53 protein-coding genes and 1 tRNA gene (1 of these 54 cut by a window edge) are annotated in these 56,071 nt (G+C 68.9%); 34 read left to right on the forward strand and 20 right to left on the reverse strand.

Annotation, left to right across the window (positions count from 1 at the left end; translation table 11 throughout):
* Positions 1-32: 32 nt before the first annotated feature.
* Positions 33-2,432: a glycoside hydrolase family 65 protein gene (locus tag GVV86_RS02365; RefSeq protein ID WP_159801215.1), complete on the reverse strand. Its 2,400-nt coding sequence runs from the start codon at positions 2,430-2,432 to the stop codon at positions 33-35.
* A gap of 42 nt (positions 2,433-2,474) precedes the next feature.
* Entirely contained in the window at positions 2,475-3,197 is a 723-nt protein-coding gene (locus tag GVV86_RS02370) for an HAD family hydrolase (protein WP_159801217.1), read from the reverse strand.
* Between the two features lie 278 nt (positions 3,198-3,475).
* On the opposite strand from GVV86_RS02370, the gene GVV86_RS02375 reads away from it, so the two are divergent.
* The gene (locus GVV86_RS02375) at positions 3,476-4,366 is read left to right on the forward strand and encodes a hypothetical protein (RefSeq protein ID WP_159801219.1); all 891 of its coding nucleotides are present in this window, start codon (positions 3,476-3,478) and stop codon (positions 4,364-4,366) included.
* A 51-nt stretch (positions 4,367-4,417) separates the two neighbouring features.
* Here GVV86_RS02375 and GVV86_RS02380 read toward each other — a convergent pair whose 3' ends face one another.
* Positions 4,418-5,206, reverse strand: coding sequence for an SDR family NAD(P)-dependent oxidoreductase (locus tag GVV86_RS02380; RefSeq protein WP_159801221.1), 789 nt, complete (start codon positions 5,204-5,206; stop codon positions 4,418-4,420).
* A 240-nt stretch (positions 5,207-5,446) separates the two neighbouring features.
* Between GVV86_RS02380 and GVV86_RS02385 the strand changes: the two genes are divergently transcribed.
* From GVV86_RS02385 to GVV86_RS02410, 6 genes are all read left to right on the forward strand, one after another.
* Positions 5,447-5,944: a DUF2975 domain-containing protein gene (locus tag GVV86_RS02385; RefSeq protein WP_159801223.1), complete on the forward strand. Its 498-nt coding sequence runs from the start codon at positions 5,447-5,449 to the stop codon at positions 5,942-5,944.
* Positions 5,944-6,225 carry a helix-turn-helix domain-containing protein gene (locus GVV86_RS02390; RefSeq protein WP_159801225.1) on the forward strand — a complete coding sequence of 94 codons (282 nt, stop codon included), beginning with the start codon at positions 5,944-5,946 and terminating at the stop codon, positions 6,223-6,225. Before GVV86_RS02385 ends, GVV86_RS02390 begins: the two co-directional genes overlap by 1 nt.
* A gap of 63 nt (positions 6,226-6,288) precedes the next feature.
* Entirely contained in the window at positions 6,289-7,143 is an 855-nt protein-coding gene (locus tag GVV86_RS02395; protein WP_159801227.1) for an oxygenase MpaB family protein, read from the forward strand.
* A gap of 290 nt (positions 7,144-7,433) precedes the next feature.
* A complete protein-coding gene (locus tag GVV86_RS02400) occupies positions 7,434-8,015 on the forward strand; it encodes a protoglobin domain-containing protein (RefSeq protein WP_159801229.1) in 582 nt (193 codons plus the stop codon).
* A gap of 42 nt (positions 8,016-8,057) precedes the next feature.
* On the forward strand, positions 8,058-9,056 hold the full coding sequence (locus tag GVV86_RS02405; RefSeq protein WP_159801231.1) for an NAD-dependent epimerase/dehydratase family protein: 999 nt from the start codon (positions 8,058-8,060) through the stop codon (positions 9,054-9,056).
* Positions 9,057-9,168: 112 nt separating this feature from the next.
* Entirely contained in the window at positions 9,169-9,528 is a 360-nt protein-coding gene (locus tag GVV86_RS02410) for a hypothetical protein (protein WP_159801233.1), read from the forward strand.
* 51 nt (positions 9,529-9,579) lie between these two features.
* On the opposite strand, the gene GVV86_RS02415 is transcribed toward GVV86_RS02410, so the two are convergent.
* Positions 9,580-10,611, reverse strand: coding sequence for a YeiH family protein (locus GVV86_RS02415; RefSeq protein WP_159801235.1), 1,032 nt, complete (start codon positions 10,609-10,611; stop codon positions 9,580-9,582).
* Positions 10,612-10,641: 30 nt separating this feature from the next.
* On the reverse strand, positions 10,642-11,373 hold the full coding sequence (locus GVV86_RS02420) for a GAF and ANTAR domain-containing protein (protein WP_159801237.1): 732 nt from the start codon (positions 11,371-11,373) through the stop codon (positions 10,642-10,644).
* Between the two features lie 204 nt (positions 11,374-11,577).
* Here GVV86_RS02420 and GVV86_RS02425 point away from each other — a divergent pair, with 204 nt between their 5' ends.
* A complete protein-coding gene (locus GVV86_RS02425) occupies positions 11,578-12,384 on the forward strand; it encodes a GAF domain-containing protein (protein WP_159616341.1) in 807 nt (268 codons plus the stop codon).
* Between the two features lie 21 nt (positions 12,385-12,405).
* On the opposite strand, the gene GVV86_RS02430 is transcribed toward GVV86_RS02425, so the two are convergent.
* Positions 12,406-12,900 carry a hypothetical protein gene (locus GVV86_RS02430; protein ID WP_159801239.1) on the reverse strand — a complete coding sequence of 165 codons (495 nt, stop codon included), beginning with the start codon at positions 12,898-12,900 and terminating at the stop codon, positions 12,406-12,408.
* A gap of 226 nt (positions 12,901-13,126) precedes the next feature.
* On the opposite strand from GVV86_RS02430, the gene GVV86_RS02435 reads away from it, so the two are divergent.
* From GVV86_RS02435 to GVV86_RS02450, 4 genes are all read left to right on the forward strand, one after another.
* Positions 13,127-15,043, forward strand: coding sequence for an alpha-amylase family protein (locus GVV86_RS02435; RefSeq protein WP_159801241.1), 1,917 nt, complete (start codon positions 13,127-13,129; stop codon positions 15,041-15,043).
* Positions 15,044-15,401: 358 nt separating this feature from the next.
* Complete coding sequence (locus GVV86_RS02440; protein WP_425513916.1) at positions 15,402-16,391, forward strand: CapA family protein; 990 nt, start codon at positions 15,402-15,404, stop codon at positions 16,389-16,391.
* A 96-nt stretch (positions 16,392-16,487) separates the two neighbouring features.
* Positions 16,488-16,561, forward strand: a tRNA-Met gene (locus tag GVV86_RS02445).
* A gap of 221 nt (positions 16,562-16,782) precedes the next feature.
* Positions 16,783-17,697, forward strand: coding sequence for an NAD-dependent epimerase/dehydratase family protein (locus GVV86_RS02450; RefSeq protein WP_159801243.1), 915 nt, complete (start codon positions 16,783-16,785; stop codon positions 17,695-17,697).
* A 66-nt stretch (positions 17,698-17,763) separates the two neighbouring features.
* Here the strand turns inward: GVV86_RS02450 and GVV86_RS02455 are convergent, their stop codons facing one another.
* Positions 17,764-18,408: an MBL fold metallo-hydrolase gene (locus GVV86_RS02455; protein WP_159801245.1), complete on the reverse strand. Its 645-nt coding sequence runs from the start codon at positions 18,406-18,408 to the stop codon at positions 17,764-17,766.
* Positions 18,409-18,598: 190 nt separating this feature from the next.
* Between GVV86_RS02455 and GVV86_RS02460 the strand changes: the two genes are divergently transcribed.
* From GVV86_RS02460 to secG, 13 genes are all read left to right on the forward strand, one after another.
* Positions 18,599-18,976 (forward strand): GntR family transcriptional regulator, encoded by a 378-nt coding sequence (locus GVV86_RS02460; protein WP_246199612.1) that lies wholly within the window; start codon positions 18,599-18,601, stop codon positions 18,974-18,976.
* Between the two features lie 86 nt (positions 18,977-19,062).
* Complete coding sequence (uvrA, locus tag GVV86_RS02465) at positions 19,063-21,972, forward strand: excinuclease ABC subunit UvrA (protein ID WP_159801247.1); 2,910 nt, start codon at positions 19,063-19,065, stop codon at positions 21,970-21,972.
* Positions 21,973-22,031: 59 nt separating this feature from the next.
* Positions 22,032-22,703, forward strand: a complete 672-nt coding sequence (locus GVV86_RS02470) for an HAD hydrolase-like protein (RefSeq protein WP_159801249.1) — start codon at positions 22,032-22,034, stop codon at positions 22,701-22,703.
* The gene (locus tag GVV86_RS02475) at positions 22,690-23,358 is read left to right on the forward strand and encodes a lysophospholipid acyltransferase family protein (protein WP_159801251.1); all 669 of its coding nucleotides are present in this window, start codon (positions 22,690-22,692) and stop codon (positions 23,356-23,358) included. The genes GVV86_RS02470 and GVV86_RS02475 overlap by 14 nt, the downstream gene beginning before the upstream one ends.
* Before the next feature lie 102 nt (positions 23,359-23,460).
* Positions 23,461-25,500 (forward strand): excinuclease ABC subunit UvrC, encoded by a 2,040-nt coding sequence (gene uvrC / locus GVV86_RS02480; RefSeq protein ID WP_159801253.1) that lies wholly within the window; start codon positions 23,461-23,463, stop codon positions 25,498-25,500.
* 72 nt (positions 25,501-25,572) lie between these two features.
* Positions 25,573-26,472, forward strand: a complete 900-nt coding sequence (gene rapZ, locus GVV86_RS02485; protein ID WP_159616352.1) for an RNase adapter RapZ — start codon at positions 25,573-25,575, stop codon at positions 26,470-26,472.
* The gene (locus GVV86_RS02490) at positions 26,472-27,503 is read left to right on the forward strand and encodes a gluconeogenesis factor YvcK family protein (protein ID WP_159616353.1); all 1,032 of its coding nucleotides are present in this window, start codon (positions 26,472-26,474) and stop codon (positions 27,501-27,503) included. The genes rapZ and GVV86_RS02490 overlap by 1 nt, the downstream gene beginning before the upstream one ends.
* Before the next feature lie 10 nt (positions 27,504-27,513).
* The gene (gene whiA, locus GVV86_RS02495) at positions 27,514-28,494 is read left to right on the forward strand and encodes a DNA-binding protein WhiA (protein WP_120168237.1); all 981 of its coding nucleotides are present in this window, start codon (positions 27,514-27,516) and stop codon (positions 28,492-28,494) included.
* A gap of 123 nt (positions 28,495-28,617) precedes the next feature.
* Positions 28,618-29,247, forward strand: coding sequence for a superoxide dismutase (locus GVV86_RS02500; protein ID WP_159616354.1), 630 nt, complete (start codon positions 28,618-28,620; stop codon positions 29,245-29,247).
* A gap of 210 nt (positions 29,248-29,457) precedes the next feature.
* Positions 29,458-30,465: a type I glyceraldehyde-3-phosphate dehydrogenase gene (gap, locus tag GVV86_RS02505; RefSeq protein ID WP_159801255.1), complete on the forward strand. Its 1,008-nt coding sequence runs from the start codon at positions 29,458-29,460 to the stop codon at positions 30,463-30,465.
* Between the two features lie 4 nt (positions 30,466-30,469).
* Positions 30,470-31,711, forward strand: coding sequence for a phosphoglycerate kinase (locus GVV86_RS02510; RefSeq protein WP_159616356.1), 1,242 nt, complete (start codon positions 30,470-30,472; stop codon positions 31,709-31,711).
* An 86-nt stretch (positions 31,712-31,797) separates the two neighbouring features.
* Entirely contained in the window at positions 31,798-32,613 is an 816-nt protein-coding gene (gene tpiA, locus GVV86_RS02515; RefSeq protein WP_159801257.1) for a triose-phosphate isomerase, read from the forward strand.
* Between the two features lie 45 nt (positions 32,614-32,658).
* Positions 32,659-32,910 carry a preprotein translocase subunit SecG gene (gene secG, locus GVV86_RS02520; RefSeq protein WP_159616358.1) on the forward strand — a complete coding sequence of 84 codons (252 nt, stop codon included), beginning with the start codon at positions 32,659-32,661 and terminating at the stop codon, positions 32,908-32,910.
* Between the two features lie 151 nt (positions 32,911-33,061).
* On the opposite strand, the gene pgl is transcribed toward secG, so the two are convergent.
* Genes pgl through tkt form a run of 6 tightly spaced genes read right to left on the reverse strand, consistent with a single transcriptional unit; the run spans position 33,062 to position 41,333 of the window.
* Entirely contained in the window at positions 33,062-33,862 is an 801-nt protein-coding gene (pgl, locus tag GVV86_RS02525) for a 6-phosphogluconolactonase (protein ID WP_159616359.1), read from the reverse strand.
* Entirely contained in the window at positions 33,852-34,793 is a 942-nt protein-coding gene (locus GVV86_RS02530) for a glucose-6-phosphate dehydrogenase assembly protein OpcA (RefSeq protein ID WP_159616361.1), read from the reverse strand. The genes pgl and GVV86_RS02530 overlap by 11 nt, the downstream gene beginning before the upstream one ends.
* Positions 34,790-36,334 (reverse strand): glucose-6-phosphate dehydrogenase, encoded by a 1,545-nt coding sequence (zwf, locus tag GVV86_RS02535; RefSeq protein WP_159616363.1) that lies wholly within the window; start codon positions 36,332-36,334, stop codon positions 34,790-34,792. The genes GVV86_RS02530 and zwf overlap by 4 nt, the downstream gene beginning before the upstream one ends.
* A 2-nt stretch (positions 36,335-36,336) precedes the next feature.
* Positions 36,337-37,980 carry a glucose-6-phosphate isomerase gene (locus GVV86_RS02540; protein WP_159801258.1) on the reverse strand — a complete coding sequence of 548 codons (1,644 nt, stop codon included), beginning with the start codon at positions 37,978-37,980 and terminating at the stop codon, positions 36,337-36,339.
* 5 nt (positions 37,981-37,985) lie between these two features.
* On the reverse strand, positions 37,986-39,098 hold the full coding sequence (gene tal, locus GVV86_RS02545; protein WP_159616366.1) for a transaldolase: 1,113 nt from the start codon (positions 39,096-39,098) through the stop codon (positions 37,986-37,988).
* A 57-nt stretch (positions 39,099-39,155) separates the two neighbouring features.
* On the reverse strand, positions 39,156-41,333 hold the full coding sequence (gene tkt / locus GVV86_RS02550) for a transketolase (protein WP_159801621.1): 2,178 nt from the start codon (positions 41,331-41,333) through the stop codon (positions 39,156-39,158).
* Positions 41,334-41,744: 411 nt separating this feature from the next.
* Here tkt and GVV86_RS02555 point away from each other — a divergent pair, with 411 nt between their 5' ends.
* Positions 41,745-42,686, forward strand: coding sequence for a heme o synthase (locus GVV86_RS02555; RefSeq protein WP_159616367.1), 942 nt, complete (start codon positions 41,745-41,747; stop codon positions 42,684-42,686).
* A 31-nt stretch (positions 42,687-42,717) separates the two neighbouring features.
* Positions 42,718-43,629, forward strand: coding sequence for a dihydrodipicolinate synthase family protein (locus GVV86_RS02560; protein WP_159801260.1), 912 nt, complete (start codon positions 42,718-42,720; stop codon positions 43,627-43,629).
* Here the strand turns inward: GVV86_RS02560 and GVV86_RS02565 are convergent.
* Genes GVV86_RS02565 through GVV86_RS02575 form a run of 3 tightly spaced genes read right to left on the reverse strand, consistent with a single transcriptional unit; the run spans position 43,610 to position 46,201 of the window.
* A complete protein-coding gene (locus GVV86_RS02565; protein WP_159616369.1) occupies positions 43,610-44,584 on the reverse strand; it encodes a COX15/CtaA family protein in 975 nt (324 codons plus the stop codon). The genes GVV86_RS02560 and GVV86_RS02565 overlap by 20 nt on opposite strands.
* A 4-nt stretch (positions 44,585-44,588) precedes the next feature.
* Positions 44,589-45,332 carry an ABC transporter permease gene (locus tag GVV86_RS02570; protein ID WP_159801262.1) on the reverse strand — a complete coding sequence of 248 codons (744 nt, stop codon included), beginning with the start codon at positions 45,330-45,332 and terminating at the stop codon, positions 44,589-44,591.
* The gene (locus tag GVV86_RS02575) at positions 45,329-46,201 is read right to left on the reverse strand and encodes an ABC transporter ATP-binding protein (protein ID WP_159801623.1); all 873 of its coding nucleotides are present in this window, start codon (positions 46,199-46,201) and stop codon (positions 45,329-45,331) included. Before GVV86_RS02575 ends, GVV86_RS02570 begins: the two co-directional genes overlap by 4 nt.
* A 215-nt stretch (positions 46,202-46,416) precedes the next feature.
* On the opposite strand from GVV86_RS02575, the gene GVV86_RS02580 reads away from it, so the two are divergent.
* From GVV86_RS02580 to GVV86_RS02605, 6 genes are all read left to right on the forward strand, one after another.
* Positions 46,417-47,253: a helix-turn-helix transcriptional regulator gene (locus GVV86_RS02580; protein WP_159801264.1), complete on the forward strand. Its 837-nt coding sequence runs from the start codon at positions 46,417-46,419 to the stop codon at positions 47,251-47,253.
* On the forward strand, positions 47,253-48,728 hold the full coding sequence (gene sufB, locus GVV86_RS02585; protein WP_159801266.1) for a Fe-S cluster assembly protein SufB: 1,476 nt from the start codon (positions 47,253-47,255) through the stop codon (positions 48,726-48,728). Before GVV86_RS02580 ends, sufB begins: the two co-directional genes overlap by 1 nt.
* A gap of 2 nt (positions 48,729-48,730) precedes the next feature.
* Positions 48,731-50,056: a Fe-S cluster assembly protein SufD gene (sufD, locus tag GVV86_RS02590; RefSeq protein ID WP_425513913.1), complete on the forward strand. Its 1,326-nt coding sequence runs from the start codon at positions 48,731-48,733 to the stop codon at positions 50,054-50,056.
* Positions 50,053-50,418 (forward strand): non-heme iron oxygenase ferredoxin subunit, encoded by a 366-nt coding sequence (locus GVV86_RS02595; protein WP_159616372.1) that lies wholly within the window; start codon positions 50,053-50,055, stop codon positions 50,416-50,418. The genes sufD and GVV86_RS02595 overlap by 4 nt, the downstream gene beginning before the upstream one ends.
* A 65-nt stretch (positions 50,419-50,483) precedes the next feature.
* On the forward strand, positions 50,484-51,254 hold the full coding sequence (gene sufC / locus GVV86_RS02600) for a Fe-S cluster assembly ATPase SufC (protein WP_159616373.1): 771 nt from the start codon (positions 50,484-50,486) through the stop codon (positions 51,252-51,254).
* 32 nt (positions 51,255-51,286) lie between these two features.
* Positions 51,287-51,616 (forward strand): metal-sulfur cluster assembly factor, encoded by a 330-nt coding sequence (locus GVV86_RS02605; RefSeq protein WP_120168199.1) that lies wholly within the window; start codon positions 51,287-51,289, stop codon positions 51,614-51,616.
* A 179-nt stretch (positions 51,617-51,795) separates the two neighbouring features.
* On the opposite strand, the gene GVV86_RS02610 is transcribed toward GVV86_RS02605, so the two are convergent.
* The 3 genes from GVV86_RS02610 to GVV86_RS02620 are packed head-to-tail and all read right to left on the reverse strand — an operon-like array spanning position 51,796 to position 53,797.
* Positions 51,796-52,437 (reverse strand): CbiQ family ECF transporter T component, encoded by a 642-nt coding sequence (locus GVV86_RS02610; RefSeq protein ID WP_159616375.1) that lies wholly within the window; start codon positions 52,435-52,437, stop codon positions 51,796-51,798.
* On the reverse strand, positions 52,434-53,126 hold the full coding sequence (locus GVV86_RS02615; RefSeq protein ID WP_159616377.1) for an energy-coupling factor ABC transporter ATP-binding protein: 693 nt from the start codon (positions 53,124-53,126) through the stop codon (positions 52,434-52,436). Before GVV86_RS02615 ends, GVV86_RS02610 begins: the two co-directional genes overlap by 4 nt.
* Complete coding sequence (locus GVV86_RS02620) at positions 53,123-53,797, reverse strand: biotin transporter BioY (RefSeq protein ID WP_159616379.1); 675 nt, start codon at positions 53,795-53,797, stop codon at positions 53,123-53,125. The genes GVV86_RS02615 and GVV86_RS02620 overlap by 4 nt, the downstream gene beginning before the upstream one ends.
* A 179-nt stretch (positions 53,798-53,976) precedes the next feature.
* Between GVV86_RS02620 and GVV86_RS02625 the strand changes: the two genes are divergently transcribed.
* Positions 53,977-55,575, forward strand: coding sequence for an ABC-F family ATP-binding cassette domain-containing protein (locus GVV86_RS02625; RefSeq protein WP_159616381.1), 1,599 nt, complete (start codon positions 53,977-53,979; stop codon positions 55,573-55,575).
* Positions 55,576-55,579: 4 nt separating this feature from the next.
* Here GVV86_RS02625 and GVV86_RS02630 read toward each other — a convergent pair whose 3' ends face one another.
* Positions 55,580-56,071 carry the 3' portion of an SURF1 family cytochrome oxidase biogenesis protein gene (locus tag GVV86_RS02630; RefSeq protein ID WP_159616383.1) on the reverse strand. Its footprint extends 336 nt past the window's final position, so the window shows 492 of its 828 coding nt (coding positions 337-828); the start codon falls outside the window, past its right edge; its stop codon occupies positions 55,580-55,582.

Genomic DNA, 56,071 nt, shown 5'->3' on the forward strand with positions numbered 1-56,071 from the left:
TCCCCGGCGCCCGGGAGCCCTTGATTTCTGCCTCAGTGGGCCGCCCGCTGGTCGGCCGACGGGGCCTGCTGACCGGTCGACGGGGCCCGCTGGCCGGTGGGGCGTGCCTGCACGATGGGCATGCCTGCGGTTGCGAAGCTGCTGCGGAACACCGACGGCACCGGCGCCTCGCGGGCAGGCAGCAACACCGTCACCTCCCGGGCGCCCACCGAGACCAGTTCGTCCCGCACCTGGACATCGAGGGGGCCGTCGCCGTCGAAGCTCAGAGTGATCGATCCGCGGACCAGTTCGACCTGCAGCGTGCCGCCGCGGAGCTTTAGGTGGAATGCCAGGGAGGTCCACGCCGCGGGCAGCCGCGGGTCGAAGTAGGGCACCGGGCCCTGGTCACGGAAACCGGCAAAGCCATTGACCAGTGACAGCCACACCCCTCCGGCGGCGGCGATGTGGACGCCGTCGATGGTGTTCGCATGGGAGTCGTCAAGGTCGATGAAGGCGGCGTCCGTGAAGTGGGCCAGTGCGACGTCGCCGTAGCCGACCTCCGCGGCCATAATGCCCTGGACGCAGGGCGAAAGCGTTGAGTCGCCGGTGGTGAGCGGATCGTAGAAGTCGAACGCGCGCTGCTTCTCCGCAGCGGTGAAGTCCTGCCACTGGAGGAACATGGCCAGCACGGTGTCCGCCTGCTTAAGCACCTGGTGCCGGTAGATCACCAGCGGGTGGAAGTGAAGCAGCAGCGGGTACTGCGAGCGGGGAGTTGACCAGTCCCACGGTTCGAGGGTCATGAAGTCGGCGTCCTGGGAGTACACCTCGAGGGTGTCGTCGTAGGGCATCTGCATGCGCGCAGCGGCCTGCAGCCACAGGTCCCGTTCGCCTTCGTCGACGCCGGGGTGCTGAAGGTCCGCGGCGGCGCGGAGATTGAACCTGGCCATGACGTTCGTATAGAGGTTGTCGTTCACCACCGCCGTGTACTCGTCCGGACCGGTGACGCCATGGATGTGGAAGGCGCCGCGCTTGCCGAAGAAGCCCAGGGACATCCACATCCGCGCCGTCTCGATAATCAGGTCGGCGCCCTCGGACTGTCGAAAGGCGGTATCGCCGCTCGCCCAGCTGTACCGGTTGGCCGCGAAGGCGATTGCGGCGCCGATGTGGAACTGGGCTGTGCCGGATGCGTAGTAGGCGCTGGCCTCCAGCCCGTTGATGGTGCGCCAGGGAAACAGGGCTCCGTCAACGTTCAGCTCGTCGGCGCGCATTCGGGCTTCGGGAAGGAGTGCGTGGCGGAACTCAAGCACCTGCCGCGCGCCGCGGGGGTTCGAATAGGTGAGGAAGGGAAGCAGGTAGATCTCCTGGTCCCAGAAATAGTGGCCCTGGTAACCCGAGCCGCTCACGCCCTTGGCTGGGATTCCGGCGACTCCCGCCTGCGCCGTGCCCTGCTCCAGATGGAACAGGTTCCACCGCACGGCCTGTTGGAGTTCCTCCTGGCCCCCGATCCGGATATCGGCGGTCGACCAGTAACGCCGGTAGTGCGCCGCGCTCTCGGCGAAGATCGCCGCCGTGCCTTTCAGGGCCGCTTCAGCCGCCTCCTCGATGTCTGAACCGTCACCGGCGGTGGTGAAGGCATAGGCGACGCTCTTCTCGAGCAGCAGGGGTGCGCCTTCATCGACCGCCAGCACGTACCGGACGACGCTCTCGTCCTGGTCGGCCTGGGTGGTGAAGGGCTGCTGGGGACCGGAGATCCGGTGGTCGACGGCGACGCCGATCTTCTGCTTGGACTCGGAGGTCTCCCAGGCGAGCCGGAGCGAGCCGTTGCTGCCCTCCAGCCGCAGGGGCAGCAGCACCCGTTCGGCGTGCCGGCCGGAGCGGCGTGGATCGTGGCTGGAGTGGTCCTCGGCCGGTTGGTCCTGCCGGTTCACGATTGAGGAGGTGATGTCGACCGATACCTGCCGGTCCGTCGTCAGCTCGAGGGTGATGGCCAGGCCGCCGCGCGTCTGCTGCCCCACGGCCCGGCGCTCCACCGTGGTGACCGTGGCCCCGGACCGGCACGCCCAGGTCACCCGGCACTCGTACAGGCCGGTGGTGAAGTCAATGGTGCGCCGGTAATTCACGACGGCGGAGCCGGCGAGGGTGAGGGTTTCGCCGTCGATGACGACCGTGAAGTTGTTGGCATCCGGCACGTACAGGATGCGCTGCCCGGTGCGGGCGAAACCGAAGGCATTCTCCGCGTGCTGGATGTCCCAGGTTTCATGGAAACCGTTGATGAAGCTGCCGGGCAGTTCGGCATCCGCCGGGGACCAGTGGGCTCCCCGCACACCCAGGAAACCGTTGCCGACGGCGAAAATCGTCTCGAGCGCCCCGGTGTCGCCCGCCTCGAAGCAGGTCTCCACCAGCTGCCAGGGGTGGCAGGGAAAACGGTCGCGGTCGGCGTTGATCAGTGCCATGATCGGCAGCCCTTCGGAATTGGTGGGCGGGGGAGCGGAATGCTAGAGGAGTTGGTCAAGGTCATCAACCACCAGGGTGGCGCCGGCGTCGAGCAGGTTCTGCCTGCCGGCTCCGCGTTCGACGCCGATTACCGAATGGAAGCGGCCTGCGCTGCCGGCGCGGACGCCGGAGACGGCGTCCTCGACCACAATGCAGGACGCCGTGGGCAGCCCCAGGAGTGCGGCGGCATACTCGAAGGTGGCAGGATCGGGCTTGCCAGGGAGTCCCGCCCCGGCCGCCGCCGTCCCGTCAACGACGACCGGGAAATATTCCTCGAGTCCGGCGGCGCGGAGGACTGCGGCGGCGTTCCGCGAGGATGAGACCACCGCGAGCTTCAGGCCGCGCTGCTGGGCTGCCTGAACGAAACGCACCGATCCGCTGAAGGGGCACACCCCACGCGAGGCGACGATGTCGTTGAACAGCCGATTCTTGCGGTTGCCGAGCCCGGAGACGGTGTCGCTCGCCGGGTCGTCGTCGGGCGGGCCCTCCGGGAGGACGATGCTGCGGGAGGCGAGGAAGTCTCGCACCCCGTCGAAACGGGGCTTCCCGTCGATATGGGCGAAGTAGTCGCTGCCGCTGTAGGGCCGGCGTTCGGGCCAGCGGGCCAGATACCCTTCGAAAAGTTCACGCCAGGCGGTCTCGTGAACTTCGGCCGTAGGGGTGAGGACGCCGTCGAGGTCGAACAGCACCGCCGACGCGTCCATCCAGGAATAGAGGGCTTTCATGGTCGTGCTGTGCCCGGGCGGACCGCAGCATTGCGGGAGAGAGGCCCGGGCCCGCGGCGCATTTGAGGCTGCGGTGCTCTGTGGAAGCCGGTGGCGCCCATGAGAAATCCTTCAGCAGTGAGACCCTCAGTAAACGGCAGGGAAATTCTGAGCTGCGTTCTGGTTTCCACTATACAGACAGGTCGTTCTACTTCGATAGACGTGTTACGTGATCGCCGTGGAGGCAACCGGTCCGCGCCCAGGGCGGGCAGTGCCCACCGGTATGGCACCATCTCCCTATGCGGTGGTCGGGGGAAACGGGGCGCGGGGGCTGGATCGGTCCCCGGCTTTCAGGACGGGCGGGATCGGTCGGCAGCGTGGTGCCCGCCGGCTTCGAGGCATACGCGCGGGTGCTCCACCCGCCCCGGGTCACCCCGCCAGGGCTCTGGGCCACCACAGGCCCCGGTGCGGAATTTCCGGCCGCGCACACCCGATGGTCCTGGGAGCGGGTTGCCGCGCACACGGGGGCGGTCATCCACCCGCAGGTGCAGTGGGCCGGGATCGCCGGTGGCGCGGACAGTACCCTTCGACTGCCTGGCGGGTGGGACCTCGACGCGCCCGCCCTCGGGTACCTGGAGCCGGAGCTCCTGGCGGTGTTGATGACAATGGCACGCGGGACAGCCACCACCGCTGCGCCGCTCACGCTTGGGCTGTGGTCCGGCTGGGACGTGGCCGGTGCGGATCTGGTGCCTTTCACCCGGGCGGGCGCTTCGGGCCGGGCCCGAAGGACTGCCCGCGACGAGGCGGGGTCCGCGTATGCGGCGGCGGTCGACCCCGCGGTAGCCCTTGCCCTGGCCGGAGGGCCGTACCTCGAGCTGCCCGGCCGGCGCTACATCCTGCTCGACGCCACCGCTGACGAGCTGACCGACCCCACCTGGCCGCTGCGGGCAGGCATCGGCTGGTTCGGCGGCATCCCCGGTCCGATGCCCCAGCTGATCTGGCCCGGGGACCGGGCCTGGTTCGTCGGTTCGGAGGTCGACTTCGACTCCACAATCGTCGGCGGGAGGCACACCTTCATCGACGCGGTGCTAGCCGAGCCCGTCCTCGAGGCCCTGAGCGTGGATCCAGGCACCGACCTGACCTCCGAGGGGGACCGGATCAACCGACGGCACGATCCGCCGCCCATCTGACCCGGGCTTTTCAGCGCAAGGCGCGTTCCCGCTTTCCGGGGGAAGCGAGGCCTACCTCCGTCCGGTGACCGCCCCGGCCAGACGCGCAACGGTCCGGCGCGGAAGGAGCCGCGGAGCGGAGGCGGTCAGCCGGTTCGCCCTTCCCGAGACGACGCTCGGCGCGGACCTGCGCCGGTCGAGCTTGGTCAGCGCCAGCGTAACGACCTCGGAGGGAGCCTGCATCGATCCCACCTGAGCGTCCTCCCCGGCGACGTCGAAGAATTCAGTGCGCGTGGCCCCTGGCGATAAGGCGAGCACCCCAAGGTTCGAACGCCGGGCCTCGACCCAGAGGGCCTCGGTGAAGCTAAGGACAAACGCCTTCGTGGCCCCGTAGACCGCCATTAGGGGCACCGGCTGGTAGGCGCCGGTGCTGGCGATGTTGATCAGGACTCCCTTCCCGGAGGCGAGCATAGCCGGATAGAAGGCGCGGGTGAGGCCGACCAGGGCCGCGACGTTCAGGGCGATCTCCTCCTGGACCCTCTCCGGATCCTCGTCCTCGAAGCGTGCGCGGGTGGCGAACCCCGCATTGTTGACGAGGGTGTCGACGCTCAGGCCCCTCGCCGCCACCGCGGCGGCGAGCGCCGGTCCCGCTCCCGCCCGGGCGAGGTCGGCGGGAATGACGGTGACGGTCCTTCCCGTCGCCCGGCGCAGTTCCTCCGCCAGTGCCTCAAGCCGGTCGGCGCGGCGCGCCACGAGGATGAGGTCCGCTCCGCGGTGGGCCAGCTGCCGGGAGAACTCCTCACCGAGCCCGGAGCTGGCTCCCGTGATGAGCGCAGTGGTTCCTTCGTAGTTCCGTGCCATGCCGTTCCGCTTCTTCGCTCGGTGAACATCCGTTCACGCTCTAGGTTTACACGCAGCGGGCCCCGGTGGCCGCCGTGGTGGGCGCCCGTTTCGCCGGATCTCCGCCAGCGCCGGCCCGGAGCGGCTGGGCCGCTCGGCCGTTCGCGAGGCGGCGCACGTGGGGCATGTATCTGTCGTAAGTCTTGTAATTTCTATTGATGATCGATACCTTTAGATTGTTGGACGGCTAAGGGAGATAAAATGGGAAATCTAACGGTCATCGCATTGCGCGTCGTGCTTGTGATGATGTTCGCGGGGTCATTGTTCGTGCAGATTGTGATGGTTCCCCTGCTCGGGGTGGACCTGCGCGATGCCGATCCCGACGTGGCGGCGATCCGCACTCCGCTCGTCGTCCTCACGGTGCTGATCATCCTCGCCCTTCAGGCGGCGGTGGTCTGTGTGTGGGGGCTGCTGACGATGGTGCGGCGGGGAACCGTGTTTTCCTCAAGCGCCTTCCGGCTCGTCGACATCGTCATCGGCGCCTTCACCGCGGCATCGTTGCTCACCTTCGGGCTGGGCGTCGCCCTCGCCCCCGGCGAGGCGGTCGCACCCGGGGTGGTCCTGTTGATCGGGGGAGTGGCGGTCATGATCGCCGCCGTGGCCCTGATAGTGCTGGTGCTGAGGGCGCTGCTCGCCCAGGCCGTGGACCGGGATGCTGAAGCGCGGAAGCTCCGCACGGAGCTGGACGAGGTGATTTGATGGCCATTGTGGTGCGGATCGATGTTGAACTGGCGAAGCGGAAGATGAGCGTGGGCGAGTTCGCCGAAAGGATCGGCCTGACGCCGGCGAATGTGGCGGTGCTGAAGAACGGCCGGGCCAAGGCGGTTCGATTCACGACCCTGGAGGCCATGTGCAGGGTGCTCGGCTGCCAGCCCGGTGACCTGCTGGAGTGGGTCGACGACGACGACCCCGGGGATCCGGGAGCGCCGGGCACCTCCACACCCTTCAATGCCGCCCCGAAGCAGGCAGAAGGCCAGTGACCGGGGCCCGGACGCCCGCTCCGCGCCGCGGTGTCGCCTGCACAGGGGGCTTCAATGCCTAGGATGGAAGCGTTTTTCCCCCCGGCTCCGCCGGCGGGGCAACCCGGGGACCCAGGCCTCTTCGGCCCGGCGTCGGCGGCGTGGCGTATCGGCAGGGAGCGGATCCTGCTCGCCGCGGGCCCGGCCGCCCTCCTGCTGCAGCTGGCACACCCGCTGGTCGCGGAAGGGGTTCGGGCCCACAGCAATTTCTCCTCCGACCCGCTGCGCCGGCTGCGGGGCACCCTGGATGCCGTCCTGACCATCACCTTCGGTGACCAGAACCAGGTACGCGCCGCCGCCCGGCACGTCCAGCGCCGGCACCGCCCGGTGCACGGAACATTGCCCGACACGGAGGGTCCGCTGCCGGCAGGAACGCCCTACCGCGCAGACGATCCGGACCTGGCACTCTGGGTGTTCGCGACGCTCGTCTGGACGGCGGTCACCGTCACGGACGGTTTCGCCCGCCCGGTCCCGGAGGCCGAACGGGATGCGTACTACCGCGACATGACCGGGCTGGCGCACCAGTTCGGAATCCCCGCCCGGGTGCTCCCCAAGGACTATTCCGGGTTGGCGCGGTATGTGGACGGCCAGGTCCGCGATGTCCTGAGCGTCGGGCCGACGGCCTCGGCCCTCGCAGGGCAGATCCTTGCGCCCGACCCGCCGATCCTGGCACCACCGGCACGGGCCGCAGCCAGGGTGCTTGCGGCCGGAGTGCTCCCGCCTGCCGTGCGGGACGCCTACGGACTTCCGTGGCGGCACCGCGACCGGACCGCCCTGTGCGCCCTCCAGTGGGCAAGCCGGCGCACGCTTCCGCTGCTGCCGGCCGGCCCCCGGTACTGGCCCCACTACCGCGTCGCGCTGGACCGGTTCGGCGCCTGAGCGCTGGGCAGGCGGGCACCGGCGCCCTGTCATTCTTTGATTTCCATTCAGGGCGAATTTAGACTACGAGGACCGTCAGCGCCGCTGCGCGGACCACGGCATACGCGCCCCTCCACCTGCGCGAAGATCAACCCGGGGCGGAGGCGTAGGTTGCATTCTCAGCGGGAGGACCCGCGGAGGTGCACGACCCGCCCGGCCCCGTCGGGCACCGACCCCGGCCGGTCCGGTTCCCATTCCTCGCAGGCCACCGCCGCTGACCGGCCTCCCCCCGCTACTCAGGAAGGGCCGCCATGAACGGACCCCGCGGTTACACCTATGGCAGTGCGGATCTGGAAACCAGCCCCGTTTCGCTCGACGACCTTCGGAAGATCGAAGAAACCATCCTGTGGACGGACGCCGACCGGCAGGCACTCCTTCGGGCCCGACCGATCCTTGAGCCACGCACCGACGAGATCCTCGACGTCTGGTACGGCTACGTCGGCGACCACCCGTTCCTCATCGAGAGCTTCGCCAGCGTCGACGGAAGCCCCGATCCGGACTACCTTTCGGCGGTGCGTGAGCGCTTCAAGGTCTGGGTCGTTGATCTGTGTTCACGCGAGCACGATCAGGACTGGCTGAACTACCAGCACGAGGTGGGCCTGCGCCACACCTCCGCGAAGAAGAACGTCACCGATGCGGTGGAGTCTCCGGCAGCCGAGGTCAGGATGCGGTACCTGATCGGGTTCATCGTCCCCCTGACGGCGACGATGCGCCCGTTCCTCGCTGAAGGAACCTCGGATGCCGAGGAACTGGATGCGATGTACACCGCCTGGTTCAAGGGCGTCACCCTGACGGCGATTCTCTGGTCGGAGCCCTACAGCACGTCCTGGTGAGATGGCCTTCCGCCGGGGCAGACCAGCTGATTTGATGGCCGAATGAAACTACTTGTCCTTGGCGGTACCGCCTGGCTCGGCCACGAGATCGCCCGGCATGCGGTGGAGCGCGGCCATGAGGTGACCTGTGCCGCGAGGGGACGCTCAGGTGCGGTTCCCGGCGGTGCGTCCTTTGTGGACGTCGACCGCGACGACGATGCAGGGCTTCGTCGGGTGGCCGGAGGCCGCTGGGATGCCGTCGTGGACGTCTCCCGGCAGCCCGGCCAGGTCCGGCGCGCGGTCCGGGATCTCCGGAACGCCGGCTACTACCTCTTTGTCTCCTCGGGCAGCGCCTATGCGGATCAGGGCCCGGCCGGCCAGGACGAGGACGCGCCCCTCCTGCCACCCCTCGACTCCGACGTCATGGACACCATGGAGGCTTACGGGCCAGCCAAAGTGGCATGTGAGCAGGCCGTGGTGGAAGCCTTCGGCCCCGCACACAGCATGATCGCCCGCGCCGGACTCATTGGAGGACCCGGCGACGGGTCCGGCCGCACCGGGTACTGGCCGCTGCGGTTCGCGCACCCCTCCAACCCCAGCGGGTCGGTGCTGATCCCGGAAGCGCAGGATCTGCCCACGCAGGTCATCGACGTCCGGGACCTCGCGGCGTGGGTGGTCACCTGCTGCCAGGAGCAGCGCAGCGGGGTGTACAACGCCATGGGGCATAGCTGGTCCTTCGCCGACCATATCGCCGCGGCCCGCCGGGTCGCCCGGCACGACGGACCCGTGGTGACGGCGGACGCGCCGTGGCTGCACGCTCGGGGTGTGGGCGAGTGGGCAGGTCCCCGTTCGCTGCCCCTGTGGCTGAGCGATCCGGACTGGCAGGGGATGAACGCCCGGTCCAACAAGCGCGCGCTGGACGCGGGCCTAGTGCTGCGCCCCCTCGAGGAAACGCTGAAGGCGGCCCTGGAGTGGGAGGAGGCACAGGGGCCCGACAGCCCGCGAAGGGCTGGACTCACCCGCGACGAGGAGCGGGAGCTCCTTGCGGCGCTGTCCGGGTAGGGCAGCGAAGGGACCGCCGGTCCACCCGGTCCGGCCGCCCTGTTCGGGAAGCTCTTTCGGAGGTACATTGGGCGCAGGTGGGGTCCCAACGGCCCGCCCCGAGGTGGAACCAATGACCAGCAACAGGCGCCCGGCTCAACCCGGGCTGTGGCTTACCGTGGCGGGGGCCGGCACACTTGTCCTCGCCGCGGCCCTTCTGGTGCCGGGCATCGATGCCTTCAACCGGGCCACGTTCGGCGGCAGCGGCAGCGGCAGCGGCAGTGCCGCAGAAGCCCTGACCCTCCTCGGGCTCGGAGCGGCCGCCCTGCTGGCAGGGGCTGTGGCCCTGATCGCTGGCCGCCGGTATTCCGCCGCGGAAATGAGAAGGCCCCGGACCTATTCCGACCGGCACTACGACCACACGCGCCCCGCCGAGGACCGGCCCGTAAATCCGAACGACACCAGTCTGCGGGGCTACCAGACGGGCTTCTGACGCCGGAAGGCGGTCCGCCGGTCCGAAGCCGGTCCCGGCAGCGCAGGGCTCCTAGGCGGTGACCAGGACGGCACCGGCGAGGGTGACCGCCCCGAGGAAGACCGTCGATACGCCGCCGAGGACCAGACTGCGCCCGCCGGTGCGGGCCAGCTGGGGAATGTGGATTCCGGCGCCAAGGCCGAACATCGCGGCCGCCAGCAGGAGCGTGGCCGTGACCGAAGCGCCCTGCAGCACCGGGGCCGGGACGAGGCCGGTGGAACGGACAAGGACCAGCACCAGGAACCCGACGACGAAGAGGGGTACGGCCGGCGTCGAGCCGGTGCCGGCCGCGCGCGGGTGTTCCTTCGAGCGGCTGATCCCGAAGGAGACCAGGGCGGCCACCGGCGCCAGGAGGACCACCCGGCCGAGCTTCACGACCGTGGCCACCGCCAAGGCCGCAGCGCCGGCCGTGCTCGCGGTCGCCACCACCTGGGCCACCTCGTGCACGGCCAGGCCCGACCACAGGCCAAAGGTCTCCTCGGACAGCCCCAGGAGGCCGCCCACCACCGGAAGCCCGAGAATCACCGCGGAGCCGTACAGCGTCACCATGGCGACGGCACTGGCCACCTCGTCGTCGTCCGCGTCTACGATGCTCTGCATCCCCGCGATCGCCGAGGCGCCGCAGATGGAGAACCCGGCGGCCATCAGGGTGGACGCGGCCCGGCTCAGGCCCAGGCGCTCGCCGATGTACCGGGTGAGGAAGAAGCTGACGAACACGGAGGCGACGATGAGACCGAGCACAGGCAGGCCAAGGCCCACGATCTCCGGGAGGGAAAGCTGAAGGCCCAGCACCACCACGCCAAGGCGAAGGAACCTTTTGGTGGCCGCGCGGATGCCCGGGTTCAGGCGAGGGTGGAGAAGTCCGCTGTTCCGCATGAGCAGGCCCAGGCCGAGGGCGATGACCAGGGCACCGGCGAATCCCTGAAGGTTCGCCAGAAGGACGGCGAGGGCAACCGCGGCCGCCATGACCAGGAACCCCGGCGCATAGCCGAGCGCGGCGGTGAGGGGGCGCGGCAGGGTCACGGGGTCGCTTTCGGAAGGCACGGAGGCGCCATCAGCGCCGCACCGGCGGGGCTAGTTGGTGAAGTGGGTGGTTGCGGGCGCCGTCGCGACCGACTGCACCAGCTGTTCAGCGAGGACACGGAGTTTGACGTTCTGGTGGCTTGAGGCCCGTCGGAGGATCTGGATGGCCTCCTGCTGGGTGCAGCGGTTCTGGGCAATGATGATCCCGACCGCGATGTCGATGTTCGTGCGAGACTCCATTGCCGCCTGCAGGTTCGCGGCGGCATCCTTGTGCGCGGCCAGCTGCAGGGCGAGTTCGAGGGTGCTTGCCGCTTCCGCCGCGTACTCCTCGACCTGACTCACGATGTCGGCGGTGAAGACACCGGGGGCCTCCGCGTACAGGTTCACCGCGGCGCCGCCGTCCCCACCGGTCATCAGGGGTACCCCGAGGACTGAAAAGTAGCCGCGGCCCTCGATCGCGGTGAGGTATTCCGGCCACCTGGGATCAGTGCGCGTATCCTGCACGACGGCGGTCTCCCCGGTGCGGATCGCGGTCAGGCAGGGCCCGTCGCCGTAGCCGTACTGGACCTCGTCGAGCTCGGTTGCGGCGACGCTGCTGCTGGCCACGGTGGTGGCCCGGTCGTTGCGCTTGAGCGTAATTCCGCACTGCGTCTGGACCCCAGGTTCGAGGATGGTTGCGGTGTGGGAGGCGAACGCTTCAAGGAACAGTTCGACGTTCCCGGACTCAAGAATCAGCTGCTGGAGCTGGCGCGCCACCGAATCACTTCCCGCATCTTTCCGCATTGCATCAGCTTAGGGCCAGGACCCGCCGTTTAGCTCATCGGGAGCGGTGCCCAAAACTTTTTTCCGGATCCCGCCCGGTGAACCTTTGGCTTTCCTGCAACCCGGGCGTGAAATAGCCTCGGAGGTGGACCGCGTGCCGGTCCGCGGTCTTGATTCCAGGGCCCGGCACCGCCGCCGGGCCCGCAACGCATTCGAGGTTCTTCGGTGGATGAGCAGAGGCAGCAGGAGCTGGCGTCGCGTGCGGCATCCGAGGCAGGACTCGACGCCGAGGAGCTGTGGATCCGGTACTTCGCCCTCGGAGGTTCGCTCGCCCAGATAGAGATCGATGCGTACCTGCAGGGGCTCCAGAGCATTCCCTCCCTCGAACGGGACATCCTCTCCCACACACTGCGCGAGGCCCTTGAGGAGACCGGCCGGGAGCTGCCGGATTCCGGTGGAGGTAGCGGCGGGGCGGAGCCCCGGAATGGAACGAGCCGTGCGGCACGGGCGGATCCCGACGATCCCCTCGAGTTACTCGGCGCGGCAGGTGCGGTCTTCCTCACGGCGGAGCAGGCTGAGGCCCAGCGGATGCGGGCCCTGCTTGAGACGGGCCTCCTTGATTCACCGCCGGAGGAACGCTTTGACCGGATCACGCGGCGGGCCCGCGAGCATTTCGGTGTCTCCTCGTCGATCGTGGCACTGATCGCCGAGCACCGGCAGTTCCTCAAATCGGTCATCGGCGCGGTCGGCCAGAACCTCGAGCGGGAAAGCACCTTCTGCAACCAGACGATCCGCAGTGCCGGGCCCATGGTGGTGTGTGACACCCTCGCCGATGATCGATTCAAGGCGAGCCCGCTCGTGGTCGGCGAGCCCCACATCCGCTTCTACGCGGGGCACCCGCTGCTGGGTCCGGGCGGGTGGACCATCGGCACGATCTGCGTCATCGACCAGAATCCGAGAGGCTTCACCGATGAGGACCGGCGCGTGCTCCGGTCCCTGGCCGAGGCCGCGCAGAGGGAGGTCACACCGTAGGCAGGCCCGATCCCGACGCCCTCAGCGCGTTGAAAGGCCTTCGCTGTCGAGGGTGAGGGCGAGCTGGTGCGCCTCTCCGGGGCACTGGGGGCCGTTGGGACGGACCACCTCCGCGGTGGCGCGGACCGGAGCAAGCACCCGCGTTTGCCCATCCCGACCGGTGGCCGTTGCCCGGATCTCCACCTCGCCTGCGGAAAGGTCCAGCGGTGCGAAACCAACCAAGGTGCCGTCCGGACTGGCCGACGCGGCGCAGATTCCGTCGTCGTCGCAGCCCTGGTCGACGGACTCCGTTCCCGCACTCAGCGCCACGTCGGCTTTCGTGCACCGGCCCTCCCGGCAAACCTCCAGCTCGAGCGCGGCGACCCCGCGGACAGAGTCGGCTGCAACGGTGGTCGAGACGCCATCGACCGCCCCTACCGCGGTACATCCGGCACCGAAGGGCGCACCGCAGCCGCCGGCGAGCAGGAGCGTTCCACCGAAGACGGCGGAACGCAGCCAGGGCGCTCGGAAGGGCATGCCTCACCCTAGCGCGGGCGGGCGTGTGGCGGGACAGCTTCCCGTCGTCCCGTGCGGGTCCGGGGGACCAGGATCCCGGCTGGCGTCCGGGGACGGGGCCCGTGCACCCGCTCCCGGTGCAGGACGGCACCCGCGCAGGGCACGCCTCCGACCGCCCGTCAAGGCGGCGCCGGGTGTGCCTTTGCCTCCGGCCCTGCGGTCGGTGCGCCTGCAATAGGCTGTGCCCATGGTTTTCCAGAAGCACCTCGGTGAAGAGTCCATTCCCGCGGAGGTCCTGGCGGCCCGGCGTCCGGGGACCTCGGACGCCGACTGGGACTCCTTCGAGGCACGGTTCCGCAGTGAATTCCCCCGCCTGCGGTCCCTCTTCCGCCGAATCTACGGCGGTGGCGCTGACGACGAGCTGGTGCTGCTGGCGGCGGAGGCGGCCGAGTCGTGGCAGCGGCGGCCCGCCGGGCTCAAGGCGCTCGATGCCGACCGGGCCGCGGCGCCGGACTGGTTCCAGTCCAACCGAATGCTGGGCGGGGTCTGCTACGTCGACCTGTACGCCATCGACCTCTCCGGGCTTCGGGCGCGCATTCCGTACTTCCGTGAACTGGGCCTCACCTACCTTCACCTCATGCCGCTGTTCCTCGCGCCGGAGTCGAATTCCGACGGCGGCTACGCCGTGTCCAGTTACCGGGAGCTGAACCCGGCCCTGGGCACCATTGAGGAACTCGCCTCGACCGCCGCCGAACTTCGGGCGAACGGCATCTCGCTCGTCGTTGACTTCATCTTCAACCACACCTCGAACGAACACGAGTGGGCCCGGAAGGCGCTCGCCGGCGACCCGGAATTCGAAAAGTACTACTGGATCTTCCCGGACCGGCAGATGCCGGATGCGTATGAACGCACCGTGCGCGAAATCTTCCCGGACGACCATCCAGGGTCCTTCGTGCCGCTGCCCGACGGGCGCTGGGTCTGGGCCACCTTCCATTCGTTCCAGTGGGACCTGAACTACCGCAACCCCGCGGTCTTCCGGGCGATGGCGCGGGAGATGCTCTTCCTCGCCAACCAGGGCGTGGAGGTGCTGCGGATGGATGCCGTGGCGTTCGTGTGGAAGCAGCTGGGCACCGCCTGTGAGAGCCTGCCCGAAGCGCACCTCCTCCTCCAGGCGTTCAACGCGGTCTGCCGGCTCGCGGCGCCGTCGCTGCTCTTCAAGTCCGAGGCGATCGTGCATCCGGACGAGGTGGTGCAGTACATCAGCCCGGGGGAGTGCCAGCTGAGCTACAACCCCCTGCAGATGGCACTGATCTGGAACAGCCTGGCCACCCGGGAGGTCTCCCTTCTGGCCCAGGCCCTCGAGCGGCGCCACGCCATTCCGCCCGGCGCCGCCTGGGTGAACTATGTGCGCAGCCACGACGACATCGGCTGGACCTTCTCCGATGAGGATGCAGCCGAGTTCGGCATCGGCGGGTACGACCACCGGCGCTTCCTCAATGCGTTCTTCGTCAACCGTTTCCCTGGCAGCTTCGCCCGCGGCGTGCCGTTCCAGGAGAACCCGCGCACCGGGGACTGCCGCATCTCGGGCACGACGGCGTCGCTGGCCGGGCTGGAGGCCGGCGACGCCGGCGCCGTGGGCCGGATCCTGCTCGCCCACGCCATCGTGCTCAGCACGGGGGGCATCCCGCTGATCTACCTGGGGGATGAGGTGGGCCAGCTCAACGACTATGGGTACACGCAGGACCCGGGCAAGGCCGGGGACAGCCGGTGGGTCGGGAGGCCCGACTACCCGGCGGCCCGCTACGCGCTGAGGGATGATCCGGCCACCGCGCCGGGGGCGATCTTTCAGGGCCTGCAGCACCTGATCCGGGTCCGGGCCGCCACCCCGGAATTTGCAGGCGGCCGGCTGGTGCCCTTCGGGACCAACAACCCCTCCGTCCTGGGGTACCAGCGGCCGGGTGCGCCCGGGGCGAAGCCCTCAGTGGTCCTGGTCCTCGCGAACTTCGCCGACTCCCGACAGGAAGTCACCGCGGAGACACTCTCCGGCCTGCCCGGTTCCGCCGTCGACCTCATCTCGGGCCAGGAGATGGCAGTGACGGCCGGGCTCGGCCTCGAGCCCCATGGTGTGCTGTGGCTCCGCTTCTCCCCGGAGGGTCCTGCCTGAACACCATTGAGAACTGAACACCATCGAGAACTGAACACCGTCGAGAACTGAACACCGTCGAGAACGGCTGGGACTGCCTTGGCTCCGCGGGGACCTATCATGGGCGTTATCACCCCGAGGAGACCCCATTTCACGCACTCAGCCACCGCGCGCCCGACGGAGAGCGCCCTACGGCACCGCCGCCCTGATCAGCCTCGCGCTGCTCTGCTCCGGCTGCCTGCCCGGCGCCTCAGGTGACCGGGAGGCACCGGCCGGCTCCGCTGCTCCGGCACCGCCGGGTGCATCCTCTCCTTCGCAGGAGGCCTGTGACAACTGCCTGGACGTCGTCGTCACGGGGGACCTGCTGGTCCACCCCCAGCTGTGGGACCAGGCGGCAGCGGACGCCGCGGTCACCGGCAGGATGCCGCTCGATTTTGAACCGCTCCTCGCCGGCCAGCGTCCGTACCTCGAGGCGGCTGACCTTGCGGTGTGCCACCTGGAGACCCCGGTGTCAGACCCGGAGGGGCCCTATACCGGCTACCCGACGTTCAACGTGCCGCCCCAGATCCTCACCGCGGCCAGGGAGGTCGGGTACGACGCCTGCACCTCGGCTAGCAACCACACCCTCGACGCCGGACCCGCAGGAGTGCTGCGCACCCTCGCCGCCCTCGACGCGGCCGGCCTTGACCACACGGGTTCCTATGCCAGCGCCTCAGACGCGGAACAGCCCCTGATCCTCGATACGCCGGACGCGAAGGTCGCCCTCATCGAGGCCACCTACGCCCTCAACGGCCAGATACCCGACCAGCCGTGGCGGGTCGACCTGCTCGACGTCCCGGCGATGGTCGCCAAGGCCCGGGCGGCACGGGAGCAGGGCGCCGACGTCGTCCTTGCAGCCCTCCACGCCGGGGACGAGTACGCCTCCGTGCCCAACGCACAGCAGACCGAGGCCGCTCATGCGCTCGCCGACAGCGGGCTGATCGACTTTATCTACGGGCACCACACGCATTCGGTCCTGCCGATCGAGAAGTACAACGGCACGTGGATCGCCTACGGGCTGGGCAACGCGGTGACCGAACTGTCCCCGGTCTACGACGTGAACAACGAGGGCCTGGCGGTCCGCGCGCGATTCAGCCGGGACGAGACCGGGCAGTGGTCGGTCAGTGACCTCGCCTGGCTTCCGTCCGTCATCGTGTCGAACCCCTACCGGTGGTGCGCGCTGGGCCCGGACCGCCCTGCCGGGTCGTGTTCGACGCCCGGCCACGAGCAGGCGGTCAAGGAGCGCACCCGGTCGGTGGTCGAGTCGCTCGGGGCGGCCGCCGCGGGAGCCCACCCCTGGGATCTCGCTGCAGAGGAAAGAGCGCAGTAGCGGGCACTCTGCCAGCAAGGCACGAACCAGCGGACGCCCGGATGCGCCGGGCGGATTCGCTTATTCGACCGCCGGGCTGTAGCGTTCTTACTACGCCGCGGGGTGGAGCAGTTCGGTAGCTCGCTGGGCTCATAACCCAGAGGTCACAGGTTCAAATCCTGTCCCCGCAACGAAGACAGAAGTCCCGGTCCCGGGTAGGGGCCGGGACTTCTGCGTTAACCGGCCGCAGTATCCTTCCCATGCCTGAACGGCTCCCGCCCCGGCACCTCCCCACGGGCGGTGGAACGAAACGGGTGGGATCGTCCCATTCCGTTGGCACCCTCCTGCCTGCAGTCCGACACTGAATCCCGGAACGCCCGCTCGGGCGCCATAGGTTCAACTGGAGGAAAAAATGCGTGTACTAGTGGCCGGCGCCGGCGGCGCCATCGGACGTCCCATCGTCCGTCACCTCGTCTCCTGGGGTCATGAGGTGTGGGGAATTGCTCGGGCAAACGGGGGCGCCGCGCGCATCGCGGCTGACGGCGCGACGCCGGTTATCGCGGACGTGCTCGACCTGGCGGATGTGACACGCGCGGTCGCGGCCGTGCGGCCCGAGGTCGTGATCGACCAACTCACGGCCCTGCCGCGGCACTACTCGCCGCAGGCGATGCGCGACACCCTCGCCAGCTCCAACGAGGTCCGGGTGCTCGGGGGAGCGAATGTTCAGAAGGCCGCCCTCGCCGCGGGAGCGACACGTTTCATCGCTCAGTCGGGCTCCTACTTCTACCGGCCGGGAGAGGGGCTCGCTGAGGAATCGGAGCCCTTCGTCGCCGACGGACCGCCCCTGGTCGACGGAAGCGCCGCAGCCTTCCTCCAGGTCGAAGACCGGATCCGGTCCCTTCCCGAGGGCACCACCGGGCTCGTCCTTCGGTACGGTTTCTACTATGGCCCGGGAACCTGGTACTCGCCCGACGGCGACATGGGCGAGCAGGCACGGGCCGGGCAGCTGGGCGTGCTTGGCTCCGGTTCCGGGATCTGGTCCTTTGTCCATGTGGACGACGCGGCGGAGTTCACGGCGCGGGTCGCCGTCGAGTCCCAGGCGACCGGGGTGGTGAACGTTACCGACAGCGACCCCCTTCCCATGCGGGACGTCATGCGGACCTTCAGTGCCTTCGCCGGGGGTGTCGAACCGGCCGAGTATCCGATCACCGAGGCGACAGACGCGGACGGGGTGTTCTACGCGACGAAGATGAGGGGTGCGAGCAACCGCCGCGCGCGGGAGGAGTTCGGGTTCAGCCCGCGCCGGCTGGAATGGCTCCGGCCGTAAATCCGGCCCGGAGCGCGTTCGGCCGGCCCCGCCTGCCGTTCCGCAGCCGTGAGGCCGGCGGCACCTCTACCAGCCGCGCTCGAACCACTCCGCGAGGTGCGGCCGCTCGGCGCCCAGCGTCGTCCCCTTCCCATGGCCGGGATGGACCAACGTGTCATCGGGAAGATAGTCGAACACCCGCTCCTTCACGTCGGCGAACAGCGAAGCGAACCGGTCGGCGTCGCCCTGGGTGTTGCCCAGCCCGCCGGGGAAGAGCGAATCGCCCGTGAAAAGGTGCGCCGGGCCCTCCGGGTCGCGGTACAGCAGGGCCACGGAGCCCGGCGTATGTCCGCGGAGGTGGATGGCCTCCAGATCGAACCCGTCGAAGGTGCCGACGTCGCCGTGCTCGAGCGGCACGTCGGTCGGCACCTCGATGGCGGGGACGTCGGCGGCGCCGGCGGCCGTGCGTGCCCCGGTCGCCTCCACGACGGCGGCCAGCGCCCGCACGTGGTCCCAGTGAGAATGCGTCGTAGCCACGAGGACAAGCCGAGCGGCGGCGGGGGTGTCCCGGGCACCCTCCGCCAGCAGGCCGGCGAGGGCGGGCGCATCGTCGGCCGCATCGATCAGCACCTGCTGCCCGGATCCCCGGGCGGTGAGCAGGTACACGTTGTTGTCCATTTCGCCCACCGCGAGCCGGCGGATCACCACTGATGAAAGCTCGGCAAGAATCATGGACCCACCCTAGGCCAGGAGCGGCGGCCCGAACGCTCCGATGGGGGCGGGCTTCACCTTGGGGCGCATAGCGGCCGAGCACCTCAGCCGACGTCCCGTTCGCGGTATTGTGCACGTAACAGGGCCCCGGAGGGGCGGTTCGGCATGCGCGGCACATCAGGGGCCGCCGCGCCCGGCGGAAGGGGCAGCAGTGGAGAGTGAAATACCCGAATGGCTGAAACTCGATCCCTCGAGCCCGTATCCGCCCTATGAGCAGCTGCGCCAGCAGATCGTCGAGGCGGCGAACAGCGGGCGCATTGCCGTCGGCGTGCGCCTGCCCCCGGTGCGGACCCTCGCGGCGCATCTGGGAGTCGCGGCAAACACCGTCGCCCGCGCGTACCGCGAGCTGGAGCGGGCGCAGATCGTGGTGACCCGATCCCGCGCCGGAACGGTGATCGCCGCGGCCGGGGATGAGGCCCGGCGGCGGGCCGCCGAGGGGGCGGCGGATTACGCCCGCATCGTCAAGGCCAGCGGGCTCAAGGAGGACGAAGCCGTGGCCTATCTGCGGGCGGCATTGCGCCGAGCGTGAACCGGTCCGGCGCGTCGCACCGGTGTGGCGCGAATTAAACCGTATTCGAATATGTCTTCGAAGCGGGATTGAATTACAGTGGAACGGTGTCTATAGCCAACTCCCTGGAACAGCACTCTTCTGACCCGTTGATTCCGCACCCTGACCTGTCGCGCCTCGTCGTGAAGGGTGCGCGCGAGCACAACCTCAAGAACGTCGACCTCGACATGCCCCGGGACGCCATCATCGTCTTCACCGGGCTCTCCGGGTCGGGGAAGTCATCCCTCGCCTTCGACACGATCTTCGCCGAGGGCCAGCGCCGGTACGTCGAGTCGCTCTCGGCCTACGCACGCCAGTTCCTGGGCCAGGTGGACAAGCCCGACGTCGACTTCATCGAGGGTCTCTCGCCGGCGGTGTCGATCGACCAGAAGTCCACGAGCAAGAACCCGCGGTCCACCGTGGGCACCATCACCGAGATCTACGACTACATGCGCCTGCTCTGGGCGCGAGTGGGCCGCCCGCACTGCCCCATCTGCGGCGAGCCGGTGGCCAAGCAGACCCCGCAGCAGATTGTCGACCAGCTGCTCGAACTCGACGAGGGAACGCGCTTCCAGATCCTCGCGCCCGTGGTCCGCGGCCGGAAGGGCGAGTTCGTCGACCTGTTTCAGGAACTCTCGGCCAAGGGCTACTCCCGCGCCCGCGTCGACGGCGAACTCATCCAGCTGACCGACCCGCCGAAGCTTGGCAAGCAGTTCAAGCACACCATCGAGGTGGTGATCGACCGCCTCGTGGTCAAGGAGGGCATCTCCCAGCGGCTCACCGATTCGGTCGAGACCGCCCTGAAGCTCGCCGAGGGGCGCGTCCTGGCCGACTTCGTCGACCTGCCCGACGACGACGCCAAGCGGGTCCGGGCGTTCTCGGAGCACCTCGCCTGCCCCAACGAGCACCCGCTGGCCATCGACGAGATCGAGCCGCGGTCCTTCTCTTTCAATAACCCGTTCGGTGCCTGCCCCGTCTGCACCGGCATCGGAACGAAGCTCGAGGTCGACGAGGAACTCGTCGTCCCGAATCCTGACCTCAGCCTCGCCGAAGGCGCCATCGCCCCCTGGTCCCTCGGCACCGCCACCCTCGAATACTGGACCCGGCTCCTCGAAGGACTGGCGAAGGAACTGAACTTCAGCATGGACGTCCCGTGGCGCAAGCTTCCGGACCGTGCCCGCGAGGCGGCCCTGTACGGCAAGGACCACAAAGTGGTGGTGCAGTACCGCAACCGCTTCGGTCGTGAGCGCAAGTACAGCACGGGTTTCGAGGGGGCCGTGCAGTACATTCACCGCAAGCACCTCGAAACCGAGTCGGACCACGCCCGCGACCGGTACGAGGAGTACATGCGGCAGATCCCGTGCCCCGAATGCGGCGGCGCGCGGCTCAACCCGGCGTCACTGTCGGTGCTCATCAACGGCAGGTCCATCGCCGAGGTGGCGGCCATGCCGATGCGCGACTGCAGCGACTTCCTGAACAACCTCGTCCTGACCGGGCGCGAGGCGCAGATCGCCAACCAGGTCCTCAAGGAGATCCAGGCCCGCCTGACCTTCCTGCTCGACGTCGGCCTCGAGTACCTCAACCTCGAGCGCGCCGCCGGAACCCTCTCCGGCGGGGAGGCCCAGCGGATCCGCCTGGCCACCCAGATCGGCTCAGGCCTCGTCGGGGTGCTCTACGTGCTCGACGAGCCCTCGATCGGTCTGCACCAGCGTGACAACCGGCGCCTGATCGAGACCCTGACGCGTCTGCGCAACCTCGGCAACACCCTGATCGTCGTCGAGCACGACGAGGACACCATCCACGAGGCGGACTGGATCGTCGACATCGGCCCCGGCGCCGGTGAACACGGCGGCGAGGTGGTCCACTCCGGCCTGCTCAAGGACCTGCTCACCAACGAGAAGTCAATCACCGGCGACTACCTCTCGGGCCGCCGGAAGATCGAGATCCCGGCCAAGCGCCGGAAGATCGACAGGTCGCGCCAGCTGAAGGTCGTCGGCGCGCGCGAGAACAACCTGAAGAAGCTCGACGTCTCCTTCCCGCTCGGCGTCCTGACAGCGGTCACCGGGGTCAGCGGCTCCGGCAAGTCGACGCTCGTGAACGACATCCTGTACAAGGTGCTCGCGAACAAGCTCAACGGCGCCAAGCAGGTCGCGGGGCGGCACAAGCGCATTGACGGCCTCGACCACCTCGACAAGGTGATCCACGTCGACCAGAGCCCGATCGGACGCACACCACGGTCCAACCCCGCAACCTACACCGGGGTGTTCGACCATATCCGCAAGCTCTTCGCCGAGACCACCGAGGCGAAGGTCCGCGGCTACCTGCCCGGGCGGTTCTCCTTCAACGTCAAGGGCGGGCGCTGCGAGGCCTGCTCCGGTGACGGCACCCTGAAGATCGAGATGAACTTCCTGCCCGACGTCTACGTGCCCTGCGAGGTCTGCCACGGCGCCCGGTACAACCGGGAAACCCTCGAGGTGCACTACAAGGGCAAGACCATCGCCGACGTGCTCGACATGCCGATCGAGGAGGGCGCCGAGTTCTTCGCCGCGTTCAGCCCGATCGCCCGGCACCTGAATACGCTGGTCGAGGTAGGCCTCGGCTACGTCCGGCTGGGCCAGCCCGCCACCACCCTCTCGGGAGGCGAGGCGCAGCGCGTCAAGCTCGCCAGCGAGCTGCAGAAGCGCTCCAACGGCCGCAGCGTGTACGTGCTCGATGAGCCGACCACCGGCCTCCACTTCGAGGACATCCGCAAGCTCCTCCTGGTCCTGCAGGGCCTGGTGGACAAGGGGAACACCGTGATCACGATCGAGCACAACCTCGACGTGATCAAGAGCGCGGACTGGGTGATCGACCTCGGGCCCGACGGCGGCTCCGGCGGCGGCGAGGTCATCGCCACCGGCACCCCGGAGCAGGTGGCGCGCAGCGAGAGGAGCCACACCGGCACCTTCCTCGCGGAGATCCTCCCGGCGTCCTCCTGAACATTCCCCGCGGGGAATAGGAGTGCGGCGGGCGGGGGGCGTTGTGGCAAACTTGCCCGGTGACTAATTCGCAGGCGCTCGTCCTCTTCGATCTCGACGGAACCCTGATCGACCCCGCCGGGTCGATCACCGGAGGCATCGAAGCGGCCCTGCGGGAGCACGGGCTGCCCGTGCCGGACCCGCGCGTGCTCTCGAGCATGGTGGGCCCGGCACTGGTCACCTCGCTGCGGAGCATCGCCGGCGTACCCGAGCACCTCATCGACCCGGTGATGGGCGCCTACCGCGCCGGCTACCGCTCCATCGGCATGGCCCAGAGCCGCCCCTACCCGGGGATCGCCGACTGTGTGCGCGCGCTGCGCGCGGACGGGGCCCGGGTGGCCGTGGCCACCCAGAAGCCGGAGTGGCTCGCCGAGGAACTGCTGACGGCCCAGGGAATGATCGGGCTGTTCGACTCGGTGCACGGGGCACCGCGGGACGAACGCGCCGCTGCTGCACTTCCGGGAAAGAAGCCCATCATCGCTGCGGCGCTGGCGGGACACGCAGGCCGCTACGGCAGCGCGATCATGGTCGGGGACCGCTCGCACGACGTGCTCGGGGCGGCCGATAATGGGCTTGGCTGCGTGGGGGTGTCCTGGGGCTTCGCCGCTCCCGGCGAGCTCGAGGAGGCCGGCGCGATCGCCGTCGTCGACAGCGCAGACAAGCTCCTGGAGGTGCTGCGTGGGAATCTATGACCTCACCCGCAGCACCACGCGCGGCCTCATTGCCGGTCTCTGCCGGCCTACCGTTGAAGGGCTCGGGCATGTCCCCGCCGAGGGTCCGTTCATCGTCGCGGCCAACCACCTCTCCTTCCTCGACAGCGTCCTCATCCAGGCCCTGATGCCGCGCCGGGTGGCGTTCTTCGCGAAGGCCGAGTACTTCACCGGCACCGGCGTCAAGGGGGCGATGATGCGCTCCTTCTTCGAGGGTGTCGGCTCGATTCCGGTGCAGCGGGGCGAACAGGCGGCCAGCGTGCAGGCCCTGAAGACCCTGCTCGACCTGCTCGAGGAGGGCAGCGGCGTCGGCATCTATCCGGAGGGCACCCGGTCCCGCGACGGGCTGCTCTACCGGGGACGGACCGGCGTGGGCTGGCTGGCGCTGACCACCGGAGCGCCGGTGGTCCCGGTGGGCCTGATCGGGACCGAGGCGCTGCAGCCGGCGGGCAGCAACGGCATCCGGCCCCAGCACTTCACCATGAGGATCGGCGCACCCCTGTACTTCGAGAAGACCGGACCGGGCCATCCGCTGCCGGCCCGGCGCAGCGCCACCGACACCATCATGGACTCCATCGCCGCGCTCAGCGGGCAGCAGCGCTCCGCCAGCTACAACAAGGGCGCGCCCGCGGAATAGCGGGCCCCACCGCTCCGCCGCCCGGTGCGCCCGCACCGCAGCACCGGTGCGCGCAGGGCTGAAGCGTCAGGGCCGCCCGGTCAAAGAACATAGGATTGAGCTGTGGCAAACCCAGCAAGCTACCGCCCCAAGGCGGGGGAAATACCCCAGGACCCCGGAGTGTACCGGTTCCGCGACGAGCATGGCCGGGTCGTCTACGTCGGCAAGGCGAAGAACCTGCGCTCCCGCCTCAATTCCTACTTCGCGAACCCGCAGGGGCTGATGCCCCGCACCCGGGCCATGGTCCACACCGCCGCCGGCGTGGAGTGGACGGTCGTGGGAAGCGAACTCGAGGCCCTCCAGCTCGAATACACGTGGATCAAGGAATTCAACCCGCGCTTCAACGTGATGTTCAGGGACGACAAGTCCTACCCGTACCTGGCGGTGACAATGGGGGAGAAGTTCCCCCGAGTGCAGGTGATGCGCGGCGACAAGAAGAAGGACACCCGGTACTTCGGGCCCTTCTACCCCGCGAAGGCCATCCGGGAGACCGTTGACACGCTCCTGCGGGTCTTCCCGGTGCGCACCTGCAGCACCGGCGTCTTCCAGCGTGCCGAACGCTCCGGCCGGCCCTGCCTGATGGGCTACATCGACAAATGCTCGGCGCCCTGCGTCGGGCGGATCTCCCCGGAGGACCACAAGGCCCTCGCCGGAGAGTTCGTGGCATTCATGTCGGGCGAGGCCAAGCGCTTCATCACCGGGCTCGAATCGAAAATGGCCGCCTCGGTCGCCGAACTCGACTACGAAGCCGCGGCACGGACCCGGGACGACATCGCCGCGCTCCGGAGGGTCTTCGAACGCAATACGGTCGTCCTCAGCGAGGACACCGACGCCGATATCTTCGCCCTGACCGAGGACGAGCTCGAGGCCGCGGCGCAGGTCTTCCATGTGCGCGGCGGGCGCATCCGCGGCCAGCGCGGCTGGGTCGTGGAGAAGGTCGAGGACATGGATACCCCCGACCTGGTGGAGCACCTCCTGCAGCAGGTGTACGGCGAGGGCGGAGCCGGCAACGACCGAATTCCACGCGAGGTCCTCGTGCCCGTGATGCCCAGCAATTCCGAGCAGGTCCTTGAGTGGCTGCGCGGACTCCGCGGGGCACGCGTCGACGTGCGGGTACCGGTCCGCGGCGACAAGGCCACCCTGATGGGCACGGTCCAGCAGAACGCCGCGGACTCCCTGCGCCTGCACAAGAGCCGGCGCGCCGGGGACCTTACGACGCGGTCGGCGGCGCTGACCGAACTGCAGGAGGCGCTCGAGCTGCCGCAGCCGCTGATGCGCATCGAATGCTTCGACATCTCCCACGTCTCCGGCACCAATGTCGTCGCCTCCATGGTGGTGGTCGAGGACGGACTGCCGCGCAAGTCGGAATACCGCCGCTTCTCCATCACCGGCGACGCCGCCCGCGACGACACCGCCTCGATGTACGACGTGATCTACCGCCGGTTCCGGAACTACCTCGCCGGCCGCATGCCTGAGGACACCGGCAACGGCACCGGCTCCCCGGCCGACGGGGAAGGCACCGGTTCCCTGGCGGCCCCCGGCGCGGATGACGGGGCGGAGGCCGTTCCGCTGGCGGACACCACGACGGCGACGACGAAGAACCGGTTCGCCTACCCGCCGAACCTGGTCGTCGTCGACGGCGGCCCGCCCCAGGTGGCAGCGGCCTCCCGCGCGCTGGCGGACCTCGGCATCGACGACGTCTTCGTCGTCGGCCTCGCCAAGCGGCTCGAGGAGGTGTGGGTGCCCGGCAGCGACTTCCCCGTCATCCTGCCGCGGGCCTCGGAGGGACTGTTCCTGCTGCAGCGCATCCGGGACGAGGCCCACCGCTTCGCCATCAGCTTCCACCGCCAGAAGCGCGGGAAGTCGATGACCGAATCGGCCCTCGACGGAATCCCGGGGCTTGGGCCGTCGAAGCGCAAGGCCCTGCTGAAGCACTTCGGGTCGGTGAAGAAGCTAAAGGCCGCCTCGGTGGAGGACCTGCTGGAGGTCCCGGGCATCGGTCCGGCCATGGCCGAAGCCATCCGGAACGGGCTGGCCGGCGGGGCGGTGCAGGACGCTGCTCCCGCTGTGAACCTGACCACGGGCGAGATCCTCGATTCTTAGCTAGGCTGAGGACGGCGCCCGCTGCCTGCGGCGCAGCATATCCGCACCACCTACGCCGGAACGGACGCATACATGACTGAGGCTGACAGCCTGACCCCGGTCAAACCCACCGAATCGGAGCTGCTGGTCGTCACAGGCATGTCGGGTGCCGGACGCAGCACGGCGGCTCACGCGCTTGAGGACCACGGCTGGTACGTCGTCGAGAACCTGCCGCCGCAGATGCTCGGGACGCTGACCGAGCTGGTGGCCCGCATGCCCCAGTCCATCCCGAAGCTCGCCGTGGTGATCGATGTGCGGAGCAAGAAGCTGTTCAACGACATCAAGGCCGCCCTCGCCGCGCTGCGTGCGGCCGGGGTCAACTACCGCGTGCTCTTCCTTGACGCCGACGACGCCGAACTGGTCCGCCGGTTCGAACAGGGCAGGCGCCCCCACCCCCTGCAGGGCGACGGCCGGATCCTTGACGGCATCGCCGCCGAACGGGACGTGCTCAAGGAGGTGAAGTACGCTTCCGACATCGTGGTGGACACGACCGACTTCAATGTCCACGCGCTGGCCACCGCCGTCACCGAACTCTTTTCGGAGTCCGGGCCGATCGTGCTGCGGCTCAATGTGCTGAGCTTCGGCTTCAAGTACGGCCTCCCCGTCGACGCGAACTTTGTGGCCGACGTCCGGTTCATCCCCAACCCCCACTGGGTGCCGCAGCTCCGCCCGCAGACCGGGCTCGATGAGCCCGTGCGGGAGTACGTGCTGGGTGCCGCCGGCGCCGCGGACTTCGTCAGCCGCTACGTGAACGCCCTGATCCCGGTGCTCGACGGCTACCGCCGCGAGAACAAGCACTACGCCACGATCGCGGTCGGCTGCACGGGAGGCAAGCACCGCTCCGTTGCGGTGACCGAGGAGATCGCCCAGCGGCTCGCCCAGCTGCCCGGGGTGCAGGTGGCCTCCCACCACCGGGACCTGGGGCGGGAATAGTGGCACTGTTTTCGGGGCCGCTGCCCCTGATCCCTGTTCCGACGGCGAACCGGCGCGACGGGGAGCCGGTGGAGAAGACGCCCTCGGTGGTGGCGCTCGGCGGCGGCCACGGGCTGTCCGCCTCGCTGTCCGCGCTGCGCCTGCTGACCCAGGACCTCACCGCCGTGGTCACCGTCGCCGACGACGGCGGGTCCTCCGGCCGGCTGCGCAGGGAACTTGGGGTGCTTCCGCCCGGGGACCTGCGGATGGCGCTTGCCGCCCTGTGTGATGACACGGACTGGGGCCGCACCTGGCGCGACGTCATGCAGCACCGCTTCACCTCAACCGAGGGCGTCGACGGCTCGCTCGATAACCACGCGCTGGGAAACCTGCTCATCGTGACCCTCTGGGAGCTGCTCGGCGACCCAGTGGCGGGCCTGCAGTGGGCCGGAGCGCTGCTGGGGGCCCGCGGCAAGGTCGTGCCGATGGCCAGCGTGCCCCTGACCATCGAGGGGGATATCCTCACCGAGTCCGGGGGAGGGCTGCGGGTGAAGACCATCGTCGGGCAGGCCCAGCTGGCGGTCGCCGCCGAGGGCGGGAATGTCAGCAACGTCCGGCTGCTCCCGGAGGCGGCGCCGGCCTGCAAGGACGCCCTCGAGGCGATCGAACTGGCCGACTGGGTGATCCTCGGCCCGGGCTCCTGGTACACCTCGGTGCTGCCGCACCTGCTGCTTCCCGAGCTCCGTGACGCGCTCTGCCGCACCTCCGCCAAACGGTGCCTGACGATGAATATGACGAATGACACCAAGGAGACCCAGGGCATGACCGCCGTGGACCACCTCGCCGTGATCAAGCGCTACGCGCCGGAGTTCACCGTGGACGTCGTGCTGGCCGATCCTGCGGTCGTGGGAGACCGTGCCCAGTTCGAGGCGGCGGTCGCCGGGATGGGGGGCCGGGCCGTTCTGGGTAAAGTGGGTTCTTCAACCGGAAAACCCGTCCATGATCCGCTTCGTCTCGCAACGGCGTACAAAGACATGTTTGGGGAGAACTAGGAGTGAACTGGTGGCGCTGACTGCGGACGTCAAAGAGGAGCTCTCGCACCTCGAAGTTAAAAAGTCCTCGGTACGCAAGGCCGAGGTGTCCGCCCTGTTGCGGTTCGCCGGCGGGCTGCACATCATTTCGGGCCGGATCGTGATCGAAGCGGAGGTCGACCTCGCGTCGACGGCACGCCGGGTCCGCTCGGCCATTGCCGAGGTCTACGGGCACAACAGCGAAATCATCGTTGTGTCCGGCGGCGGCCTGCGCCGCGGCAACCGCTACGTGGTTCGGGTGGTGCGCGACGGTGAGTCCCTCGCCCGTCAGACGGGCCTGCTCGATACCCGCGGCAGGCCCGTGCGCGGGCTGCCCTCCGCCGTCGTCAACGGTTCCGCGGCCGACGCCGAGGCCGTCTGGCGCGGCGCGTTCCTGGCACACGGGTCCCTGACCGAGCCGGGCCGCTCGTCCTCCCTCGAGGTGACCTGCCCGGGCCCGGAATCCGCGCTGGCCCTCGTGGGCGCCGCCCGCCGCCTCGGCATCGCCGCCAAGGCGCGGGAGGTCCGGGGCGTGGACCGCGTGGTGATCCGCGACGGGGACACCATTGCGGCGCTGCTCACCCGCATGGGCGCCCACGACGCCCTCATGGTGTGGGAGGAACGGCGGATGCGGAAGGAGGTCCGTGCCACGGCGAACCGGCTGGCGAACTTCGACGACGCCAACCTGCGCCGGTCCGCGCAGGCAGCGGTGGCCGCCGGGGCCCGCGTGGAGCGGGCGCTCGAGATCCTCGGCGAGTCCGTCCCGGAGCACCTCCGGTACGCGGGGGAGCTGCGGGTCGGCCACAAGCAGGCAAGCCTCGACGAACTCGGCCGGCTCGCCGACCCTCCGATGACGAAGGACGCCATCGCGGGCAGGATCCGCCGGCTGCTGGCCATGGCCGACAAGCGGGCGCAGGAGATCGGGATTCCGGGAACCGACGCCAATGTCACCGCCGACATGCTGGACGAGTGAATCGTTGCATAGGATGGGAGGGCAAGCCTGCCGCTTCGGCGGCGGGACCACGGCGGTTCTTCTCCGGCCTTCACCGGCCCGGAAGCGGCCCCGGAAAGGTACACCATTAGATGGAGGAAATTCGTGAGCCAGTACATGCTGCCCGACCTTGATTATGATTATGCGGCCCTTGAACCGCATATCTCCGCGCGGATTATGGAGCTGCACCACAGCAAGCACCACGCCACCTATGTCAAGGGTGCCAACGACGCGCTGGCACAGCTGGCGGAGGCCCGCGAAAAGGGTGAATTTGGGAATATTCCCAAGCTGTCGAAGGACCTGGCCTTCCACCTTGGCGGCCACACCAACCACTCGATCTTCTGGAAGAACCTCTCCCCGGACGGAGGGGACCTCCCCACCGGTGAGCTGGCTGCCGCACTCGACGACGCGTTCGGTTCCTTCGAGGCTTTCCGCAGCCACTTCAACGCCGCCGCCATCAGCCTTCAGGGCTCCGGCTGGGCGGTCCTCGCCTACGAGCCGCTCGGCGGCAACATTGTGATCGAGCAGCTCTACGATCAGCAGGGCAACGTTCCGGTCGGAACCATTCCGCTGCTCATGCTCGACATGTGGGAGCACGCCTTCTACCTCGACTACGTGAATGTCAAGGCCGATTACGTCAAGGCCTTCTGGAATATCGTGAACTGGACCGACGTCGCGGCACGGTTTGACCGCGCCCGGTCCGGCGCATCGAGCCTGGTCGTCCCCGGCGTCTAACGCCCGGTTGCGTTCCGCCTGTGCCCGCCCCTGCGGGTCGGGCACGCGCGTCGGGGTGGGGGCGCAGGCCCCCGCCCCGACGCACCGCAGAACCTGATGGACCGAAAAGGATCATCGGACCCGCACAACGGCGTGCAGCGCAAGCAGCTGCCGGACCGGCCGGACAGGCCGGAGGCCCGGCAGCCTCACTTAATAAGGAGATGGAAACCAGTGACTACCCGTATTGGAATCAATGGCTTTGGCCGGATCGGCCGTAACTACTTCAGGGCGGTGCTCGATCAGGGCGCGGATCTGGAAATCGTGGCGGTCAATGACCTCACCAGCCCCGAGACCCTGGCCCACCTGCTCAAGTACGACTCCGTTGCAGGGCGCCTGGGCGTGAGCGTTGAGGCCGACGGCGGGGACCTCGTGGTCGACGGCAAGCGGATCAAGGTCCTTGCCGAGCGCGACCCCGCAAGCCTGCCCTGGGCCGACCTGGGCGTTGACATCGTGATCGAATCCACGGGGTTCTTCACCAAGGCCTCCGATGCGCAGAAGCACATCGACGCGGGGGCGAAGAAGGTCCTGATCTCGGCTCCGGCCTCCGACGAGGACTTCACCGTGGTCCTGGGCGTCAATGACGGGGACTACGACCCGGCGAACCACCACATCATCTCCAATGCCTCCTGCACCACCAACTGCCTGGGCCCGCTGGCGAAGGTCCTCCAGGACTCATTCGGCATCGAACGCGGTCTGATGACCACCGTCCACGCCTACACGGCTGACCAGAACCTCCAGGACGGGCCGCACAAGGACCTGCGCCGCGCCCGCGCGGCCGGCATCAACATGGTGCCGACCTCCACCGGAGCCGCCAAGGCCATCGGCCTGGTCCTGCCCGAGCTCAAGGGCAAGCTCGACGGGTATGCCATCCGCGTCCCCGTACCCACCGGCTCGGCCACCGACCTGACCGTCACGGTCGGCCGGGAGGTCACCGTCGACGAGGTCAACGCCGCCTACAAGGCCGCCGCCGAAGGCCCCCTGAAGGGCTACCTGACCTACACCGAGGACCCGATCGTGTCCTCGGACATCGTCGGAGACCCGGCGTCCTCGATCTTCGACTCCGGGCTGACCAAGGTCATCGGCAACCAGGTCAAGGTTGTGTCCTGGTACGACAACGAGTGGGGCTACTCGAACCGCCTCGTTGACCTCACCGAAATCGTCGCTTCCAAGCTCTCCTGACCCGGTGGGCTACGCATCGATTGACGACCTCCTGGCGGAAGGGGTCCGCGGCCGGCGGATCCTGGTCCGCTCGGACCTCAACGTTCCCCTTGACGGCTCCCAGCGGGTCACCGACGACGGGCGCCTCCGGGCGTCGCTTCCCGTGCTGCGCAAGCTCAGCGAGGCAGGCGCCGCCGTCATCGTGATGGCTCACCTCGGGCGTCCCAAGGGTGCGCCCGAGGCGAAGTATTCGCTCCGCCCCGCCGTCGACCGCCTGGCCGAGCTTGCGGACTTCCCCGTGACGCTCGCGGGGGATACCGCCGGCGAGCAGGCACGGGCAGCAGCCCAGGCCCTCTCCGACGGTGAGGTCCTGGTGCTCGAGAACGTGCGGTTCGACCCGCGCGAGACCAGCAAGGACGAGGGCGAACGCGCAGCACTCGCACACGAGCTCGCGGGGCTCGCCGGCAGCTCGGGGGCGTACGTCAACGACGCTTTCGGTGCCGTGCACCGCAAGCATGCAAGCGTGTACGACCTCGCCGCGATCCTTCCCTCCTACCAGGGCGACCTGGTAAAGGCGGAGGTCGAGGTGCTCCAGCGGCTGACCACGGACCCCGAGCGGCCTTTCGTGGTCGTCCTGGGCGGATCGAAGGTCTCCGACAAGCTGGCGGTCATCGAGAACCTGCTGGGCAAGGCCGACCGGCTCCTGATCGGCGGAGGAATGGTCTTCACATTCCTGGCCGCCCAGGGGCACAAGGTGGGTGGCTGCCTGCTTGAGGCCGACCAGCTGGATACGGTGCGCGGCTACCTCGACCGGGCGGCCGAGGCGGGCACCGAGTTCGTCTTCCCGACGGATATCGTGGTCGCCGAGAAGTTCGCGGCCGACGCCGGCTCCAGTGTGCTGGCGGCGGATGCGATCGAGTCCGGCCCCTACGGCGCCGGCGGGATCGGCCTCGACATCGGACCGGCCAGCGGCTCCGATTTCGCGGCGCACATCGCGCAGGCGAAGACCGTGTTCTGGAACGGGCCCATGGGCGTGTTCGAGTTCGAGGCGTTCGCCGAGGGGACCCGCGTGGTTGCGCAGGCCCTCGTCGAGGCGCAGCACAACGGCGCCCTGACGGTGGTGGGTGGGGGAGACTCCGCCGCCGCGGTCCGGGGCCTCGGGTTCGAGGACTCCCAGTTCGGCCACATCTCCACCGGAGGTGGGGCAAGCCTCGAATACCTCGAAGGCAAGGAGCTTCCCGGCCTGACGGCGCTCGAGCGCGCCTGAGGCCACCGGCACGGGAACATTTCCGCCGCAGGACCCGCCCGCACGGGTGGGTCCTGCGGCTCCTGACGACTGAAAGAGAGTTCGCTATGACCACCTCGACGAACGGCGTATTCGACCGGCGCCCCCTGATCGCCGGTAACTGGAAGATGAACCTTGACCATGTCCAGGCCATCACGTTCCTGCAGAAGCTCGCGTGGACCCTCGACGACGCCAACCACGACTTCGGCAGGGTTGATGTGTCGGTGTTCCCTCCGTTCACCGACCTGCGCGGTGTGCAGACCCTCGTGAAGGGCGACGACCTGCCCGTGGTGTACGGCGGGCAGGACCTCTCCCCGCACGACTCCGGCGCCTACACCGGGGACATCTCCGGGCAGTTCCTGAAGCGCCTCGGCTGCACGTACGTGCTGGTGGGCCATTCCGAGCGCCGCACTGTCCACGCCGAATCCGACGAGCTGCTCAACACCAAGGTGCACGCCGCGTACCGGCACGACCTCGTGCCCGTGCTCTGCGTCGGGGAGGGCCTTGAGATCCGCCAGGCCGGCACCCACGTGGAGCACACCCTCGAACAGCTCCGCCGGGGCGTGGCCGGCCTCGACGCCGGTCAGGCCGCCGGGCTTGTCGTGGCCTACGAGCCCGTCTGGGCGATCGGCACCGGCGAGGTGGCCGGACCGCAGGACGCCCAGGAGATGTGCGCGGCGATCCGCGCCGAACTGGGCGAACTCTTCGACGGCGACACGGCCGCGAAGGTCCGCCTGCTCTATGGCGGATCGGTCAAGGCCGCCAACGCCGGAGCCATCCTCAAGGAACGCGACGTCGACGGCGTGCTCGTCGGCGGTGCGAGCCTCGACGTGTCCGAGTTTGCTAGTATTGTCAGGTTCGAACAGCACCTGGTCACAGGCTAGTCGCGCCTCCCCGCCACCGGCGGGTCTCAGCCTTGAAAGGGCCCCGTGGAAATTCTCCGAATCATCCTGCTCGTACTGCTGGGCGTCACCAGCCTGCTCCTGACGCTGCTGATCCTGCTGCACAAGGGCCGCGGCGGCGGCATGTCCGACATGTTCGGCGGCGGCATGACCTCAAGCATGGGCTCCTCAGGAGTTGCCGAGCGCAACCTGAACCGTTTCACCGTGGCGCTGGGCCTGGCCTGGGGCACCGTGATCATCGCTCTTGGACTGATCCAGCGGTTCCTCGGCGACTCCTGACCCTCAGGACCGCCCCGACCCCGCAGCGTGCGGAATGAACCGCACGTCACCGGAACGAACAGTCAAGCCCTAACGAGAAAGCCCCGCCGCTTCCGGATGGAAGCGGCGGGGCTTTGTCGTCAGCGGGCGAGCGTGTCCGCCCGAGGGCCTGCTACTGCTCGGCGTCCTCGCGGTTGATCAGGCGGCCCGGGAGCTGCACGGCAGCCTCCTGGTCGATCAGCCACAGGGTCTTGTTCCGGCCGCGGGCACCGGCGGCGGGAACCTGGACAGAACCGGCACCGGCAAGGGCCAGGCCCACCGCTCCGGCCTTGTCCTCACCGGCCACCGCCAGCCAGACCTCCTCCGCCGAGCGAATGCTCTCCAGCGTGAGGGAGATCCTCTCCGGCGGCGGCTTGGGTGCGTCGGCGACGCCCACGACGGTCGAGCCCTTCGTCCGGATCCCCGCCAGCTCCGGGAAGAGCGAGGCGATGTGGGCGTCCGGGCCGACGCCGAGCATCAGCACGTCGAACCGCGGGAGCCGCGGATCGGCGGCGTCGTCCAACGCTTCCGCGTCGGCCGCTTCCTGCAGCCGTGCCGCGTAATCGGCGGCGGCGGCGTCCTGGTCGGGGAACTGGTCGCTGGAGCCGAACTCGTGGACCTTCGCCGGATCCACGGCAAGGTGGTTCAGCAGTGCCTCACGGGCCTGCACCGCATTGCGGTCGGGATGACCGGCCGGCAGGAACCGCTCGTCGCCCCACCAGAAGTGCACCTGCGACCAGTCCACCGTCCGGCAGGTGGGGGAGTCCCACACGGCCTTCAGGGCAGCCGTGCCGATGGAGCCTCCGGTCAGCACCACCGTGGCCGTCCCGCGCTCGTTCTGCACATCGACGAGTCGGGTGATCAGGCGAGACGCCACTGAGGCGGCAAGCAGGGTCGGGCCGGGGTGGATACTGATCTTTGGCTCAGCGTTCACTGGTCTGTACGCTCCTTAGGTTCGTTTTCGCAAGGCCTTCGGTGATAACTTCCCCGAATACGTCGTCCGGGTCAAGTCGACGAAGCTCCTCGGCGAGGCACTCTTCAAGGCTGCGGCGCGGCAGCGAAATCCGCTGGACCGGCTGGCCGGGCTGGTGCAGCTCGGCCACATCCCTGCCCGGACGGTGAAGCTCGATGTCCCCGTTGTCCCGGGCGAGCCGAACCCGGTGCAGCCCGGTACCGGCGGGACCGGCGGCAATCGTCACCGGCGCATCCAGTGCCTGGGTCAGCCACGCGGCCAGGAGGACCGTGCTGGGGGAATCCTCGGCGCCTTCGACCGTCACCTCGGTGATCGTCGACGGTTCGGCCTGGTCGAGGACGGCCGCGAGCTGAATGCGCCAGTTCGTCAGGCGCGTCCAGGCCAGGTCCGTGTCGCCTGCTGAATAGGTCTTCTGCAGGGTGAACAGCGCCGCGGCCGGGTCCGCCTCGTTGGAGGAATCGGTGATCCGGCGGTGGGCGATGGCCCCGATGGAGGTCTGGGCCGCCGCCGCCGGCATGTGGTGCGGCCACCAGGCCACGATTGGGGCGTCCGGCAGCAGCAGGGCCGACACGAGGGACTCATTCTCGTTTGCCAGGTCCCCGGAGCCGCGGAGCACGATCACCTCGGAGGCGCCGGCGTCACCGCCCACCCGGATCTGGCCGTCGAGGCGCGTGGGGTCATCGGGCGATCCCTGGGCCAGCACGATGATGCGGCAGGGGTGCTCCCGGCTCGCTTCGTTCGCTGCCCGGATCGCCTCCTCCTCGGCCCCGGCGCGGGTGATCACCACGAGGGTGAGCACCCGGCCGAGGGCGACGACGCCGCCCCGGTCGCGCAGGCTCGTGATCTCCTTGGAGACCTTCGAGGTGGTGGTATTCGGAAGATCTACGATCATGGCCTTCTCCAGCTTCTGCCATCGGCGGCCAGCAGCTCATCGGCGGAGGATGGACCCCAACTGCCCGGCCTGTACTTTTCGGGCTGCTCGTCCAGCGACGCCCAGAACTTCTCGAAGGGATCCAGGATCTGCCAGGACAGTTCGACCTCCTGCTGGCGCGGGAACAGCGGCGGTTCGCCCAGCAGCACATCGAGGATCAGCCGCTCGTAGGCCTCGGGGCTGGACTCCGTGAAGGAGTGGCCGTACCCGAAGTCCATGGTGACGTCGCGGACCTCCATTTGCGTGCCCGGAACCTTCGAACCGAACCGGATCGTCGCCCCCTCGTCGGGCTGGACGCGGATGACGACGGCGTTCTGGCCGAAGTCGTCCTCGTTGTGGTCGAGGAAAAGCAGGTTCGGGGCGCGCTTAAACACGACCGCGATTTCCGTGACGCGGCGGCCAAGGCGCTTGCCGGCGCGCAGGTAGAACGGCACACCGCTCCACCGGCGGGTGTTGATGTCCAGGCGGATCGCGGCGAAGCTCTCCGTCGTGGAATCGGCCGGGATGCCGTCCTCGTCGAGGAAGCCCTTGACTTCCTCGCCGCCCTGCCAGCCGCTGTCGTACTGGCCGCGGGCGGAGTAGCAGGTCAGGTCCTCGGGGAGCCGCACGGCGGCGAGGACCTTCTCCTTCTCCGCGCGCAGGTCCTCGGCGTTGAAGGAGATGGGCTCCTCCATGGCCGTGAGGGCGAGCAGCTGCAGCAGGTGGTTCTGAATGACGTCCCGAGCGGCGCCGACGCCGTCGTAGTACCCGGCGCGTCCGCCGATGCCGATGTCCTCGGCCATGGTGATCTGCACGTGGTCGACATAGTTGGCGTTCCACAGCGGCTCGAACAGCTGGTTGGCGAAGCGCAGGGCCAGGATGTTCTGGACCGTCTCCTTGCCAAGGTAGTGGTCGATGCGGAACACCGCGTCCGGCGGGAAGACCTGCTCGACGATGTTGTTCAGTTCCCGGGCCGACTCGAGGTTGTGTCCGAACGGCTTTTCGATGACAACGCGCCGCCACTGGCCGTCTCGGGGCTCGGCGAGCCCGTGCTCGGACAGCTTCTGGCACACAATCTCGAAGGCCTTCGGCGGAATCGAGAGGTAGAACGCGTGGTTTCCGCGCGTTCCCCGGGTCTCGTCGAGCTCGCTCAGCGACTCCTGGAGGCGGACGTACGCGTCGTCGTCGTCGAAGTTGCCTTGGACGAAACGGATTCCGGCCTCGAGCTGCTCCCACACCGTGTCGTTAAACGGGGTGCGCGCATACTGCTTGACGGAGTTTCGGACCTCCTCGGCGAACTGCTCGTGCGTCCAGTCGCGCCGGCCGAACCCGATGAGGGCGAAGCTGGGCGGGAGCAGGCCGCGGTTGGCGAGGTCGTACACGGCGGGCATGAGCTTCTTGCGGGCGAGGTCACCGGTGACTCCGAAGAGCACCAGCGACGACGGCCCCGCGATCCGGCTCAGGCGCCGGTCGCGGGGATCCCGCAGGGGGTTTGCCTGTTTGGGGGGAAGGGTCTCGTGCATGGCTAGCCGTTCTGCTGGGATTCCCGGCCGGCTCCGGCCAGGAAGTCAATGACGCCGCTGAGCTGGCTCAGCCCCGCCGCGCGGTCTGTCAGGTGCAGGCGGACCACGGGCCGGCCGTGGGTCTCGAGCACCTGGGCGTCCCCGGCGGCCTGGGCCGAGATCAGTTCCCCGAAGGTGAAGGGCAGTCCCGGGATCTCCAGGTCGGAGCCGGCGGCGCCGGTGATCTGGAGGTACACCCCGGAGGCCGGGCCACCCTTGTGGAACTGGCCGGTCGAGTGGAGGAACCGCGGGCCCCAGCCGAAGGTGACGGGCCGGCCGGTCAGGGCGGCCAGCGGGCTGCGCAGTTCCTCGAGCGGTGCCTGGGCGTGCCGGTCCAGGTAGGCCTGAACCGACAGGTAGCCGGTGGGTTCGAGGGTGCCCAGGAGAGCCTGGAGGGCGTCCCCGACGGTGGTGGCGTTCCCGAGCAGTTCCGCGTCGCCGCGGATCTCGATGGCGCCGTCGACGAAGTTCGCCGGAGCCGGAGCGGGCTGGGAGTCAAGCAGGCCGCGGGCGGCCTTCTTCGCCGCCTCCACGTCGGGCTGGTCGAAGGGGTTGATTCCCAGCAGCCGGCCCGCGACCGCGGTGGCGAACTCCCAGACGAACATCTGGCTTCCCAGCGATCCACTCACCACCGCGCGGGTCTGTCCGTCGGCGGACACCTCGGCGTCGGAACCGGCCAGGACGACCGGGACGACGTCGTCGGCCACCGTGGCGACCTCGGGGGAGTCCAGGGAGGCCACGACGGGCAGCAGGCCCGTGCCGAGCTTCCCGGTTGACTCCGCGATGAGCTGCTCGGCCCAGTCGGCGAAGCCCGGCAGGCCGGAGCCGCCGTCGGCGAAGACGATCTTGTCGCGCAGCGGCTTGGTGCCGCCGAGCACGGCGCCCAGCCGCAGGCCGGCGTTGTCGGGGCCGTCCTCACTGAGGAACTCGGAGATCTCCTCGGCATCGGCCACGAGGGCTTCGATGTCGGCGCCGGCAAGGCCCGAGGGGACCAGTCCGAACGCGGTCAGGGCCGAGTAGCGTCCGCCGACGTGCGGGTTGGCGTTGAAGACCTGGCGGTAGCCGGCCTCCCTCGCTGAACCGTCGAGCGGCGAACCGGGATCGGTGACGATGATGATGCGGGACTTCGCGTCGATGCCGGCGTCGGTGAACGCTTTCTCGAAAGCCCGGCGCTGCGAGTCGGTTTCAACGGTGGAGCCCGACTTCGAGGACACCACGATCGCCGTCTCGGCGAGGCGCTCCGCGAGGGCGGCGCTGACCTGGTCGGGGTCGGTCGAGTCGAGGACCACGAGGTCGACCCCCGCGGTCCGGGTGATGACCTCGGGGGCCAGGGAGGACCCGCCCATGCCGCACAGCACGAACCGGGAGACGCCCTCGGCCGCGAGCTCCCCGCGGAGCTGTGCGATCTGCGGGATCAGCGCGCGTGACTCGTCAAACAGGTCGATCCAGCCGAGGCGGATGGAGGCCTCAGGCTCGGCGTCGGGGCCCCAGAGGGTGGCGTCCTTGGCCATGAGCCGGGAGGCGACCTTGTCCTCGACCAGGGTGGGAAGTGATGCGTCGACCGCGTCCGCGGCCGCGCCGGAGGCGGCGAGCTCGAATGAACCCATCGCTATCAGCGTCCTTCGGTGTCGAGTGCGGTCTGGACGGTCTCGAGGAGTTCGGACCAGCTGGTCACGAACTTGTCGAGGCCTTCGGTCTCGAGCTGCTCGACGACCTCCTTGTAGGAGATCCCCAGGCCATCGAGGTCGTTGAGGATGGTGTTGGACTCCTCGTAGGTGCCGGTGACCGTGTCGCCTTCGATGACGCCGTGGTCGGCAGTCGCCTCCAGGGTCTTCTCCGGCATCGTGTTGACGACGCCCTGCGCGACAAGGCCGGTCACGTACAGGGTGTCGGGCAGTGACGGGTCCTTGACCCCGGTGGAGGCCCACAGCGGACGCTGGGGGTTCGCGCCGGCACCGGCGAGGACCTGCCAGCGCTCGGTGGCGAACTGCTCCTCGTACACCTGGTAGGCCAGACGGGCGTTGGCGAGCCCGGCCTTGCCCTTGAGGGCCTTGGCTTCGGGGGTGCCCAGGGCGTCGAGGCGTCCGTCGATCTCGGCGTCGACGCGGGAGACAAAGAAGGAGGCGACGGAGTGGATCTTGCTCAGGTCGTGCCCGTTCTCCTTCGCCTTCTCAAGGCCGACCAGGTAAGCGTTGATGACCTCGCGGTAGCGCTCGAGCGAGAAGATCAGGGTGACGTTGACGCTGATTCCCGCCGCGATGGTCTCCGAGATCGCCTCAAGGCCCTCGACGGTGGCAGGGATCTTGATCAGGACGTTGGTGCGCTGGACCTTGGCGTGGAGTCGCTTGGCCTCCTCGATGGTTCCCTTGGTATCGCGGGCCAGGCGGGGGTCGACCTCGATCGAGACGCGGCCGTCGAAGCCGCCGGTGCGCTTCGCAGCTTCGGCGAAAATGTCGCAGGCCTGGGCGACATCGTGGGTGGTGATGTCGAAGACCGCCTGGTCGAGCGTGGCGCCGGCCTGGGCCAGGGCGCCGACCTGGGAGGCGTAGGACTCGCCCTGCTTCAGTGCGGCGGCGAAGATGCTGGGGTTGGTGGTGACACCGACGACGTTGAGCTCTTCGATGAGCCGCTTGAAGGCACCGGAGTTGATGCGTTCGCGGGACAGGTCATCGAGCCAGATCGAGACGCCGGCCGAGGAAAGGTCGGCCGTTGGGTTGGAAGTCATTTGATTCTCCTTTGAGTCCGCGTTCACGGACACTTGTGTCGGACGGAAGCGGACGGGCTACTGGTGGTCGCCGGTCTCGGTGGCGCGGGCGCCCGACGGCATCGCCGGGGTGCCGTTGGCTGCCAGCGGGGTGCCGGCGGCGGCGCTGATTGAGTCGCGGGCGGCGGCCACGACGGCCTCCGCGGTGATGCCGAACTCGCGGTAGAGGGTCTTGTAGTCGGCCGAGGCACCGTAGTGCTCGAGGGACACGGCACGGCCGGCGTCCCCGAGCAGGCCCTGCCAGCTCTGGGCCACGCCCGCTTCGACGGACACCCTGGCGCGGAGGCTGCGCGGCAGCACCGACTCACGGTACGCCTCGTCCTGGCTGTTGAACCACTCGAGCGAGGGCACCGAGACGACGCGGGTGGCGATGCCTTCGGCTTCGAGGGTTTCGCGGGCCGAGACGGCCAGCTGCACCTCGGAACCCGTGGCCATCAGGATGACCTCGGGGGCGCCGTTGCGTGCCTCGGCGAGGATGTACGCGCCCTTGGCCACGCCTTCGGCCGAACCGAAGGTGTCACCGGTGGCTGCGCCGTCGCCGCGCTCGTACGTGGGGATGTTCTGCCGGGTCAGCACGATGCCAGCGGGGTTCTGGGTGTTCTCCAGGATGGTCCGCCAGGCCACGGCGACCTCGTTGGCGTCACCGGGGCGCACGACGTCGAGGCCGGGGATGGCGCGCAGCGAGGAGAGCTGCTCAACGGGCTGGTGGGTCGGTCCGTCTTCGCCGAGGCCGATGGAGTCGTGCGTCCAGACGTAGATCGCCGGCACGCCCATCAGGGCGCCGAGGCGCACTGCCGGCCGCTGGTAGTCGCTGAAGATCAGGAAGGTGCCGGAGAACGCGCGGGTGCTGCTGTGCATGACGATGCCGTTGACGATGGCTGCGGCGGCGTGCTCGCGGATGCCGAAGTGCAGCACCCGTCCGTACGGGTTGCCCGACCATGCCTCGGTCTGCCGGCTCGTCGGCACGAATGACGGGGAGCCTTCAATGGTGGTGTTGTTCGACTCGGCGAGGTCGGCGGAGCCGCCCCACAGTTCCGGAAGGACCGGGCCGATGGCGGTGAGGACCTTGCCGGAGGCGGCGCGGGTGGACATGTCCTTGCCGGCGGGGAAATCGGGCAGTGCCTCCTCCCAGCCTTCGGGGAGGGTGCGGGAGGCGATGCGCTCGAGCATCTTCGCCTCGTCCGGGTGGGCTCCACGCCAGGCGTCGAACGTGGTGTCCCAGTCGGCGTGGGCGCTGGTGCCGCGTTCAACGACCTTCCGGGCGTGCGCCAGGACCTCGGGGTCGACGTCGAAGTGCTTCTCCGGGTCGAAGCCCAGGGCCTGCTTCAGCGCGGCCACCTCATCCTTGCCGAGGGCCGAGCCGTGGATCTTGCCGGTGTTCTGCTTGTTGGGGGCAGGCCAGCCGATGATCGTCCGGAGGGACACGATCGAGGGCTTCGAGGTTTCATTCTTCGCCGCGACCAGGGCGGCATACAGCTCGTCGACGTCCTCGACGTACTCCCCGGTCTTCGTCCAGTCGACCCGCTGGACGTGCCAGCCGTACGCCTCATAGCGCTTCAGCACGTCCTCGGTGAAGGCGATGTCGGTGTCATCCTCGATGGAGATGTGGTTCTCGTCATAGATCACCACGAGGTTGCCGAGCTCCTGGTGGCCGGCCAGCGAGGAGGCCTCGGAGGTGACGCCCTCCTGGAGGTCGCCGTCGGAGGCGATGACCCAGATGGTGTGGTCGAAGGGGCTCTCACCCTGGGGGGCTTCGGGGTCGAACATGCCGCGCTGGCGGCGCTGGCCGAAGGCGAAACCGACGGAGGTTGCCAGGCCCTGGCCCAGCGGGCCGGTCGTGATCTCCACGCCCTTGGTGTGGCGGTATTCGGGGTGCCCCGGGGTCTGCGATCCCCAGGTGCGCAGCGCCTTGAGGTCATCGAGTTCCAGGCCGTAACCGGCCAGGTACAACTGGATGTAGAGAGTCAGCGACGTGTGGCCGGGGGAGAGGACGAACCTGTCGCGGCCGGTCCATTCCGGGTCGGACGGATCATGGCGCATCAGTTTCTGGAAGAGCAGGTAGGCGGCGGGAGCAAGGCTCATCGCGGTACCCGGGTGGCCGTTGCCCACCTTTTCCACTGCGTCCGCGGCGAGGACGCGGATGGTGTCCACCGCCTTATCGTCCAGTTCGCTCCAGTTAAGTTCCTGCTCTTGCATCTGTGCCACGTTGACCGGGCCTTTCTCTGTCCAGGTCGGCCAGCGCCACGGCGCCGTGGGGAGCTGGGGGCAGGGGTACGCGGAGGCACCCGCAGCCTGCTGGCCGTTCACCGTTGAATCCTGCATTTATCCGTATATTCCCAGTGATGCAGGCACCCCCGCAGGAGGGCCCCTTGGGCTTCAAAACCAACCATATCCCTTCCTCGCATCAAAGGAAGTTCACTGGGTAACAAGTCAGAGATGTTGCCGTCCATTCCCCAAAAAGTCACGAAACGTTGGTGAGCAATATCACGGGTGGTTGCTTCCGGCATCCACCCCGCGCGGCGGGGTAGATAGGGCCCGATTTCTACGCGGCGTAAAAGGGTATGATGATTCTGTCTTTTGCCCCAAAAGAAATGAAAGTGTTGCCTTGTGAAGACCCAGCAGGTTTCTGCGCCGGCACGGCCGCCCCGGGCCCGACGGGGCGTCGGGCGCAAAGCCAGGGCCTATCTCGCCCTGACCAAGCCGCGGGTGATCGAGCTCCTGCTGGTGACGACCCTTCCCACGATGATCTTCGCCCACGGCGGGTTCCCGCACCCGGGGCTGATCCTCGCCACCATGGTGGGTGGGGCGTTCGCAGCCGGCAGCGCCGGCGCCTTCAACTGCTACATCGACCGCGACATGGACAAGGTGATGCACCGGACGGCGAACCGCCCACTGGTGACGGGGGAGGTCACCCCCCGGGAGGCGCTGGTCTTCGCCTGGGCGCTCGGCGCCGCGGCCATCGGCATCCTGTGGTGGGGCGCGAACCCGCTGGCGGCCTGGCTGGGCGTCGCCGCGATCTTCCTCTACGTCGTTGTCTACACCCTCATCCTCAAGCGCCGGACCGCGCAGAACATCATCTGGGGCGGTGCCGCCGGCTGCATGCCGGTGCTGATCGCATGGGCTGCGGTGACGAACTCGGTTGAGTGGCCCGCCGTCGTGCTGTTCCTCATCATCTTCCTCTGGACGCCCCCGCACTACTGGCCGCTGTCGATGAAGTACAGCGACGACTACAACGCCGCGAACGTCCCGATGCTCGGGGCAATTGCCGGGGCGCGCGTCGTGTCCGTCCAGGTCGTCCTGTATGCGTGGGCGACCGTCGCGTGCTCGCTGCTGCTGGTGCCGGCCGGAGCCGGCTGGGTCTACACGGTGGCCGCCGCGGCTGCCGGCGCCTGGTTCATCCGGGAGACCCACCGCCTTCACGCCAAGGCCCGCCGGGGAACCCTTGAGAACCGGGCGGCCATGAAGGTCTTCCATGGGTCGATCAGCTACCTCACGGTGCTCTTCCTCGCCCTGGCGATCGACCCGTTCGTCGGCGGCCCCGTCTTCTAGCGCGGGAGACCTGCGCCGTTAGCATGGGGGCATGACTTTCACCGGGCTCGTCGCCTACCCCATCACGCCCTTCACCGCCGACGGCGGGGTGAACACCCCCGAACTCGCGGCCCTGGTCTCCTCCCTGGCGGTCTCGGGAGCCGACACCATCGCCGTCCTCGGTTCCTCCGGGAGCTTCGCCTTCCTCAGTTCGGCCGAACGCGACGCGGTGGCCCGCACCGCCGTCGAAGCGGCCGCAGGTACAGTGCCGGTGGTGGTCGGCATCAGTTCCGTGGGAACCCGCGAGGTGCTGGCGGCCGCCCGCTCCGCCGAACGTGCCGGAGCGTCGGGTCTGGTCCTTTCGCCGGTCTCCTATGTGCCGCTGACCGAGGATGAGGTGTCCTTCCAGGTACGCTCCGTCGCGGAGTCGACCGACCTGCCGATCTGCCTCTACAACAACCCCAGCACCACCCAGTTCAGCTACGGGCTAGAACTGGTGGCGGAACTCCTTGCGCTTCCCTCGGTGGTGGCGTTCAAGGACACCGCCGCGGACGTTAACTCCTTCCAGCAGCGGTATGACCGCCTCCGCTCGCTGACGGACGCCAGCTTCAGCCACGGCCTGAGCGGCGACCTGCTGATCGCCTCGGGGGAGCTGGCGGCGGACGCCTGGCACACGGGTCCGGCCGCGCTGCTTCCGGCCTATTACGCCCGGTTCCGCGCTGCGGTCACCGCGGGGGACGCTGCCGGTGTGGCGGAGTGCCGCAGGGTGCTCCTACCGGTGGTGCAGCACGTGGTGAACCTGCGCAAAATCAGCGGGCTGCACCTGCTCGCGCGCGTCTGCGGCATCGACGCGGGGGATCCCCGCCTGCCGCTGCTCCCGGTCCCGGGCAGCGAACAGCGCGAACTGGCTCGGCTCGTTGACGTGGTTGAGGAAGCGCTGGCCCTCAGCGGACCGGTGTCCTGACCTGCCCTGGAGTCCCGGCAGCGGCGCCGGCCGGCTGCCGGGTATACCCCGTGTAGACGGCGTGGACCGCCGCTGCGGTCAGCAGGGAGGCACCGAGCAGGTGCAGGGCCACCAGCCCCACCGGCAGGTGAAGGAAATGCTGGGCGTACCCCACGGCGCCCTGGGCCAGGACCACGACGGCAAAGAGCACCAGCGACCGGCGAAGGGCCGGCGCCACCCGGTACCGGAAGGCCAGCGCCACGGCCAGCGCCACGGTCATCACCAGGAGGTAGACCGGTGCGGCGTGGATGCGGGTCATCAGCTCCGGGTCGAGGTTGTTCCGGGCGGCTCCGTGATCTCCGGCGTGGGGGCCCGAACCGGTCACGATTACCCCGAGCACGACGACGAGCCCGGTCAGTACGGCAATCACCGCCAGGAGCTGGCGCAGGATCCGCGGGGCCGCCTGCGGCAGGCGCTCCCGGCTCTGGGCGGTGGTCAGCCGGGTCCGGTTCACCAGCACCGTCGCGACGGTCACCAGGGCCATGGAGACCAGGAAGTGCCAGCCGACCACCCACGGGTTCAGGTCGGTCCACACGGTGACGCCGCCGATCACGGCCTGCGCGGGGATGCCCGCCAGGAGCGCCACCGAGAGGCGGAAGAGATCCCGGCGTTGACGGCGCAGGTTGAGCACGGACACCAGCATGGCGACCGCGATCACCACCAGCACAAAGGTGAGCAGGCGGTTGCCGAACTCGATGACCCCGTGCAGGCCGAGCTCCGGGGTGCTCACGATCGAGTCGGCGGTGCACCGCGGCCACTCGGGGCAGCCAAGGCCCGACGCGGTGAGCCGCACCGCTCCGCCGGTGACGACGATGACGATCTGGGACACCAGGGATGCGATGGCCAACCGCCGGACGAGGGGGGTCTCGGTGGCGGGGAGCCGGGAGCGCAGGCGGGTCAGGGCAGAAGACGGCATGTTCTCAACTCCATCGGAACCAGCGGACGGCGGCGGCACTGGCCACCGCGGCCCAGCCCAGCAGGATCAGGCAGGACAGGGGATGAAAGGATCCCTCGAGGAAGGCGGCGCGCAGCCCGTCGCCCAGCGCGGAAGACGGCAGGATCCGCACGAACGGCTCGACGGCGGCCGGAAGTCCGGCGGCGGGAAGGATGATCCCTCCGGCGGCGGCCAGCAGGATCCACAGCAGGTTCGTCACCGCGAGCGTCGCCTCCGGCCGCAGCGTCCCGGCCACGAGGAGGCCGAGTGCGGTGAAGGCGGCCGCGCCGAGGGCGAAGGTCAGGACCGCCCAGGGCAGCCCCGCTAGCTCCGGGCGCCAGCCCATCAGAACCGCGGCGCCGCCGATGAGCACCACCTGCAGTGCCAGCACCACGGCCACGGCCGCGGCCTTGCCGAAGACCAGGCCGGAGCGGCCCAGCGGGGTGGTCGAGAGGAACCGGAGCACCCCGTACCTGCGGTCGAAGCCGGTCGCAATCCCCTGGCCGGTGAACGCCGTCGACATGACGCACAGCGCGAGCACCCCCGGGGCCGCGGTGTCGATTCTGCTGGGACCGTAGCCGTCGAGGAGGGGCGTGGCCACGAGGCCGGCGAGGGCCAGCAGGGGCAGGGCGACGGCGAGCACGAGCTGTTCGCCGTTGCGGAGCATCGCGGCGGCCTCGTAGCCACCGTGGCGCAGCACCCTCCGGGCGAGGGGGGCGGCAGAGGTCATCGGATGCTCCGTCCGGCGATGTCGAGGAAAACGTCTTCGAGGGATCGAGGGGCCATGGTCACGGATACCGGCAGGATCCCCTCGGAGTCCCACCACTGGGCCAGGGCCGCGAAGTCGGCCGCGGTGAGGGCGCCGCTGACCAGGTAGTGCCCCGGCTCCGGTTCCGCGCGGTGAAGGTGCGGCAGAATTCCGGGCGGAATCTGAAGGCCGGGCACGGTATGGAATCGCAGTTCCCTGAAGTTCTCCGGAGCTGCTCCGGCCGTCAGGTCGGCCACGGTGCCCTGGGCGACGGTGCGCCCGCCCTCCATGATGTAGACGTAGTCGGCAAGCTTCTGGGCGTCGTCGAGCAGGTGGGTGGTGAGGATGATCGCGAGTCCCGCCGCGCGCAGTTCCTGAATCAGTTCGAACACGATGGTGCGTGACTGGGGGTCGAGCCCGGCGCTGGGCTCATCCAGGAAGAGCACCTCGGGCCGCCCGATCAGGGCGCACGCGAGGGCGAGCCGCTGCTTCTGGCCGCCGGAGAGGCGGCGGATGGCCGTGCCGCCGAAGTCGTCGATCCCCAGCCGTTCGGCGAGCTCATCGATCGGCCGCGGATCAGCGTACATGGAGGCGACATGGCGCAGCAGGGCCATCGGCTTCACCGAAGGAGGCAGCCCGCCGTCCTGCAGCATGACTCCGACACGGGCGCGCAGCCGGGGACTCGCGCGGTGCGGGTTCTCGCCGAGGAGCAGGACCGTGCCGGCGGTGGGGCGCTGGAGGCCCTGCGCGCATTCGAGCGTCGTGGTCTTGCCGGCCCCGTTGGCGCCAAGGATCGCGGTGACGCTGCCCATCGCCGCCTCGAGGTGGACCCCGTCGAGCACCCGGACCATCCGGCCGTCGAGCGAGGGGACCGGCCCGAAATCCTTGGTGAGGCCCTCGATCACCAGGGCGGCGGCTGTATGGTGCACCCGGCTATTCTACGGTACGTAGTAACCGCCCTTGTAGAGGTCGACTGCGGGGGAAGCCTGCCCTTACTGGCACCGGAAGGCACATTACGTCATGATTGTGTTGTGTATTTTTTGACGCGGGCGGGAGGGATGACGACATGAGTGTGGTTGACCATACCGCCGGGCGGGCGGGGCTTTCCCCCGCTGCGGGCGACACCGACGAGCGCACCCGCGACCGGGTCCTTTCGGCCGTGCTCGAGCGCGGGCCGGTCAGCGCCGCGGAACTGGGCAGCGGGCTCGGCTTCACCCCGGCCGCCGTCCGGCGCCACCTCGACGCCCTGTCCCGTGACGGGCTCATCGAAGTCAAGCGCGGCGGAAGCACCGCGACGGGCGCCGGACGGCCCGCGCGGCGCTACGTGCTCAGCCAGCGCGGGCAGAGCCGGCTCGGCAACGACTACCTCGACATCGCCCGTGCCGCCCTTCAGCAGCTGGGGGCGGCCGCCGGCCCCGACGCGGTGGCGGAGTTCGCCCGGTCCCGCTTCGCTGGCATGGAGGAGCGCTACCGCCCGCTGATCGAGGCCGCCGGGCCCAACCTCGAGGCCCGCGCCCGCGCACTCGCCGAGGCACTGAGCACCGACGGATTTGTCGGCTCGGCCCGGGTCGTTGGCTCGGCCGGCGCCGCTCGGCCGGCCGCCGGGGGAGCCGCCCCGCGCGGCACCCTGCTCAGTGTCCAACTCTGCCAGGGCCACTGCCCCGTGCAGCAGCTCGCCGCTGATTTTCCCGCGTTCTGCGACCAGGAGACGGCGGCGTTCTCCCGGCTGCTCGGCGTCGACGTGCGCAGGCTCTCCACCCTGGCCAGCGGCGGCCATGTCTGCACCACCCACATTCCCCTCGGGCGCTCATCAGCCGCGCCCCCGGCGGGTGCCTCCCGCGCCGAGCCCGGCGCCGCACCCCGCTCCTCGAATTTGCCAAACCATCAGCAAGGAAGGCCGTGATGACGGATCAAGTAGACCAGAAGCCACTGACCCCGACCCCCGTCCCGGAGTCGGTCATCAGCGACATCCTGGAAAAGAACCCGGAACTCGAGGGCATCGGCACCTACCAGTACGGCTGGGCCGACAAGAACGAGGCGAGCGCCAACGCCCGCCGCGGCCTGAGCGAAGAGGTCGTCCGCGACATCTCGGCGAAGAAGAACGAGCCCGAGTGGATGCTCGACCTGCGCCTGAAGGGCCTGAAGTACTTCGACCGGAAGCCCATGCCCTCCTGGGGCGCGGACCTTTCCGGGATCGACTTCGACAACATCAAGTACTTCGTGCGCTCCACCGAGAAGCAGGCCAACACGTGGGAGGACCTCCCCGAGGACATCCGCAACACGTACGAGAAGCTCGGCATCCCCGAGGCCGAGCGTGCCCGCCTGGTCTCCGGCGTCGCGGCCCAGTACGAGTCCGAGGTGGTGTACCACCAGCTCCGTGAGGACCTCGAGCGCCAGGGCGTGATCTTCCTCGACACCGACACCGCGCTGCGCGAGCACCCGGATATCTTCAAGGAGTACTTCGGCTCGATCATCCCGGTGGGCGACAACAAGTTCGCCTCGCTGAACACGGCGGTCTGGTCGGGCGGTTCCTTCGTGTACGTGCCCAAGGGCGTCCACGTCGAGATCCCGCTGCAGGCCTACTTCCGGATCAACACCGAGAACATGGGCCAGTTCGAGCGGACCCTGATCATCGCCGACGAGGGCTCCTACGTCCACTACATCGAGGGCTGCACCGCCCCGATCTACACCTCCGACTCGCTTCACTCGGCCGTCGTCGAGATCGTCGTGAAGAAGAACGCCCGCGTCCGGTACACGACCATCCAGAACTGGTCGAACAACGTGTACAACCTCGTCACCAAGCGGGCCGTGGCCCACGAGGGCGCCACCATGGAGTGGATCGACGGCAACATCGGCTCCAAGGTCACCATGAAGTACCCGGCGGTCTACCTCGTCGGCGAGCACGCCAAGGGCGAAACCCTGTCCATCGCGTTCGCCGGTGAGGGTCAGCACCAGGACACCGGGTCGAAGATGGTCCACATCGCACCCAACACCAAGTCCTCGATCATCTCGAAGTCGGTGGCCCGCGGCGGCGGCCGCGCCGCGTACCGGGGCCTGGTCCAAGTGCGTGAAGGCGCGAAGAACTCCGCCAACACGGTCCGCTGCGACGCGCTGCTGGTCGACACCATCTCCCGGTCGGACACCTACCCGTACGTCGATATCCGCGAGGACGACGTGACGATGGGCCACGAGGCCACAGTGTCCAAGGTCAGCGAGGAGCAGCTGTTCTACCTGATGTCGCGGGGCATGCCCGAGGACGAGGCCATGGCCATGATCGTGCGCGGGTTTATCGAGCCGATCGCCCGCGAGCTCCCCATGGAGTACGCGCTCGAACTGAACCGCCTGATCGAACTCCAGATGGAAGGGGCCGTAGGCTAGCAATGGCTGAAGCGACCAAGATGAACAACGAAGCGCCCCAGACCGGACCGGCCGGCGCCGCAGTGCCCGCCGAGAAGGCACGGATCGGTGCGCCGTCCTCGGCGCCCGCAGCGATCGCGGGCTTCAGCGAGGAGGGTGAGAGCCTCTCGGAGCTGAACACCGGCACCGCCCAGCACGGCTTGAAGAAGCACAGCCACGGCAACGCCCCGGTGGTCCCTGAGGCCTCCCGCGGGGAGCGGCTGAAGTCCTATCGGCTTGAGGACTTCGCCCCGCTCACCGGCCGCGAGGAGGACTGGCGGTTCACCCCGCTCAACCGCCTGCGCGGGCTCCATACCGACCCCCTCACCGGGACCGGTCCCTCAGTGCGGGTCTCCGGCGCCTCCAACATCGAGGTGGAGACTGTCGGGAGGTCCGACGCCCGGATCGGCTCCGCCGCCACCCCCGAGGACCGCATCTCGGCGGCGGCCTGGGCCGCGGCCGAGGGCGCCACCGTCGTCACCATCCCCGCCAACACCGTGGCCGACGCCGAGGTGACCGTCACGGTCCTGGGCGCCGACAAGGCACCGGCGGCCCAGCACCTGATTCTCGAGGCCGGGGCGTTCTCCACCGCAGTGGTGGTCCTTGACCACTCCGGCTCGGCGACGCTCGCGCAGAACGTCGAGATCGTCGTCGGCGACGGCGCCCAGCTCACCGTTGTCAGCGTGCAGGAGTGGGACGACGACGCCGTCCACGTCTCCTCGCAGCAGGCGAAGATCGGACGCGACGCCCGCTTCAAGCACGTCGTCGTCAGCCTCGGCGGCGACCTTGTCCGCCTCACCCCGTCCTCGGTGTTCACCGCGCCGGGCGCCGAGGTCGAGATGTACGGGCTGTACTTCGCCGACGCCGGCCAGCACCTTGAGCAGCGCCTCCTGGTGGACCATGCGGTGCCCAACTGCAAGTCCCGCGTGACCTACAAGGGCGCGCTCCAGGGACAGGGCGCCCACACCGTCTGGGTCGGCGACGTGCTGATCCGCAAGGAAGCCGAAGGGACCGACACCTACGAGGTGAACCGGAACCTGCTGCTGACCGACGGGACGCGTTCGGACTCGGTGCCCAACCTCGAGATTGAGACCGGCCTGATCGAGGGTGCCGGCCACGCCAGCGCCACCGGCCGCTTCGACGACGAGCACCTGTTCTACCTGATGGCCCGCGGCATCCCCGAGCAGGATGCCCGCCGCCTCGTGGTGCGCGGCTTCCTCACCGAGGTCATCCAGCAGATTCGGGTCCCTGCCCTCGAGGAGCGCCTCGCGCTGGCCCTCGAGAACGAGCTCGCGGCAGGCAACCTGTGAGCGCGGAGGCCACCCCGAGGGGTGAACTGATCTGCAGCGTCGACGACATCGAGATCAAGCAGGCCCTGCGCGTGCTCATCGATGACTACCCAGTCGCGATCGTGCGGGACTCCCAGGGTGACATCCACGCTCTGGGGGACACCTGCTCCCACGCCGACATCTCCCTTGCTGAGGGCGACGTCGAGGGCTGCGCCATCGAATGCTGGGGCCACGGGTCCCAGTTCGACCTGCGCAGCGGCGCTCCCCTCCAGCTGCCGGCCTATGAGCCGGTTCCGGTGTTCGCCCTGGAGATCCGCGACAACAATGTGTACGTGGACATCACCACGGTCACCAACGGAGCACCCACCCCCCAGCTCGGCTGACCGGCCCGGCACCAGCACACTTAGACGACGCCCTGGCCGCCAGGGCAAAGGAGAACGGAAAACAGATGTCCACCCTTGAAATCAAGGACCTCTACGTCAGCATCGTGACGGAGCAGGGCTCCAAGCAGATCCTCAAAGGCGTCAGCCTCACCATCAACACGGGTGAGACCCACGCGATCATGGGCCCCAACGGCTCGGGCAAGTCCACCCTGGCCTCGACCATCGCCGGCCATCCCCGGTACACCGTCGACAGCGGCTCCATCACCCTCGACGGCGAAGACGTCCTGGCCATGAGCGTCGACGAGCGCGCCCGCGCCGGGCTCTTCCTGGCCATGCAGTACCCGGTCGAGGTGCCCGGAGTGACCATGACCAACTTCCTGCGCACCGCCAAGACGGCCCTCGATGGAAAGGCACCGAGCCTGCGCCACTGGACCAAGGACGTCAAGCAGGCGATGTCCCAGCTGCGCATCGACGCCGACTTCGCCCAGCGCAACGTCAACGAGGGCTTCTCCGGCGGCGAGAAGAAGCGCGTGGAGATCCTCCAGCTCGAGCTGTTCCGCCCCCGCTTCGCCATCCTCGACGAGACCGACTCCGGCCTCGACGTCGACGCACTCAAGGTCGTCTCCGAGGGCGTGAACCGCGAGCACGAAAAGGGGGAGATGGGCACGCTCCTGATCACCCATTACACGCGCATCCTCCGCTACATCAAGCCCGACTTCGTGCACGTGTTCGTTGACGGACGCATCGCCGAAGAGGGCGGCCCCGAGCTCGCCGACCGGCTCGAAGAAGAGGGCTACGACCGCTTCGCAGCAACCACCCCCGCCGTCGAGGCGTAGGCCCGACGTCCCCGTCCGGGAAAGGAAAAACGATGAGTGAAGTAGAAGCAGCGCAGACAGCGCTCGAAGACGTCGAAGAGGCGCTGAAGGATGTCATCGATCCCGAGCTCGGGGTGAACGTCGTTGACCTGGGCCTGCTGTACGGGCTGAAGTACGCCGAGGACGGCGCCCTCCTGATCGACCTGACGCTCACCACCGCCGCGTGCCCCCTGACCGATGTGCTCGAGGAGCAGGTCGGCCAGGCGCTCGACGGCGTGGTCGACGACTGGCGGCTGAACTGGGTGTGGATGCCGCCGTGGGGCCCGGAGAAGATCACCGAGGACGGCCGCGACCAGATGCGCGCCCTCGGGTTCAACATCTAGGACGACCGCAGGTCCGCGCTCCGGCGCGCATGTAAGCGAGAAGGGGCGGCTCCCATGGAGCCGCCCCTTTGCCGTCCTCGGAACCTGAGGGACAGCCGCCACGCAAGAGGTCCTCGCGGCAGACAAGCCCTCCACCACCTCGGTGAATTCTCCAAAAGTTCCCTCCGAGGTGCGGCGCCCTAGGGCTCGTCATCACTATCCGTGTGCTCGCCGAGGCCCCGGGCGGCCAGGGCCTGGCCGGTGGCCTGGGCATAGGCGACGGCGTTGACCACCACCGGGACCACGACGGCCCGCGGGCTGCGCTGCAGGCCGCGGGCCTTCGCCGCGTCCCGCAGGTCCGACAGCGAACCCACCAGGTACGGGATGCTGCGCACCATGATGGACAGGGCGAGGGCAAAGCGTTCGGGGTCGGCTCCCAGCCGCCGCAGCGGACGCACGAGGCGCACCAGCCCGTCGAGCAGTTCCTGCCCTGGGGTGGTGACGGTCAGCAGACGGGCCGCCAGGATGCACACGGCGATGCCTCCGGGCACCACGAAGGCGGCCTCCGGGCCGCGGGTGAACCCGGAATAGAGAGCGAGCAGGGCCAGCACGGGCAGCGCAGGCACCAGGGCGCCGAGCACCTTCCGCAGCGGCAGTCGGGCACCAAGGGTCATCAGGAGAAGGAACAGAACGAGCCCGGCGGCGGTGGTGAGCGGCTGGCGGATCAGCACCACCGGGGTGCTGGCCCCCACGCAGAGAAGGGCCTTGAGCGCCAGCGGAGCGCGGTGCAGCAGCGACTGCCCGGGAACGTAGAGGCCGAGGAGCTGGCCATGGCCCCTCACCGGAGGCACAGCTCCTGGTAGAAGGCAACGGCGTCGACCGGGTCGCCGTCGAACACCACGCGGCCGTCGTCGAGCACGAGGGTGCGGTCGCTGTCCTGGGCGAAGGAGAGGTTGTGGGTGGTGAAGAGCACCTGCTGGGGGAGTCCGCGGAGCACGGTGCGGATGGTCTGCTCGTTGCGGAGGTCGAGCAGGGTGGTTGGCTCGTCGGCGACGAGGACTTCGGGATCGACTGCCGCCACCACCGCGATCGCCAGGAGCTGGCGCTCACCGCCGGAAAGGTCGTAGATCGAGCGGTCCGCAAGGTGGCCGATGCCGTAGGACTCAAGCACTTCCATGCCGGCCGCCCGGCGCTCATCCGCGCGCCGGATCCGGCCGCGCAGGGACAGCTCGACGTCCTCGCGGCCCGTGGGCATGACCAGCTGGGACAGGGGATCGGTGAATACGAAGCCGACTTTGCGGCGGACCTCCCTGCCGCGCCGGGCAGTGTCGAGGCCGTCGACGCTGACGCTGCCCGAGGTGGGCAGCGTCAGCCCGTTGATCAGTTTGAGCAGCGTCGATTTCCCCGAGCCGTTGGCGCCGACCACCGAGATGCGGTGCTCGCCCAGCTCGAGGGTGACCGGGTGCAGGATGGTGCGGCTGCCGCCGTCCTCTCCGGGGGCAGTGACTGACGCATCGGTGAAACGGATCATGCCGTGCGTGCGGCTCCTTCGGCGCCATCATGGCCCGACGCAGCGGCGCCTGCGCGCGGCAGCAGCCGGGGGAACGCCCGGTGCACCGCAGCCGCGATGCCGGCCGCGAGCAGGTTTTTTAGAACGTCTCCGGGCAGGAAGACGGCGTCCGCGGCGATCGCATCTCCTACGCTCAGCCCGCCGTTGACCACCAGCCCGGTGATTCCGAGCGGGTGGATGAGCAGGAGGCTCGCCGTGAAGCAGGCAATGAACAGCACGCCCACGCGGAACCTGCGGGTCCGGCGCAGGAGCACGGTGGCGAGGAAGCCGGCGAGCATCGCGGCCAGCGGGAAGGCGATCAGGTAGCCGGCGGACGGTCCCGCGAGGACGGCAAGGCCGCCGCGGAAGCCGCTGAAGATCGGAAGGCCGGCCAGTCCCGCCAGGACATACAGCCCGACGGCGGCCCCACCCCGGCCGGGACCGAGGACCACCCCGGCGAGCATCACCCCGAGCGTCTGCAGCGTGATCGGCACCCCGAGCGCGCCGACCGGGATACCGGGTACGATTGCGAGGGCGGCAATAAGCGCGGCGAACACTGCGATCAATGACAGATCGGTGGAACTCCACCGCTTCCGGGCGCGTCGACGGGATACGACAGCTGCCCCGGAGGAACTCGGGTGGGCCTGGCTCATGGTTTCTTCCTCGCGGTATTGGATCGAGGCAGCATCCAGAGTGGATGCGGCATTGTGGCAATGTGACAACCGCATTGCGTCTCATCCCGAGAATAGCGCCGGAACCGCAACATTCCTTTGTAGATTATCGACAAAAAATGCCCCTGTGCAGCGCACAGGGGCACCGAAAGGCCACGGAATTGATTACCGTATCGAACCTTGAGCTGCGAGCAGGAGCCCGGCTGCTGATGGAGTCGGTGTCCTTCCGCGTGGACCGCGGCGACAAGATCGGCCTCGTCGGCCGGAACGGCGCCGGCAAGACCACCATGACCAAGGTCCTCGCCGGCGAATCCCTGCCGGCGGCCGGCTCGGTCTCACGCAGCGGGGAGATCGGCTACCTGCCGCAAGACCCCCGAACACCCGACATGGACCAGCTCGCCCGCGACCGGATTCTCTCCGCGCGCAACCTCGACACCGTGGTCCGCGACCTCCGGCAGGCGCAGGAGGATATGGCCAGCGAGAACACCTCGGTCCGGTCCAAGGCCATGAACCGCTACGACCGGATCGAGGCGGCGTTCCTCGCCGGCGGCGGCTACGCCGCCGAGGCCGAGGCCGCGGCGATCTCCTCCAACCTCGCCCTGCCCGAGCGCATCCTGAACCAGCCGCTGCGCACGCTCTCCGGCGGCCAGCGCCGCCGGGTGGAACTGGCCCGCATCCTGTACTCGGGCGCCGAGACGATGCTCCTTGACGAACCGACGAACCACCTCGACGCCGACTCCATCACCTGGCTGCGCGAGTTCCTGCGCACCCACCAGGGCGGGCTGATCGTGATCAGCCACGACGTCGACCTGCTCGAGGCCACAGTGAACAAGGTGTTCCACCTCGACGCGAACCGGGCCACCATCGACATCTACAACATGGGCTGGAAGCGGTACCAGCTGCAGCGTGAGACCGACGAGCGCGCCCGCAAGCGGGAGCGCGCCAACGCCGAGAAGAAGGCCCAGGTCCTCATGGACCAGGCCAATAAGATGCGCGCCAAGGCCACGAAGGCCGTTGCGGCCCAGAACATGGCCAAGCGCGCCGAGCGGCTCCTGGGCGGCCTCGATGCGGTCCGTGCCAGCGACCGCGTCGCCGCGCTGCGGTTCCCCGACCCTTCGCCCTCGGGCAAGACTCCGATGACCGCCGAGGGCCTCAGCAAGTCCTTCGGGTCCCTCGAGATCTTCACCGACGTGGACCTGGCCATCGACCGCGGCTCCAAGGTGGTCATCCTCGGGCTCAACGGTGCGGGGAAGACGACCCTGCTGCGCATGCTCGCCGGCGTCGACACCCCCGACACGGGCCGGGTGATCCCGGGCCACGGCCTCAAGGTCGGCTACTACGCGCAGGAACACGAGACACTCGACACCGAGCGGACGGTCCTCGAGAACATGAAGAGCGCGGCACCGGACATGAAGGACGCCGAGGTGCGCGGCATCCTGGGGTCGTTCCTGTTCTCCGGCGACGACGTCGAAAAGCCCGCCGGGGTGCTCTCCGGCGGTGAGAAGACGCGCCTCGCGCTGGCGACCATCGTGGCGTCCTCGGCGAACGTCCTGCTGCTCGACGAACCAACCAACAACCTCGACCCCGCCAGCCGGGCGGAGATCCTTGGGGCACTAGCCAACTACACCGGCGCCGTCGTCATGGTCAGCCACGACGAGGGGGCCGTCGAGGCCCTCAAGCCAGAGCGGGTCGTGCTGCTGCCTGACGGCGTCGAGGACCTGTGGAACGAGGACTACCTCGACCTCGTGACGCTGGCCTAGCGGCTCAGCGGTAGCCCTGGGCGTCCAGGAGCGCGTCCTCGGCCTCCTCGGCCGTGGGGCGCCGCCCGGGACGCCGGGTCGCCTCCGGCCGGCCTCCCGCCTCTTCGCGGTCCAGGCGGGCCTGCTGCCGGGCGGCATAGCCGAGCCCGACGAAGAGCAGCACGCCGAAGGCGAACCACTGCAGGGAGTAGGAAAGGTGCGGTCCCTCGTTCAGTGACGGCTTGGGGAACTGCGAGGGGGCGACCGCCGGCGCGGGGTCCTCGGCGGCCATGAGCCCGTACGCGCCGGTCTGTACGGGGTAGCCGAGCTTCGCGGCGTACCCCTTGAGGTCGATCGAGGCGACCTGGCCCTCCGGGGCGCCCCGATTCACTGCCGGCTCACCGGGCTTGATGCGCGCCGTGACCGTGACGGTTCCCTCCGGCGGTGCGGGGATCGAATCCGGCCTCCCCGCCCGGTCATTGCCGATGGGCAGCCAGCCCCGGTCGATGATGACAGC

The sequence above is a fragment of the Arthrobacter zhaoguopingii genome (genome assembly GCF_009828595.1).
GTDB lineage: Bacteria > Actinomycetota > Actinomycetes > Actinomycetales > Micrococcaceae > Arthrobacter_D > Arthrobacter_D zhaoguopingii.

Bases quoted from the DNA above. Each gene is read 5' to 3' on its own strand.
- GVV86_RS02430 (WP_159801239.1), bottom strand. From the start codon at position 12,900: ATGCCCTTCCGAGCGCCCTGGCTGCGTTCCGCCGTCTTCGGTGGAACG.
- GVV86_RS02570 (WP_159801262.1), bottom strand. From the start codon at position 45,332: ATGACCTCTGCCGCCCCCCTCGCCCGGAGGGTGCTGCGCCACGGTGGC.
- GVV86_RS02370 (WP_159801217.1), bottom strand. From the start codon at position 3,197: ATGAAAGCCCTCTATTCCTGGATGGACGCGTCGGCGGTGCTGTTCGAC.
- GVV86_RS02450 (WP_159801243.1), top strand. From the start codon at position 16,783: ATGCGTGTACTAGTGGCCGGCGCCGGCGGCGCCATCGGACGTCCCATC.
- GVV86_RS02605 (WP_120168199.1), top strand. From the start codon at position 51,287: ATGAGTGAAGTAGAAGCAGCGCAGACAGCGCTCGAAGACGTCGAAGAG.
- GVV86_RS02580 (WP_159801264.1), top strand. From the start codon at position 46,417: ATGAGTGTGGTTGACCATACCGCCGGGCGGGCGGGGCTTTCCCCCGCT.
- rapZ (WP_159616352.1), top strand. From the start codon at position 25,573: ATGACTGAGGCTGACAGCCTGACCCCGGTCAAACCCACCGAATCGGAG.
- GVV86_RS02620 (WP_159616379.1), bottom strand. From the start codon at position 53,797: ATGAGCCAGGCCCACCCGAGTTCCTCCGGGGCAGCTGTCGTATCCCGT.
- GVV86_RS02615 (WP_159616377.1), bottom strand. From the start codon at position 53,126: ATGATCCGTTTCACCGATGCGTCAGTCACTGCCCCCGGAGAGGACGGC.
- GVV86_RS02575 (WP_159801623.1), bottom strand. From the start codon at position 46,201: ATGGTCCGGGTGCTCGACGGGGTCCACCTCGAGGCGGCGATGGGCAGC.
- sufD (WP_425513913.1), top strand. From the start codon at position 48,731: ATGGCTGAAGCGACCAAGATGAACAACGAAGCGCCCCAGACCGGACCG.
- tpiA (WP_159801257.1), top strand. From the start codon at position 31,798: ATGACCACCTCGACGAACGGCGTATTCGACCGGCGCCCCCTGATCGCC.
- GVV86_RS02400 (WP_159801229.1), top strand. From the start codon at position 7,434: ATGAACGGACCCCGCGGTTACACCTATGGCAGTGCGGATCTGGAAACC.
- GVV86_RS02385 (WP_159801223.1), top strand. From the start codon at position 5,447: ATGGGAAATCTAACGGTCATCGCATTGCGCGTCGTGCTTGTGATGATG.
- GVV86_RS02530 (WP_159616361.1), bottom strand. From the start codon at position 34,793: ATGATCGTAGATCTTCCGAATACCACCACCTCGAAGGTCTCCAAGGAG.
- sufC (WP_159616373.1), top strand. From the start codon at position 50,484: ATGTCCACCCTTGAAATCAAGGACCTCTACGTCAGCATCGTGACGGAG.
- sufB (WP_159801266.1), top strand. From the start codon at position 47,253: ATGACGGATCAAGTAGACCAGAAGCCACTGACCCCGACCCCCGTCCCG.
- GVV86_RS02375 (WP_159801219.1), top strand. From the start codon at position 3,476: ATGCGGTGGTCGGGGGAAACGGGGCGCGGGGGCTGGATCGGTCCCCGG.
- GVV86_RS02410 (WP_159801233.1), top strand. From the start codon at position 9,169: ATGACCAGCAACAGGCGCCCGGCTCAACCCGGGCTGTGGCTTACCGTG.
- GVV86_RS02395 (WP_159801227.1), top strand. From the start codon at position 6,289: ATGGAAGCGTTTTTCCCCCCGGCTCCGCCGGCGGGGCAACCCGGGGAC.
- GVV86_RS02365 (WP_159801215.1), bottom strand. From the start codon at position 2,432: ATGGCACTGATCAACGCCGACCGCGACCGTTTTCCCTGCCACCCCTGG.
- zwf (WP_159616363.1), bottom strand. From the start codon at position 36,334: ATGCACGAGACCCTTCCCCCCAAACAGGCAAACCCCCTGCGGGATCCC.
- GVV86_RS02420 (WP_159801237.1), bottom strand. From the start codon at position 11,373: ATGCGGAAAGATGCGGGAAGTGATTCGGTGGCGCGCCAGCTCCAGCAG.
- GVV86_RS02560 (WP_159801260.1), top strand. From the start codon at position 42,718: ATGACTTTCACCGGGCTCGTCGCCTACCCCATCACGCCCTTCACCGCC.
- GVV86_RS02405 (WP_159801231.1), top strand. From the start codon at position 8,058: ATGAAACTACTTGTCCTTGGCGGTACCGCCTGGCTCGGCCACGAGATC.
- GVV86_RS02435 (WP_159801241.1), top strand. From the start codon at position 13,127: ATGGTTTTCCAGAAGCACCTCGGTGAAGAGTCCATTCCCGCGGAGGTC.
- GVV86_RS02380 (WP_159801221.1), bottom strand. From the start codon at position 5,206: ATGGCACGGAACTACGAAGGAACCACTGCGCTCATCACGGGAGCCAGC.
- GVV86_RS02390 (WP_159801225.1), top strand. From the start codon at position 5,944: ATGGCCATTGTGGTGCGGATCGATGTTGAACTGGCGAAGCGGAAGATG.
- GVV86_RS02565 (WP_159616369.1), bottom strand. From the start codon at position 44,584: ATGCCGTCTTCTGCCCTGACCCGCCTGCGCTCCCGGCTCCCCGCCACC.
- tal (WP_159616366.1), bottom strand. From the start codon at position 39,098: ATGACTTCCAACCCAACGGCCGACCTTTCCTCGGCCGGCGTCTCGATC.
- GVV86_RS02455 (WP_159801245.1), bottom strand. From the start codon at position 18,408: ATGATTCTTGCCGAGCTTTCATCAGTGGTGATCCGCCGGCTCGCGGTG.
- GVV86_RS02540 (WP_159801258.1), bottom strand. From the start codon at position 37,980: ATGGGTTCATTCGAGCTCGCCGCCTCCGGCGCGGCCGCGGACGCGGTC.
- tkt (WP_159801621.1), bottom strand. From the start codon at position 41,333: ATGCAAGAGCAGGAACTTAACTGGAGCGAACTGGACGATAAGGCGGTG.